Annotated in this window: 51 protein-coding genes and 1 tRNA gene (2 of these 52 running past the window's edge); 32 read left to right on the top strand and 20 right to left on the bottom strand. The window is 65.1% G+C overall.

The window, feature by feature from the left end:
* The 7 genes from FG93_RS06965 to FG93_RS06935 all read left to right on the top strand — a co-directional run.
* On the top strand, positions 1–229 hold the 3' portion of the coding sequence (locus tag FG93_RS06965; protein WP_052513448.1) for an ABC transporter ATP-binding protein. It extends 590 nt beyond the left edge of the window; 229 of the gene's 819 nt are visible here — the last part of the coding sequence; its start codon lies beyond the left edge, outside the window; it ends in the stop codon at positions 227–229.
* A 187-nt stretch (positions 230–416) separates the two neighbouring features.
* On the top strand, positions 417–1331 hold the full coding sequence (locus FG93_RS06960) for a branched-chain amino acid ABC transporter permease (RefSeq protein WP_052513462.1): 915 nt from the start codon (positions 417–419) through the stop codon (positions 1329–1331).
* A gap of 12 nt (positions 1332–1343) precedes the next feature.
* Positions 1344–2423 (top strand): branched-chain amino acid ABC transporter permease, encoded by a 1080-nt coding sequence (locus FG93_RS06955; RefSeq protein ID WP_043233211.1) that lies wholly within the window; start codon positions 1344–1346, stop codon positions 2421–2423.
* Between the two features lie 118 nt (positions 2424–2541).
* Positions 2542–3873 (top strand): ABC transporter substrate-binding protein, encoded by a 1332-nt coding sequence (locus FG93_RS06950; RefSeq protein ID WP_043233209.1) that lies wholly within the window; start codon positions 2542–2544, stop codon positions 3871–3873.
* A gap of 153 nt (positions 3874–4026) precedes the next feature.
* Positions 4027–4872, top strand: a complete 846-nt coding sequence (locus tag FG93_RS06945) for an ABC transporter ATP-binding protein (protein ID WP_043233207.1) — start codon at positions 4027–4029, stop codon at positions 4870–4872.
* A 24-nt stretch (positions 4873–4896) separates the two neighbouring features.
* Positions 4897–5577 (top strand): zinc metallopeptidase, encoded by a 681-nt coding sequence (locus FG93_RS06940; RefSeq protein WP_043233205.1) that lies wholly within the window; start codon positions 4897–4899, stop codon positions 5575–5577.
* Positions 5578–5602: 25 nt separating this feature from the next.
* On the top strand, positions 5603–6835 hold the full coding sequence (locus FG93_RS06935; RefSeq protein ID WP_043233204.1) for a phenylacetate--CoA ligase family protein: 1233 nt from the start codon (positions 5603–5605) through the stop codon (positions 6833–6835).
* A 234-nt stretch (positions 6836–7069) separates the two neighbouring features.
* Here the strand turns inward: FG93_RS06935 and ung are convergent, their stop codons facing one another.
* Together ung and FG93_RS06925 are read right to left on the bottom strand one after the other, a co-directional pair.
* Positions 7070–7771, bottom strand: a complete 702-nt coding sequence (gene ung / locus FG93_RS06930; RefSeq protein ID WP_043233202.1) for a uracil-DNA glycosylase — start codon at positions 7769–7771, stop codon at positions 7070–7072.
* Positions 7768–9288, bottom strand: a complete 1521-nt coding sequence (locus FG93_RS06925) for a bifunctional UDP-sugar hydrolase/5'-nucleotidase (protein WP_043233200.1) — start codon at positions 9286–9288, stop codon at positions 7768–7770. The genes ung and FG93_RS06925 overlap by 4 nt, the downstream gene beginning before the upstream one ends.
* A gap of 168 nt (positions 9289–9456) precedes the next feature.
* Between FG93_RS06925 and hemH the strand changes: the two genes are divergently transcribed.
* Positions 9457–10521, top strand: a complete 1065-nt coding sequence (hemH, locus tag FG93_RS06920; RefSeq protein WP_043233198.1) for a ferrochelatase — start codon at positions 9457–9459, stop codon at positions 10519–10521.
* Positions 10522–10646: 125 nt separating this feature from the next.
* Here hemH and FG93_RS06915 read toward each other — a convergent pair whose 3' ends face one another.
* Positions 10647–11543 (bottom strand): alpha/beta fold hydrolase, encoded by an 897-nt coding sequence (locus FG93_RS06915; RefSeq protein ID WP_043233197.1) that lies wholly within the window; start codon positions 11541–11543, stop codon positions 10647–10649.
* A gap of 84 nt (positions 11544–11627) precedes the next feature.
* Between FG93_RS06915 and FG93_RS06910 the strand changes: the two genes are divergently transcribed.
* The 4 genes from FG93_RS06910 to serA all read left to right on the top strand — a co-directional run bounded on the left by FG93_RS06910 (position 11628) and on the right by serA (position 15004).
* A complete protein-coding gene (locus FG93_RS06910; protein ID WP_043233278.1) occupies positions 11628–12086 on the top strand; it encodes a MarR family winged helix-turn-helix transcriptional regulator in 459 nt (152 codons plus the stop codon).
* A 126-nt stretch (positions 12087–12212) separates the two neighbouring features.
* Complete coding sequence (locus FG93_RS06905) at positions 12213–13193, top strand: SPFH domain-containing protein (protein ID WP_043233196.1); 981 nt, start codon at positions 12213–12215, stop codon at positions 13191–13193.
* A gap of 10 nt (positions 13194–13203) precedes the next feature.
* Complete coding sequence (locus tag FG93_RS06900) at positions 13204–13650, top strand: NfeD family protein (RefSeq protein WP_043233277.1); 447 nt, start codon at positions 13204–13206, stop codon at positions 13648–13650.
* A 97-nt stretch (positions 13651–13747) separates the two neighbouring features.
* A complete protein-coding gene (gene serA, locus FG93_RS06895; protein WP_043233276.1) occupies positions 13748–15004 on the top strand; it encodes a phosphoglycerate dehydrogenase in 1257 nt (418 codons plus the stop codon).
* Positions 15005–15017: 13 nt separating this feature from the next.
* Here the strand turns inward: serA and FG93_RS06890 are convergent, their stop codons facing one another.
* A complete protein-coding gene (locus FG93_RS06890; protein WP_043233195.1) occupies positions 15018–15344 on the bottom strand; it encodes a multidrug efflux SMR transporter in 327 nt (108 codons plus the stop codon).
* Positions 15341–16015, bottom strand: coding sequence for an FMN-dependent NADH-azoreductase (locus tag FG93_RS06885; RefSeq protein ID WP_052513447.1), 675 nt, complete (start codon positions 16013–16015; stop codon positions 15341–15343). Before FG93_RS06885 ends, FG93_RS06890 begins: the two co-directional genes overlap by 4 nt.
* Positions 16016–16113: 98 nt before the next feature.
* On the opposite strand from FG93_RS06885, the gene FG93_RS06875 reads away from it, so the two are divergent.
* Entirely contained in the window at positions 16114–17001 is an 888-nt protein-coding gene (locus FG93_RS06875; protein WP_348270469.1) for a LysR family transcriptional regulator, read from the top strand.
* Positions 17002–17005: 4 nt separating this feature from the next.
* Here the strand turns inward: FG93_RS06875 and FG93_RS06870 are convergent, their stop codons facing one another.
* The gene (locus FG93_RS06870) at positions 17006–17980 is read right to left on the bottom strand and encodes an SIS domain-containing protein (RefSeq protein WP_052513446.1); all 975 of its coding nucleotides are present in this window, start codon (positions 17978–17980) and stop codon (positions 17006–17008) included.
* Between the two features lie 155 nt (positions 17981–18135).
* On the opposite strand from FG93_RS06870, the gene FG93_RS06865 reads away from it, so the two are divergent.
* Positions 18136–19680 (top strand): outer membrane beta-barrel protein, encoded by a 1545-nt coding sequence (locus tag FG93_RS06865; protein WP_081881355.1) that lies wholly within the window; start codon positions 18136–18138, stop codon positions 19678–19680.
* Between the two features lie 99 nt (positions 19681–19779).
* Here the strand turns inward: FG93_RS06865 and FG93_RS06860 are convergent, their stop codons facing one another.
* The gene (locus FG93_RS06860; RefSeq protein WP_043233272.1) at positions 19780–20658 is read right to left on the bottom strand and encodes a UTP--glucose-1-phosphate uridylyltransferase; all 879 of its coding nucleotides are present in this window, start codon (positions 20656–20658) and stop codon (positions 19780–19782) included.
* Positions 20659–20876: 218 nt separating this feature from the next.
* On the opposite strand from FG93_RS06860, the gene galE reads away from it, so the two are divergent.
* The 3 genes from galE to FG93_RS06845 all read left to right on the top strand — a co-directional run bounded on the left by galE (position 20877) and on the right by FG93_RS06845 (position 24488).
* Positions 20877–21866 carry a UDP-glucose 4-epimerase GalE gene (gene galE / locus FG93_RS06855; RefSeq protein ID WP_043233192.1) on the top strand — a complete coding sequence of 330 codons (990 nt, stop codon included), beginning with the start codon at positions 20877–20879 and terminating at the stop codon, positions 21864–21866.
* Positions 21867–21955: 89 nt separating this feature from the next.
* Positions 21956–23197, top strand: coding sequence for a lytic murein transglycosylase (locus tag FG93_RS06850; RefSeq protein WP_043233190.1), 1242 nt, complete (start codon positions 21956–21958; stop codon positions 23195–23197).
* A 58-nt stretch (positions 23198–23255) separates the two neighbouring features.
* The gene (locus FG93_RS06845; protein ID WP_161783785.1) at positions 23256–24488 is read left to right on the top strand and encodes an SGNH family hydrolase; all 1233 of its coding nucleotides are present in this window, start codon (positions 23256–23258) and stop codon (positions 24486–24488) included.
* A 144-nt stretch (positions 24489–24632) separates the two neighbouring features.
* Here FG93_RS06845 and FG93_RS06840 read toward each other — a convergent pair whose 3' ends face one another.
* The gene (locus tag FG93_RS06840) at positions 24633–26054 is read right to left on the bottom strand and encodes a glutamate synthase subunit beta (RefSeq protein WP_043233189.1); all 1422 of its coding nucleotides are present in this window, start codon (positions 26052–26054) and stop codon (positions 24633–24635) included.
* A 23-nt stretch (positions 26055–26077) separates the two neighbouring features.
* Complete coding sequence (gene gltB, locus FG93_RS06835) at positions 26078–30751, bottom strand: glutamate synthase large subunit (protein ID WP_052513460.1); 4674 nt, start codon at positions 30749–30751, stop codon at positions 26078–26080.
* A 662-nt stretch (positions 30752–31413) separates the two neighbouring features.
* On the opposite strand from gltB, the gene FG93_RS06830 reads away from it, so the two are divergent.
* A complete protein-coding gene (locus FG93_RS06830) occupies positions 31414–32478 on the top strand; it encodes a low specificity L-threonine aldolase (protein ID WP_043233187.1) in 1065 nt (354 codons plus the stop codon).
* Between the two features lie 86 nt (positions 32479–32564).
* Complete coding sequence (locus FG93_RS06825; RefSeq protein WP_043233186.1) at positions 32565–33530, top strand: hypothetical protein; 966 nt, start codon at positions 32565–32567, stop codon at positions 33528–33530.
* Positions 33531–33629: 99 nt separating this feature from the next.
* Here the strand turns inward: FG93_RS06825 and FG93_RS06820 are convergent, their stop codons facing one another.
* A complete protein-coding gene (locus FG93_RS06820) occupies positions 33630–34097 on the bottom strand; it encodes an Hsp20 family protein (RefSeq protein WP_043233185.1) in 468 nt (155 codons plus the stop codon).
* 193 nt (positions 34098–34290) lie between these two features.
* Here FG93_RS06820 and FG93_RS06815 point away from each other — a divergent pair, with 193 nt between their 5' ends.
* The gene (locus FG93_RS06815; protein WP_043233184.1) at positions 34291–35346 is read left to right on the top strand and encodes an alpha/beta fold hydrolase; all 1056 of its coding nucleotides are present in this window, start codon (positions 34291–34293) and stop codon (positions 35344–35346) included.
* On the opposite strand, the gene hisN is transcribed toward FG93_RS06815, so the two are convergent.
* Together hisN and FG93_RS06805 are read right to left on the bottom strand one after the other, a co-directional pair.
* Entirely contained in the window at positions 35251–36033 is a 783-nt protein-coding gene (hisN, locus tag FG93_RS06810) for a histidinol-phosphatase (RefSeq protein WP_043233269.1), read from the bottom strand. The two genes, FG93_RS06815 and hisN, sit on opposite strands and share 96 nt — an antisense overlap.
* A gap of 341 nt (positions 36034–36374) precedes the next feature.
* The gene (locus FG93_RS06805) at positions 36375–37295 is read right to left on the bottom strand and encodes an N-formylglutamate amidohydrolase (RefSeq protein ID WP_081881352.1); all 921 of its coding nucleotides are present in this window, start codon (positions 37293–37295) and stop codon (positions 36375–36377) included.
* A gap of 255 nt (positions 37296–37550) precedes the next feature.
* On the opposite strand from FG93_RS06805, the gene cpdR reads away from it, so the two are divergent.
* A complete protein-coding gene (cpdR, locus tag FG93_RS06800) occupies positions 37551–37910 on the top strand; it encodes a cell cycle two-component system response regulator CpdR (protein ID WP_038363805.1) in 360 nt (119 codons plus the stop codon).
* A gap of 131 nt (positions 37911–38041) precedes the next feature.
* Positions 38042–38116: transfer RNA gene (locus tag FG93_RS06795), tRNA-Val, on the top strand.
* Between the two features lie 255 nt (positions 38117–38371).
* Here FG93_RS06795 and FG93_RS06790 read toward each other — a convergent pair.
* Both FG93_RS06790 and tenA read right to left on the bottom strand, forming a co-directional pair.
* On the bottom strand, positions 38372–39505 hold the full coding sequence (locus FG93_RS06790) for a serine hydrolase (RefSeq protein WP_244448521.1): 1134 nt from the start codon (positions 39503–39505) through the stop codon (positions 38372–38374).
* Between the two features lie 174 nt (positions 39506–39679).
* The gene (tenA, locus tag FG93_RS06785; protein WP_043233182.1) at positions 39680–40348 is read right to left on the bottom strand and encodes a thiaminase II; all 669 of its coding nucleotides are present in this window, start codon (positions 40346–40348) and stop codon (positions 39680–39682) included.
* A 557-nt stretch (positions 40349–40905) separates the two neighbouring features.
* Between tenA and FG93_RS06780 the strand changes: the two genes are divergently transcribed.
* Both FG93_RS06780 and sugE read left to right on the top strand, forming a co-directional pair.
* Positions 40906–41655 carry a F0F1 ATP synthase subunit A gene (locus FG93_RS06780; protein WP_043233180.1) on the top strand — a complete coding sequence of 250 codons (750 nt, stop codon included), beginning with the start codon at positions 40906–40908 and terminating at the stop codon, positions 41653–41655.
* 25 nt (positions 41656–41680) lie between these two features.
* Positions 41681–41998, top strand: coding sequence for a quaternary ammonium compound efflux SMR transporter SugE (sugE, locus tag FG93_RS06775; RefSeq protein WP_043233179.1), 318 nt, complete (start codon positions 41681–41683; stop codon positions 41996–41998).
* Positions 41999–42089: 91 nt separating this feature from the next.
* On the opposite strand, the gene FG93_RS06770 is transcribed toward sugE, so the two are convergent.
* The gene (locus FG93_RS06770; RefSeq protein ID WP_043233178.1) at positions 42090–42758 is read right to left on the bottom strand and encodes a hypothetical protein; all 669 of its coding nucleotides are present in this window, start codon (positions 42756–42758) and stop codon (positions 42090–42092) included.
* A 116-nt stretch (positions 42759–42874) separates the two neighbouring features.
* The gene (locus FG93_RS06765) at positions 42875–43420 is read right to left on the bottom strand and encodes a MarR family winged helix-turn-helix transcriptional regulator (protein WP_043233177.1); all 546 of its coding nucleotides are present in this window, start codon (positions 43418–43420) and stop codon (positions 42875–42877) included.
* Positions 43421–43542: 122 nt separating this feature from the next.
* On the opposite strand from FG93_RS06765, the gene FG93_RS06760 reads away from it, so the two are divergent.
* From FG93_RS06760 to FG93_RS06745, 4 genes are all read left to right on the top strand, one after another.
* Positions 43543–44334 carry an MBL fold metallo-hydrolase gene (locus tag FG93_RS06760; protein ID WP_043233266.1) on the top strand — a complete coding sequence of 264 codons (792 nt, stop codon included), beginning with the start codon at positions 43543–43545 and terminating at the stop codon, positions 44332–44334.
* 176 nt (positions 44335–44510) lie between these two features.
* Positions 44511–44636 (top strand): type B 50S ribosomal protein L36, encoded by a 126-nt coding sequence (ykgO, locus tag FG93_RS06755; protein ID WP_038363015.1) that lies wholly within the window; start codon positions 44511–44513, stop codon positions 44634–44636.
* A gap of 145 nt (positions 44637–44781) precedes the next feature.
* Entirely contained in the window at positions 44782–45438 is a 657-nt protein-coding gene (locus FG93_RS06750) for a tetratricopeptide repeat protein (protein WP_052513443.1), read from the top strand.
* A 162-nt stretch (positions 45439–45600) separates the two neighbouring features.
* A complete protein-coding gene (locus tag FG93_RS06745; RefSeq protein WP_043233174.1) occupies positions 45601–46569 on the top strand; it encodes an alpha/beta fold hydrolase in 969 nt (322 codons plus the stop codon).
* Between the two features lie 107 nt (positions 46570–46676).
* Here FG93_RS06745 and pyk read toward each other — a convergent pair whose 3' ends face one another.
* The 3 genes from pyk to FG93_RS06730 are packed head-to-tail and all read right to left on the bottom strand — an operon-like array spanning position 46677 to position 49878.
* Positions 46677–48116 (bottom strand): pyruvate kinase, encoded by a 1440-nt coding sequence (pyk, locus tag FG93_RS06740; RefSeq protein WP_043233173.1) that lies wholly within the window; start codon positions 48114–48116, stop codon positions 46677–46679.
* A gap of 10 nt (positions 48117–48126) precedes the next feature.
* Entirely contained in the window at positions 48127–48576 is a 450-nt protein-coding gene (locus FG93_RS06735) for a DUF1036 domain-containing protein (RefSeq protein ID WP_043233172.1), read from the bottom strand.
* 6 nt (positions 48577–48582) lie between these two features.
* Entirely contained in the window at positions 48583–49878 is a 1296-nt protein-coding gene (locus FG93_RS06730; protein WP_244448520.1) for a glycerate kinase, read from the bottom strand.
* Positions 49879–50012: 134 nt separating this feature from the next.
* Here FG93_RS06730 and FG93_RS06725 point away from each other — a divergent pair, with 134 nt between their 5' ends.
* On the top strand, positions 50013–50291 hold the full coding sequence (locus FG93_RS06725; protein ID WP_043233171.1) for a hypothetical protein: 279 nt from the start codon (positions 50013–50015) through the stop codon (positions 50289–50291).
* A gap of 110 nt (positions 50292–50401) precedes the next feature.
* Positions 50402–50644 (top strand): DUF2312 domain-containing protein, encoded by a 243-nt coding sequence (locus FG93_RS06720; RefSeq protein ID WP_043233170.1) that lies wholly within the window; start codon positions 50402–50404, stop codon positions 50642–50644.
* A 196-nt stretch (positions 50645–50840) separates the two neighbouring features.
* On the opposite strand, the gene FG93_RS31085 is transcribed toward FG93_RS06720, so the two are convergent.
* Positions 50841–53375 (bottom strand): methyl-accepting chemotaxis protein, encoded by a 2535-nt coding sequence (locus FG93_RS31085; protein ID WP_161783784.1) that lies wholly within the window; start codon positions 53373–53375, stop codon positions 50841–50843.
* A gap of 517 nt (positions 53376–53892) precedes the next feature.
* On the opposite strand from FG93_RS31085, the gene FG93_RS06710 reads away from it, so the two are divergent.
* Together FG93_RS06710 and FG93_RS06705 are read left to right on the top strand one after the other, a co-directional pair.
* Positions 53893–54798: an ABC transporter substrate-binding protein gene (locus FG93_RS06710; RefSeq protein WP_052513441.1), complete on the top strand. Its 906-nt coding sequence runs from the start codon at positions 53893–53895 to the stop codon at positions 54796–54798.
* Positions 54795–56816: the 5' portion of an ATP-binding protein gene (locus FG93_RS06705; RefSeq protein ID WP_052513440.1), read on the top strand. 672 nt of this gene lie beyond the right edge of the window; only the first 2022 of its 2694 coding nucleotides appear in the window; it begins with the start codon at positions 54795–54797; the stop codon falls past the right edge of the window. The genes FG93_RS06710 and FG93_RS06705 overlap by 4 nt, the downstream gene beginning before the upstream one ends.

The following is a 56816-nucleotide window of genomic DNA, read 5'->3' as shown; positions in this document are numbered from 1 at the left end:
GGCCGGCATGAACCTCGAGGAGAAGGAGGACATGTGCCGCTTCATCCTCGACGTGAACAACCAGTTCGGCACGACGATCGCGCTGATCGAGCACGACATGGGCGTGGTCATGGACCTGTCTGACCGTGTCGTCGTGCTCGAATACGGCCGCAAGATCGCCGACGGCACGCCGGACGAGGTCAAGCAGAACCAGAAGGTGATCGACGCTTATCTGGGAGTCGCGCACTGATGGTCCGGAATCTGAGGGAAATCCAGCCATGAGCGATGTTGCTGCGCGGCCTGCGCCCAATCTTCTCAGCAATGGCTGGATCAAGGCCGGCTTGATCCTTGCCGGCATCGTCCTTGCCAGCATCGTCGGGGCGCAGCTCGACGGCTCCGGCACGCTGCACAGGGTGCTGATCGATCCGTTCCAGCAAATGGCCTCGGCGCCGGACCTGCTCGTCCAGACGATCTGGGAGGGGCTGGTCTCGGGCGTGCTCTATGCGCTGATCGCGCTCGGCTTCGTGCTGATCTTCAAGGCGTCGGGCGTGTTCAACTTCGCCCAGGGCATCATGGTCGTCTTTGCGGCGCTGACCTTGGTCGGCCTGTACGAGAAAGGCGTGCCGGCCTTCCTGGCCGTCATCCTGACGCTCGGCGTGATGTTCGTGCTCGCCGTCACCATCGAGCGGGTGGTGCTGCGGCCGCTGGTCAACCAGCCCGACATCATCCTGTTCATGGCGACCTTCGGGATCACCTATTTCCTGATCGGCTTCGGCGAATCCGTCTTCGGCGGCAACCCGAAGCAGATGATCACCAGCGAGCTCTATCTGCCGAAGGGCGCGATCGACGCGAAGATCCTCGGCGGCTTCGTCTCCTTCCAGAAGATCGACATCGCGGCCGCGATCATTGCCTCGATCATGATCGCGGCGCTGGCCGTGTTCTTTCAATACACCCGCATCGGCCGGGCATTGCGGGCGGTCGCCGACAGCCACAAGGCGGCGCTCTCGGTCGGCATCTCGCTCAACCAGATCTGGGTCATCGTCTGGTTCACCGCCGGCATCGTCGCGCTGATCACCGGCATCATGTGGGGCGCGCGCTCGGATGTGTCGTTTGCGCTCGAGATCGTGGCGCTGAAGGCGCTGCCGGTGCTGATCCTTGGTGGCTTCACCTCGATCCCCGGCGCCATCGTCGGCGGGCTGATCATCGGCATCGGCGAGAAGATCGGCGAGTTCTACTGGGGCCCGCTGATCGGCGGCGGCATCGAGAGCTGGCTCGCCTATTTCATCGCGCTCGGCTTCCTGCTGTTCCGGCCGCAGGGCCTGTTCGGCGACAAAATCATCGAACGAATCTGAAGGGCTGAAACCGTGTTCTATCGCGAAGCCGGCCAATACAAGTCCACCTACGCCGCCGACATGGCCGTGTTCCCGATCCGGCAGGACCGGATCGGCATCGCGGTCATCCTTGCCATCGCCTTCATCGGCATTCCGCTGATCGGTAACGACTTCTTCATCGCGACGGTGATGATCCCGTTCCTGGTGTTCTCGCTGGCGGCGATCGGGCTCAACATCCTTACCGGCTATACCGGGCTGATCTCGCTCGGCACCGCCGCCTTCATGGGCGTGGGCGCCTATGCCTGCTACAAGCTGACGACCTTCTTCCCGAGCGTGAACATCATCCTCCTGATCCTGGTCTCGGGCCTGTTCTCGGCCGCGATTGGCGTGCTCTTCGGCCTACCCTCGCTCAGGATCAAGGGCTTCTATCTCGCCGTCGCGACGCTCGCCGCGCAGTTCTTCCTGCAATGGGCCTTCGTGCGCGTGCCCTGGCTGTTCAACTACAACGCTTCCGGCGCGATCGAGGTGCCGCAGCGCACCGTGTTCGGCTTGCCCATCACAGGCGCGGCCGCCACGCCGGAGACACGCTATTTCGTCTGCCTCGGGCTCGTCGTGGTACTGACCTGGTTCGCCTCGAACCTGGTCCATGGCAAGCTCGGCCGCTCCTGGATGGCGGTGCGCGACATGGATATCGCGGCCGAGCTGATGGGGATCAAGCTGCTCAACGCCAAGCTCATCGCCTTTGCCGTCTCGTCCTATTTCGCCGGCGTCGCTGGGGCGATGATGATCTTCCTCTGGTATGGCGGCGGCGAAGCCAACGACGTCTTCACCATCCGCCTCTCCTTCAACATCCTGTTCATGGTGATCATAGGCGGGCTGGGCTCGCTGATCGGTTCTTTCATGGGCGCGGCCTTCATCGCCAGCCTGCCGACCATCCTGAAATTCGGTCTGCCGGCGCTCGGCGTGCCGCTTTCGGGCGCCACTGCCGAACACGTCACCTTCATGCTGGTCGGCGCGCTGATCATCATCTTCCTGATCGTCGAACCGCATGGCCTTGCGCGACTCTGGCAGATCACGAAGCAGAAGTTGCGGACGTGGCCCTTCCCCTATTGAGGCGCATGCCTCGACCGGGAGAGCCCAAGAATACGACCCGCCGCCATCGTCAAGCGGAGGGCACAAGACAACGGAGAGGCGGGTCAACCGTCGTCCGATGCAACCACGGAGGAAGCAGATGATGAAGACCAGTTTGATGAAGGGAGCGGCGCTCGGCGCTCTGCTCGCGGCCGGTGCCGCGGTCGCGCCAGCCTCGGCCCAGGACTCGATCTATGTCGCCAACAATGCCTATCGCACCGGGCCGTTCTCGGGCTCCGGCATCCCGATCGGTGACGGCATGCGCGACTATTTCACGATGCTGAACGAGCGCGATGGCGGCATCGGTGGCGTCAAGATCAATTTCGAGGAGTGCGAGACCGGCTACGACACCAAAAAGTCGATCGAGTGCTACGAGCAGGCGAAATCGAAGAACACCGTCGTCTACAGCCCGTGGTCGACCGGTGCGACGCTCGCTGCGATCCCGCGCGCCCATATCGACAAGATCCCGATCCTGTCGATGGCCTATGGCCTCTCGGCCTCGGCTGACGGCAACCAGTTCCCCTGGGTCTTCATCCCGCCGTTGACCTATTGGGACGGCGCTTCGGTCATGGTCCGCCATATGGCCAACGAACTCGGCGGCATGGACAAGCTCAAGGGCAAGAAGCTTGGCCTGATCCATCTCGATGCGCCCTTCGGCAAGGAGCCGATCCCGGTGCTCGAGAACCTCGCCAAGAAGTACGGCTTCGAGCTCAAGCTGTATCCGGTCGCCGCGGCCGACATGCAGAACCAGGGCTCGCTCTGGCTTTCGATCCGCCGCGACCGGCCCGATTTCCTCTACAATCAGGGTTGGGGTGCAATGAACCCGACCGCGGTCAAGGAGGCGATCAAGAACGGCTTCCCGATCAACAAGCTGGTCGGCGTCTGGTGGGCCGGCGGTGACGACGACGCGCGCGCGGGCGGCGCCGAGGCGAAGGGCTACAAATCCTTGAGCTTCCATCAGGCCGGAGCGAATTTCCCGGTGGTCCAGGACATCATCAAACATGTCGTGGAGAAGGGTAAGAGCCTGGCGCCGAAGGAAAAGGTCGGCGAGAACCTCTACAACCGCGGCGTCTACAACTCGATGCTGGTCGCCGAGGCCATCCGCAATGCGCAGCGGCTCACCGGCAAGAAGGTGATCAACGGCGAGGATATGCGCCGCGGCCTGGAGACCTTGAACATCACCGAGGCGCGGTTGAAGGAACTTGGCATGGAGGGCTTTGCCGCGCCGGTGAAGGTGGCCTGCACCGACCATTCCGGCCACCACAAGGCCTATGTCGCCGAATGGGACGGCACGAAATGGACCAAGGCCTCCGACTGGATGGATCCTCTCAAGGAAGAGGTTCGGCCGCTGATCGAGGCCAACGCCAAGGACTATGCCGAGAAGAATGCCGGCTGGCCGAAGCGGTCCGAGCCCTGCGAGAAGTCGTCCTGATGTGACGAGAACCCTTCTCCCCTCGGGGGGAGAAGGTGCCGAACGAAGTGAGGCGGATGAGGGAAATGTTCTTTCTCTCATCCGTCCTTCCCTTATCCGACCCGGCTACGCCGGATCACCTTCTCGCTCATGGGGAGAAGGAAGGAGCACGAGATGTCGACCGTCACCCTCGAAAAGCCTGCTGCCGCGACCGCGACGGACACCATCCTGTCGCTGAATAATATCGAGGTGATCTACGATCACGTCATCCTGGTGCTCAAGGGCGTCTCCCTTCATGTGCCGCGCAAGGGCATCGTCGCGATCCTCGGCGCCAATGGCGCGGGCAAGACCACGACGTTGAAGGCGATCTCGAACCTGCTCAAGGCCGAGCGCGGCGAGGTCACCAAGGGCTCGATCGTCTTCGATGGCGAGCGGGTCGACCGGATGTCGCCGAACGAACTCGTCCGGCGCGGCTGCATCCAGGTCATGGAGGGCCGCCATTGCTTCGGCCATCTCTCGATCGAGGAGAACCTGCTGACCGGCGCCTTCACCCGGCGCGACGGCAACGCTGCGATCAGGCGTGACCTCGAAAAGATCTACGAGCTGTTCCCGCGCCTGAAGCAGCGGCGCAATTCGCAGGCCGGCTATACCTCGGGCGGCGAGCAGCAGATGTGCGCAGTCGGCCGTGCCATGATGTCGAAGCCCAAGATGATCCTGCTCGATGAGCCGTCGATGGGGCTCGCGCCACAGATCGTCGAGGAGATTTTCGAGATTGTCCGTCGCCTCAATGCGGAAGACGGCGTTTCCTTCCTCGTCGCCGAGCAGAACACGAATATGGCGCTGCGCTACGCAACCTATGGCTACATCATGGAGACCGGCCGTGTCGTCATGGACGGCGAGGCGCAGATGCTGCGCGAAAACGAGGACGTGAAGGAGTTCTATCTGGGCGTGGCCGAGGGCGACAAGAAATCGTTCCGCGACGTCAAGAGCTACAAGCGCCGCAAGCGCTGGCTCTCGTGAGCCGGACAAGGCGGACGCGGTCAGATGCTCTATCTCGTGCTCGCAGTGCTGCTGATCGCGCTGATCTTCGGACCGCAGGCCTGGGTGCGCAGTCAGATGCGCAAGCATGCGGCCGCCCGGCCGGATCTGCCGGGAACCGGAGGCGAGCTTGCCCGGCACCTGCTCGACCGCTTTTCGCTTGGGGCCGTCGCGGTCGAGACCACGGCGTCGGGTGATCACTACGACCCCGATGCGCGTGCGGTCAGGCTCTCGCCTGACAATCACGACGGGCGCTCGATCACGGCCGTCGCGGTGGCGGCGCATGAGGTCGGGCATGCCATCCAGCACGCGCAAGGCAGTTCGCTCCTTGCCTGGCGTACCGCGCTGGCGCGCTTCCTCGGCGTCTTCGACAAGGTCGCGATGGCGATCCTGATCACTGCGCCGCTGGTGATGGCTGTCACCCATGTTCCCGCGATCGGGCTGATGCAGGCCGGTATCGCGATCGCAATGCTCGGCGTCGGCCTCGTCGTGCATCTCGTGACGCTGCCGTTGGAGTTCGACGCCAGCTTCGGCAAGGCACTGCCGATCCTGTCAGGGGACGGCTATCTCGACGGGCGCGACCTGCCGGCAGCGCGCGGAGTGCTGAGGGCGGCCGCCTTTACCTATGTGGCCGGCGCCCTCGTCGGCCTGCTCAATTTCCTGCGCATCCTGCGCATCATCCGCTGAGCCAAGCTCCGCAAGGACAAAAGCGATGAGCGATCATCTCGACGATCTCGAAACCCGCACTTCCGACGCGCGCGAAGCCGATCTCTTCGCGCGATTGAGGCCCGTGCTCGAGGCTGCCTTGTCCGCGCCCGCCTATGCCGAGCGGCTGAAAGGACTCGACCCGGCGGCGATCACCGATCGCAACGCGCTGTCACGCCTGCCGGTGCTCCGCAAGGCCGATCTGCCGGCGCTGCACAGGGGCAACCCACCCTTCGGCGGTTTCGTTCCGGCATCACCCGGGTCCTTTGGCCGGTTGTTCACCTCGCCCGGCCCGATCTTCGAGCCCGAGGGCACGGGAGCTGATCCCTGGGGCGCGGCGCGCGGGCTTTTCGCGGCCGGCTTCCGTCGTGGCGATATCGTCATCAATACCTTCAGCTATCACCTGACGCCGGGTGGTTTCATTATGGATTCCGCTGCACGCGCCCTTGGCTGCGCCGTGATACCGGCGGGGCCGGGCAATACCGAGCAGCAGATGGAGGTGATCTCGGCCTATCGGCCGCAGGCCTATGCCGGCACGCCGGATTTCCTGAAGATCCTGATCGAAGCCGCCGAGGCGCGCGGCGTCGATATCTCCTGTATCAAGCGTGCGGTGGTGTCGGGGGCCGCCTTCCCGCCCTCACTGCAGGCTTGGGTCAAGGAGCGCGGCATCGATGCCTATCAGCTCTATGCCACCGCCGATGTCGGCATCATCGCCTATGAGACATCGGCGCGCGAGGGCATGCTGCTGAACGAGAACCTGATCGTCGAGATCGTGCGGCCGGGCACGGGTGATCCTGTCGCCGAGGGTGAGGTTGGTGAGATCGTCGTCACCAATCTCGATCCGCATCACCCGCAGATCAGGCTGGCAGTCGGGGACCTCACGGCTGTGCTGCCGGGGACAAGCGCCTGCGGACGAAGCAACACACGCATCAAGGGCTGGATGGGGCGCGCCGACCAGACCGCCAAGGTCAAGGGCATGTTCGTGCGCCCCGAGCAGGTTGCCGAGATCGCCAAGCGTCACGCGGAGATCGCCAAGCTCCGACTGGTCATCGGCCGCGCCAATGAGCTCGACACGATGACGCTCAAGGCCGAGATCTATGCCGAACCGGCCGGACTGGTCGATGCGATGTCCTCGACCCTGCAGCAGGTGACGAAGCTCAAGGGAGCGGTGGAGATCCTGCCGCTCGGGGCATTGCCCAATGACGGGAAGGTCATCGCCGACGAGCGGCCGGTGGGGTAGCAGCGGCTCCAGATCCACGACCCCGGCGGATTTTCGCATAGAGCATGCTCTAAACTATTAGATTCGATCACGTTTTCTACGTTTGGACGATTCCGTCCAAACGTAGTGTGATCTAACGCGACGGCCCGGCGTTTCCGGTGCCAGCGTACGGGATAGCTGCACTCCGCTCCTCGGCGGCCGCGTCCGCCGGCACGGGCCGGCGCGCTTTGAAACGATCCTACGGCGTCGCGCCATTCACCAGGCGATCGGCGCCTCGCCCTTCGCTACCAACCACGCATTCGCCCGGCTGAACGGCTTCGATCCGAAGAAGCCTCGCCGCGCCGAAAGCGGCGATGGGTGCGCACTGGTGATCACGTGATGCCGGCGCTCATCGATCAGGCCGCGCTTGGCCTGGGCCGGAGCGCCCCAGAGCAGGAAAACGACATGCGGGCGCGAGGTCGAGACAGCGGTGATGATCGCATCCGTCACCGCGCCCCAGCCGAGCGAGAGATGCGAGCCCGCCTTGCTCGCGCCTTCCCGCACCGTCAGGGCCGTGTTGAGCAGGAGCACGCCCTGTGAGGCCCAGGAGGACAGGTCGCCACTGATCGGTGCGACCTGGCCGAGATCCTCGGCTCGCTCCTTGTAGATATTGACCAGCGAACGTGGCAGCGGCGGCGGGCCGACATAGGAGAAGGCAAGGCCATTGGCATGGCCCGGGGTCGGATAGGGGTCCTGGCCGAGAACGAGCGCCCGCACTGTCTCGAACGGCGTTTCCGCCAGGGCCGCGAGCAGCCGTTCGGGTGCGGGCGCCACGATATGCCCCGCCGCGCGCTCGGCATCGGCAGCCGCGGCTGCCCGCGCTGCTGCACCGCCGGGATGGAAGACAGCGAGTTCGCGCCAGTCCTTGCTTGCCCGACTTGCCAGAAAGCGCGTCAGCGCCGCCGCATAACCACTCACTTCAGGACGGCCCGTCCCTCGACCTTGGCGTCGACCGTGCCGAGCCGGCGCAGATAGACCATGACCTCGTTCGCCATCAGCTTGCCGTCGGTCAGGCCGATCAGCGTCCGGCCGCGGCCGAGCGCAGTGTAGCCGTCGCCGCCATCCAGCATGAAGTTGTTGGAGGCGACCGTGTACTTGCCGGTGGGCTCGATCGGCTTGCCATCGACTGTGACCGCTGTGACGCGCGAGCCTTGCGGCTGCTTGAGATCGGCCTCGAAGCTGAGCCCAGAGACCACAGGGAAACGTCCTGCGCCTTGCGGTGCATCCCTCAGCCCATTCTCGATCGCGTCCTTCACGTCCTTGCCGGTGATCTCGACCATCACGGTGGCGTTGCCGAAAGGCAGTTCGCTCAGCACGTCGCGCCGGGTGACCTTGTGGCCAGCGGGGTATTGCTTGTTGGCGCGGATGCCGCCGGCATTGGTGATGGCGAGCTGAGCGCCGGTCGCAGCGCGGATCGCATCGGCGATCAGGTTGCCGATCGCGGTCTCCTGCGTGCGGATTACGCTGGTGCGGGAATCGAGCGGGGCCGCGAGTGTCGCGATTTCGATGTCGAGTTCCTTGGAAAGCTCGCTCTCGTAGCCTTTGACGATCGCTGCGACCTCCGGATCGGGCGTCGCAGCGCGGGAATCGTTGACCCGGAACGTCGGCGTCCACTCGACACGGCGATTGGTGCCCTCGCCGGTCACCTTCGCGGCGATATCGATGGCGGTGACGTAATTGCCCTCCTCGTTCGATTCCACCATCACGACCTTGCCGTCATAGGCGATGGCGAGGTCGTGGTCGTGCCCGGTCAGCAGGATGTCGACGACGCGCGAGCGCACGATCGCCAAGTCCGTGGCGCGGTCGGCATGGACGACTCCGACGAGGATATCGGCGCCCTGCGACTTCAGCGCCCGCGCTTCGCGCCGCAAGGCCTCCATGGTCGAGGAGAATTTCAGGTCGCCCGGATTGGAGAGCTGCGGGGTTGGATCGTAGGTGGTGCCGATGACGCCGACCTTGATGCCGCCGAGCTCGAAGATCTGCGAGTCCTTGTGGCCGGGCAGCGCATTGCCGGCAGCGTCACGCAGGTTTGCGGCAAAGGTCGGGTAGGTCTGGGCCGCGGTGAGCTTGAGGTAGTTATCCCGGCCGAAGTCGAACTCGTGGTTGCCGGGCACGAAGACGTCGATGCCCATCTTGTTCTGCATCGTGACGATATGGGCGCCCTGGTCGAAGCCCGACATCAGGGAGGGGGAATAGCAGTCGCCCGCGTGGCAGAAGAGGACCGGCACGCCGCGGGCCCGTTCGGCCTTGGCGATGCCAGAGGCGCGGGCGAAGCCGCCGCGGCCCTTGTCGTCGCTCATCTTGTAGATGTCGTTGAGCAGCAGCAGCGTGAAGGCAGGGGCCGGAGCTTGCGCCCTGGCAACCGGCGCGGTGGCGGCAAGTGCGGCCGGGGCGGCAAGGACGCCGAGAGCGCGGCGTCGGGTCAGCTTGGTCATGGAGCAAGGCCCTGTTGAGAAGAAATCCAGATTAGCAAACCGCGTGCCGCTGGCCAGCGGAAACGGTTAGCCGATCATGCAGAGGTGCCGATGTCGCACCCCGGGCGTTGATGGCTGGACGAAAGCTCTAACTCGTCTAAATCACGAAGAAACGAAAGTCCGGGATCGATGACAGTCCAGACCCACTCCGCCGCTGGCCCGCTCTCCGCAAAGCTGCCTTCCGATCACCCGCCCTTGCGCGGCCCGCGCATCGGCGTGCTGCTGATGAATCTCGGCACGCCGGAGGGCACGGGCTACTGGCCGATGCGCGCCTATCTCAAGGAATTCCTGTCCGACCGCAGGGTGATCGAGACCTCGCGCTGGGTTTGGTGGCCGCTGCTCAACCTCATCATCCTGACGACGCGGCCGGGCCGGAAGGGCAAGGATTATGCCTCGATCTGGAACAAGGAGCGCAATGAGGGACCGTTGAAGACGATCACGCGCTCGCAGACCGAGCAACTCGCGGAGCGGCTGAGATCCTTCGCCGGCGAGCGCATCGTCTTCGACTGGGCGATGCGCTACGGCTTTCCCGATGTGAAGAGCCGGCTGAAGGCGCTGCAGGATCAGGGCTGCGACCGCATCCTGATGGTGCCGCTCTACCCGCAATATGCGGCGCCGACCTCGGCGACCGCCTGCGACCAGGCTTTCCGGGCGCTGATGCAAATGCGCTGGCAGCCCGCGGTCAGGGTCGCGCCGCCCTATCATGACGATCCCGTCTATGTCGCGGCGCTTGCCGCCTCGATGCGCACCTCGCTCGCCAGGCTCGATTTCGACCCGGAGGTGATCCTCTGCTCGTTCCATGGCATGCCGAAGGAATATCTGCTCAAGGGCGATCCTTATTACTGCCAGTGCGTCACGACCTGGCGGCTGCTGCGCGATGAACTCGGCCTGCCGGAAGAGCGCTTCCGCCTGACCTTCCAGTCGCGCTTCGGGCCCGATGAGTGGCTGCAGCCCTATACCGACGAGACGGTGAAGGCGCTGGCGGAAGCAGGCACGAAATCGCTCGCTATCGTTGCGCCAGGCTTCTCGGCGGATTGCCTGGAGACCCTGGAAGAGCTCGATGTCGAGAACCGCGAGATCTTTCTGCACAATGGCGGCAAGCAGTTCGCCTACTTGCCGTGCCTGAACGATTCGGATGAGGGGATCAGGGTGATCGAGGCCGTGGTGCGCCGGGAGCTGATGGGCTGGGTGTAGCGCTTTCGCACCGTGCCTCCCGTAGCCATTGCGGCCGCGGTGCAGCCGAGACCTGGATTCGATCCTTCCGGATCGGCGCTGCCAAGGCGCCTTGCCCGGAGTGACGGCGATGCAGGCGCAGAAGCCTAACCGGCCACGAACCGGCTAACGCTTTCGACCACTGCCTTCGCTTGCAGGATGCGGCGGTGGCCGAGCCCCTTCATGGGCTCCAGCGTGACGCAAGGGCCAGCCGCCCCAAGAGCTTCGGCATGGTGGAAGCCCAGTTCCCGGTCGTCGCGGCAATGGATCACCAGCGTCGGCTTGGCGATCGCTGCGAGCTGCTCACGGCCCTCGAAGGCTTCGACCGGGTTGCCGGCAACGACATGGATGCGCCGTTCCAGCGCCGCCTGGCCGCGCCGGCCGAGACCGATCGTCGTGCCGAACTGGCGGGTGATCTCTGTAATCGATGAGGGGGCTGCGATCAGCGCCAGCCGGTTCGCCGTGACTGTGGGCTGCCCCGGAACGGTACGTGCGAGCGCCGCCATGGCGATCGCGCCACCGAAGGAATGGGTCACGATGGCGTGGACCGGTGCGAAGGCGCGCGCGACCGCAGCAAGACTGGCGACACCGAGCGGGATGTTGAGCTCGCTGCCGGTCGAGTCGCCATGGGCGGGCAGATCATAGGCGACGACACGAAAGCCGGCCGCGGTCAGTGGTGCGACGAAGGCGGTCATGAAGGCGGCCTCGCTGGTCCAGCCATGCAGGAGGATCACGGTCGGCGGAGCTGATCCCGACGACTGCTGCCCCTTCGGCTCGAAGAGATAGGCGGTGACCGAGCCACAGGGATAGGGAATGGCGTGGCGTGTCGCGCCGGCCAGCCGCTCGGACGTGGCCTTTGTGGCCGCCTTTCGTTTCGCGGTTCCCTGTTGCCGCCGCTGCGGCGTACAAAAGGCCTTGAAGGCTAGATGCCCGGCCGTCTTCGGTGCAACGAAGCTCGAGAGGCGGATGAGCGGGCGAATGATACGGAGTGCTGAACCGGCCATGGCGCGACCTCTAGTTCGTTCAATGCTGAACAAATATGTTCAACCATGAACAAAAAGCAAGAGCCGATTTCCGCGAACCCCGACATGGCCCAGCCCAAGGACAGGCAGGTACTCCCTTGGGAACTGCCGCGCTTCCATAACTGGATCGCGGTCGCGCGCGTGCATGCGCTCTGGAAGAAGGTGTTCAGCGAGGCGCTTGCGCCGCTCGGCATTCAGCTCGCGCATTATGACGTTCTTGCGAATGTCTTCCATGTACCGGGCCTGACCCAGCAGGCGCTGGCGGAAAAGCTGCTCGTCGGCCGTAGCGCAATGAGCATGCTGTTGCCGGAGCTGGAGCGGCGCGAGCTGATCGAGCGTCGTGGCGATGAGGCTGACCGCCGCGTGCGCCGGCTCTGGCTGACGCCCGAGGGCGAGGCGCTGACGCGCAAGGCGATGGCAATCCATGTCCAGCGCATCGAGGCCATGATGCTGGTGCTCAGCGACGAGGAATGCGCGATGGTCGGCGAGTTGATGCGGCGGGTCTCAAAGGCCCTGGAAGGCTGAGCGATGCAGCCCCCGCTTGCACATGATCGTCGCAATCGTCAGGTTGCGTGCATCGGGGCCTCGGGCCCCTTTTTGAGCGCCGGAGCATGAAACTCCAGGGCGTGACCGGCGGACTGGCGGAGCCAAATGAATCAGATCTTCAGTTTCGACATCGTTGTCGTGATTCTGGTGCTGCTCGTCATCCTGACGATCGCGCTCGGCGTCCGTACCGTTCCGCAGGGCTATAATTATACGATCGAGCGCTTTGGCCGCTATTCTCGCACGCTCGGTGCGGGCCTCGGCCTGATCGTGCCCTATATCGACCGGGTCGGTCACAAGGTGAATGTCATGGAGCAGGTGCTCGACATTCCGAGCCAGGAGGCGATCACCAAGGACAATGCCGGCGTCCGGATCGACGCCGCCGCCTTCTATCAGGTGCTCGACGCGGCCAAGGCCTGCTATGAGGTTTCGTCGCTCGATCAGGCGCTGATGGTGCTGACCATGACCAATATCCGCACGGTCGTCGGCTCGATGGATCTCGACCAGTTGCTGTCGCATCGCGACGAAATCAACGAGCGGTTGCTGCGGGTGATGGATGCCGCGGCTTCGCCCTGGGGCGTCAAGGTCACCCGCATCGAGATCCGGGACATCCTGCCGCCCGCGGATATCGCCGGCGCGATGAACCGGCAGATGAAGGCCGAGCGCGAGAAGCGCGCGGCGGTGCTGGAGGCGGAAGGCCTGCGGCAGGCCGAGATCCTCAAGGCGGAAGGCCAGAAGCAATCGCAGATCCTTGCAGCCGAAGGCCGCAAGGAGGCGGCGTTGCGCGATGCCGAAGCGCGCGAACGGCTGGCCCAGGCCGAGGCGGCTGCGACCGCCATGGTCAGCGAGGCGATCAGCCGCGGCGATATCCAGGCCGCGAACTTCCTGATCGCCGAGCGCTATACCGATGCGCTCAAGGCCATTGCCAGCTCGCAGAACAGCAAGGTGGTGATCGTGCCGATCGAAGCGGCGGCGCTGGCCGGCACCGTCGGCGGCATCGCGCAGCTCACCCGTGCGGTTTTCGGCGAGGAAGCGGTCGAGGCGCGCCGCACAGGCTCGGTCCCTGCCTCCGGCCGGACGGGCGCCTGAGGGTATGACGATGCTGGAATGGTTTGGATCGATCGGTGGCTGGGGCTGGGTCGTGATCGGCCTCGTGCTGATTGGTGGCGAGCTGCTGGCGCCCGGAGTCTTCCTGATCTGGCTCGGCCTCGCCGCGCTGCTGACCGGGCTCGTGGTTGGCCTGACCGGCGTGGGCTGGCAAGGCGCGGCGCTGATCTTCGCGGCCCTGTCCGTCGCCAGTGTCCTTGCGGGGCGGGCCCTGACCAGGCGCAAGTCGGATGAACCCGATGCGGCGCAGGGCCTGAACGATCGCGGGCGTCAGCTGATCGGCAAGGTCTTCAAGCTCGACGCCACCATGACCGGCGGAGAGGGCCGCATCCGCGTCGGCGACTCATCCTGGCGAATCACAGGGCCGGAGCTGCTGGCTGGCTCCGAGGTGCGGGTGGTGCGCGTCGATGGTGCGACGCTGGTGGTCGAGAAGGCCTGAACGCTGCGCCGTCAACTCATCTCGCTGATGCGAAATCGGGGTGCCCATATCGATGCGCGGGGTCTATAGGGAACTCCCGCCGCAAGCGAAGCGCACCATGCCAGACCAGACCGAACGCCTGTCGCTGCCCAAGGACCGGATCCGCGTCCTGCTGCTTGAAGGCATCAATGATTCCGCTGCCGATCTGATGGTCCAGGCCGGCTATACCAACATGACCCGCCTGCCCAAGGCGCTTGACCGCGACGACCTGCTCAAGGCCGTCGAGAAGGTGCATGTGCTCGGCATCCGCTCACGGTCGCAGCTCACGGCCGAGGTCTTCGAGCGCGCAAGCCGCCTCTTTGCCGTCGGCTGCTTCTCGGTCGGGACCAACCAGGTCGACCTCGGGGCAGCCCGCGCGCGTGGGGTCCCGGTTTTCAACGCTCCGTTCTCGAATACCCGCAGCGTCGCCGAGCTCACCATTGGCGAGATCGTCATGCTGCTGCGGCGTATCCCCGACCGGTCGCGCTCGGCGCATGACGGCGGCTGGGACAAGTCGGCCAATGGCAGCTTCGAGGTGCGCGGCAAGACGCTCGGGATCATCGGCTACGGCAATATCGGCAGCCAGCTCTCGACGCTGGCCGAGGCAATGGGCATGCGGGTGCTCTATTTCGATCACACCGACCGGCTGCGCCACGGCAATACGGAACCCGTCGACAGCCTGAAGCAGTTGCTCGCCGCCTGCGACGTGGTCTCGCTGCATGTGCCGGAGACGCCCGCAACCCACAGCATGATCGGCAAGGCCGAGATCGCCGCGATGCGCAAGGGCAGCTATCTCATCAACAATTCGCGCGGCACCGTCGTCGATCTGGATGCGCTGGCCGAGGCGCTGCGCAGCGGCCATCTTGCGGGCGCCGCCGTCGACGTGTTCCCGAAGGAGCCGGCCTCGAACAGCGAGCGCTTCGTCTCGCCATTGCAGGGCCTGCCCAATGTCATCCTGACCCCGCATGTCGGAGGCTCGACCGAGGAGGCACAGGAGCGCATCGGCGCCGAGGTGGCGCGCAAGCTGGTCGATTATTCCGATATCGGTTCGACCGTCGGTGCGGTGAACTTCCCGCAGGTGCAACTGGCGCCGCGGCCGATCGGTACGCGCTTCATCCATGTCCAGCGCAACGAGCCGGGCATGCTGCGACGGCTGAACGACATCTTCGCCCGGCGCGAGGTCAATATCTCCGCCCAGAACTACCAGACCGACGGCGAGATCGGCTATGTCGTGATGGAGGCCGACCGCATCGGTGCCGATGCGGACGCCATCCTGGCCGAGATCAGGGCGCTCGACGGTACGATCCGGGCGCGCCTGCTCTACGAAAGGCAGTGAGCGGGGAACCCGTTCACGCCGTCGTTTTCAGGCCGATGATGCCGGCGAGCACCAGCGCGATCCAGAACAGACGGGCGATCGTGGCCGGCTCGCCGAAGACGAGGATGCCGACGAGCACCGAGCCGAGCGCTCCGATGCCTGTCCAGACCGCATAGGCCGTGCCGAGCGGCAGCACGTCCAGCGCCTTGATCAAAAGCACGACGAAGACGACCAGAAGTGCCATTGAGGCGAGTGCCCATGGCAGGTCGCGAAAGCCGGCGGCCTTCTTCATGCTGAGCGCCCAGGCGACATCGACGATGCCGGAGACGACGAGGGCGATCCAGGCCCAGCCTGTCGTCATGAGGCGCTCCTGAGCCGTTCTCCGCCAACACCGACCGTGGCCGCAAAGCTGGCGGCGATCTCTTCAAGACGGGCATGCGCGCGCGCCTGGCCTTGCGCCACCGCATCGTCAGGGCCGATCGTGGGCCCCTGGCCGACCACGATGGCGTCGCTGAGGCCGATGAAGCCGAGGCCAGCCTTGATGTAGGGCGTCGCGAGATCGGGCCGGCCGCGGCTCGGCCCTTCGCTGTAGTCACCGGCGCTTGCGAGGATGGCGAGCGTCGGGCGCGACCTCAGCAGCGGCCTGTATCCCGTCGCGGGATCGAAGGAAAAGCTAAGTCCCGGCTGGGTGATGAGGTCGATCCAGTGCTTGAGCTTGTAGGGGATGCCGAAATTCCACATCGGCGTCGCGATCAGCACGAGATCGGCTTCGGCGAGACGGGCGATCATCCCTTCGATGACCCGCCAGGCCGCCTGTTCGGGGGCGTCGAGATCGCGCCTTGCGAGGCGGGCATATTTCGCCGCGAGCATGGCGCCGTCGAATTCCGGCAGATCCGCCGTCCAGAGATCGAGCGTATCGACCAAGAGTGTGGGCAGCCTTGCCTGGAGGGAGCCAAGGAAGTGCCGTGCGCTGGAAAGCGAGGCCGAATCCCCCTTTCGCGGGGAAGCCTGGATGAAGAGCAGCCGTGTCATGTGACGCAAACCTCGTAGCGCGAGCGCTCCATCCGGGAGCGAATGCGTGAAGCTTGGATTGCAATGATGCGAATCGAAATGCTTGATACGCGAAATCCATTCGCAGGAATGCGACGACGATTCTGAGCCATGACGATCTCGCCCTGATCCTCGCCATCGCGCGCGCCGGCCGGATGAAGCAGGTGGCCGAGATGCTCCAGACCCATCCGGCGACGGCCTATCGCAGGCTCGGGGCGCTGGAACGCCGCCTCGGCAATCCGCTCTTCGAGCGTGGAGCGGACGGGTATGTCCCGACGGCACGCGCCGAGGAGATCATCCAGCGCGCGGGTGACATCGAGCAGCGGCTGGATGAACTGAACCGGACGGTCGCCGGACGGGACAACCGCCTGCGGGGCACGCTGAAGGTCACGACGGCCGATACGCTCGCCTATATCGTCGCGCCGATCGTGCTCGCCTTCGCCGAAGAGCATCCGCACATGTCGGTTGAGCTGCAATTCTCAAACGCGATGGCCGATATGGCGCGCAACGAGGCCGATGTCGCAATCAGGCCGACGCGCGCTCCGCCGGAGGCCCTGGTCGGGCAGCGGGCCGGGCGCTTTGGCTTTGCAGCCTATTCGGCGAATGGCGATGGCGTTGTGCGAGACATGGCCGAGCTTCTGGCGATACGGCGCTGGATCGGCCTGGCGCCCGCCCTGATGCACGCCCCGGCGGCGCGCTGGCTGCGGGATCACGTCCCGACGGATCGGGTCGGCGCAACCGTGGATTCGTTCTTCGCAGCGGCGGTTGCTGCGCGATCAGGAGCCTTTGCACTTTTGCCGAGCTATCTCGGCGACGAGCCAGCCCTCGGGTTGGCTCGCCTGAGCGAGCCGGTTCCCGAACTTGCATCCGAGATCTGGGTTTTGACCCATCCCGATCTGCGCCATTCGGCGCGGGTCCGAGCCTTCACTCGGCACGCCGCGAAGGAATTGCGCGAGCGGCTGACCTGACAGCTCAGGCGACGCCGAGCGTCAGCAGGTCATGCACATGGACGAGGCCGACCGGACGTGCCCCGATATCCGCAACCACCAACGCCGTGATGCGCAGCCGGTTGACCATCTCGAGGGCCTCGACGGCCAGCGCGTCAGGCGCGATGCGGCGCGGGGATGGGCTCATCACGTCGCGGGCGCGCAAGGCGGTCGGGCCGCCGGAGCCGAGCTTGCGGCGCAGATCTCCATCGGTGACGATCCCGGCGAGTCGCCCTTCGAGATCGGTGACGATCGCGCAGCCAAAACCCTTGGCCGAGATCATCGCGATCACATCCGGCAGCGCGGTGTTGAGGCCGACGCGGGGGAGAGCCTCGCCACGATGCATGATGCTCTCGACCGTCTTGAGCTGCGCGCCGAGCTTGCCGCCGGGGTGATAGACAAAGAAGTCCTGGCGCGAAAAGCCACGGGCCTCGAGCAGCGCGATCGCGAGCGCATCCCCAAGCGCGATCTGCATTGTCGTCGAGGTCGTCGGGGCGAGTCCGTTCGGGCAGGCTTCCTCCGCCTTCGGGATCACGAGGGCAATGTCGGCCTCGCGGCCAAGCGCGCTCTCGGCATTCGCGGTCAGGGCAATCAGGCCGACACGGAAACGGCGGGTATAGGCGACGATGGCGGAAAGTTCTGCTGCCTCTCCCGACCAGGAGAGCGCAATGACGACGTCCTCAGGCTGGACCATGCCGAGATCGCCATGGCTCGCTTCGGCCGGATGAACGAAATGTGCGGGTGTTCCGGTCGAGGCCAAGGTCGCCGCGAGCTTGCGCCCGACATGGCCCGATTTGCCCATGCCGGTGACGACGACACGCCCGGAGGCGGCGCGGATCAACTCCACGGCGGCGGCAAAGGGCTCGCCCAGGCCATTGGCGAGCGCGGTATGAAGCGTATCGAGCCCGGTGCGCTCGGTCGCGATGGTGCGGAGCGCCGAGGCGCGGATATCGGCTGTCATGGCTGGGGCGTCTAGCACAGGCAGGGCAGGGAATTCCACCGCCAAGCCTCGCGGCTGGACTACATTGACGGCACGTTAACCCTCTTCGTTCTAACTCCGTTAACCATGCGCGCCATCCGGGCGCGTCTTGGCTTGTTCCGGAGTTCGCTCTCCTCGTGTCCCGTCGCGTCACGACCGTGCTTTTAACAGGCGTTGCGGCAGCAGGCCTTGCGGCGGCATGGCCTGCAATCGATGAGGCATGGGCGCAACAGGCACGGGCTCCGAACCTGCGCAGCACCGTGCCCGCCTATGTCGCCCAGGCCCAGCCAACCCCCGATCCGGCACAGCAGAACGCGACCTCGCCGATTCCCGAGGCAGTGCGTGATCCGGCCGCCCTGATCCAGAACCAGCCTTCGACGATTTCCAATCGTGCGCCGCTGCGCGCCAGCCGCCCGGTCCAGGCGCCAGGCCTGCGCGGCGTCACGCAGCGCCAGTTCCGTGCGCCGCAACCGGCCGTTTCGACATTGCCGCCACCAAGCCCGGCGGCTCCGCCGCCGCTGCGGCGGCGCTCGCTTGTCGAGGAAGACCCCTACGCGCCGCTGGGACTCAGGCTTGGCAATGTCACCCTGACCCCGGCGACGACGAATTCAGTTGGCTATGACAGCAATCCGCAGCGCATCGCCGGCCCCAGTCAGGGCTCAGGCTTTGCCCGTTATGAAGGTGAGCTCGGCATCCGGTCGGACTGGAACGTGCATCAGTTGAGGGGCAGGTTGCGCGGCGCCTATTCCGAGTATTTCCGCGACGGCGAAGCCTCGCGCCCGGATGGCGAGGGGGCGCTTGATCTCCGGCTCGATGCCGCCCGCGATACCCGGATACTGCTCGAAAGTCGCTTCAGGCTCGATACGCAGCGTCCCGGCTCGCCGGATCTCGATGCGCCGGTCGTCGGCCGGCCGCTGACCTATTTCTATGGCGGCTCGGCCGGTGTCACGCATGACATCAACCGTCTGCAACTGACGCTGCGGGGTTCGGTCGACCGCCAGGACTACGAGGACGCGAAGCTGATCAGCGGCGCCACCCTGAGCCAGGCCGACCGCAACCAGACACAGTACGGCTTGCGGCTGCGGGCCGGCTATGAGCTGACGCCGGGCTTCAGGCCTTTCATCCAGGGCGAGATCGACACGCGCCAGTACGACCAGCGGGTGGATTCCAATGGATTTGAGCGCTCTTCGAACGGACACACCGCCAGTGTCGGCTCCACCTTCGAAATCAGCCGGCTGGTCACGGGTGAAGTCTCGGTCGGCTATCAGGACCGGGCCTATGAGGATCCCCGGCTGAAAAACCTGCGCGGCATGGTTGGCGATGCCGCGATCCTGTGGACGCCGACGCCTCTGACGACGGTGACGCTGCGCGGCACTTCTGAACTTGGCGACACGACGATTGCGGGCAGCAGCGGCACCTGGGCGCGCCGGATCAATCTCGAAGTTGCTCATGCCTTGCGCCGCAATCTGACGGTGACCGGCTTCACCACCTTCGGTCGCACCACCTATGAGGGGCAGGGGCTGCGCGAGGACTATACGGCCATCGGCGCCCGGCTCGAATACAAGCTGACGCGGACCTTCGCCGTGCGGGCGAGTTTCACCCATGAGCGCCTGAACTCGACTGCGCCGAGCTCGGACTACACGGCCAATGTCGCGCAGGTCGGCCTGCGGCTGCAGTTCTGAACCAAGCTTGGCATGATGGTCGGCTCTGAGCCGACCATCTCATCGTCTCCCGATTCCCGGGCCGGCCCTGGGCCTGACCCGGGAATGGCCGTGCAACGGCTAGGCCTCAAGCAGCCGGTCGATTTCCGCGCGCAACTGCGGGCCAAGGTCGCCGCGCTGGAGCGCATAGGCGATGTTGGCGGTCAGGAAGCCGAGCTTCGAACCGGTGTCGTAGATGTCCCCATCGAAGCGAACCGCGTAGAAGGGCTCCTGGCGGGACAGCGCGATCATCGAATCGGTGAGCTGGATTTCGCCGCCGGCGCCCTTTTCCTGGTTGGCGAGCAGATTGAAGATCGTCGGCTGCAGGATGTAGCGGCCGGTGATGTGGAGATTCGAGGGGGCTGTGCCCTTTGCCGGCTTCTCGACCATCTTGGTGATCTTCGAGACCTTGGCCTTCACGTCCTCGACGCCGACGATCCCGTATTGGTGGGTCTGGTCGTCCGGCACGGGTGCCACCGCCATGTGGTTGCCTCCATGCTTCTCGAAGGCGTCGATCATCTCGGCGAGGCAGCCCTTGCCGAGGCTGTGGTGGAGCATGTCGGGCAGCAGCAAGGCGAAGGGCTCGTCACCAATGACGTCGCGCGCACACCAGACGGCGTGACCAAGGCCGAGCGGAGCCTGCTGACGGAGGAAGCTCGCGGCGCCCGCCGGCGGCAGGTCGGCCTTGAGCGCCTCCAGCTCCTTCATCTTGCCGCGCTTGGCCAGCGTGTCGTCGAGCTCATAGGCCAGATCGAAATGGTCTTCGATCACGCCTTTGTTGCGGCCGGTGACGAAGACGAAATGCTCGATGCCGGCTGCCCTGGCCTCGTCGACGACATGCTGGACGACCGGACGGTCGACGATGGTCAGCATTTCCTTGGGGACCGCCTTGGTGGCGGGAAGGAAGCGGGTACCAAGGCCCGCGACAGGAAGGACGGCCTTGCGGATGCGTTTCGTCATGAAAAACCCATTTCGCGCACCGAGCTTGGTGCGCCTGCGTCGGAAGGGCAAAGGGTAGGAAGCCGGCGTGCCCCGATCAATGCCAGCTGTTGCCAAGCTGTCGCGCAATTCTGGCGAAAGGCGGGCCAGCCCGTTCGTGATACCAATCGGCGCTTGATGCGTCGTCAATCCTTTTTGCTTATGGCCTATGCCAGAGCGATGACAATCGGAGGCGATACATGACGATTCTGGTCTCGGGCGGCGCCGGCTATATCGGCAGCCATATGGTGCTGGAGCTGCTCGATCGCGGCGAGAAGGTGGTCGTACTCGACGATCTCTCGACTGGTTTCTGGTGGGCCGTGCCACCGGAAGCGACATTCGTCCAAGGCGATATGGGCGATCAGGCTCTGGTCGAGCGCGTCATCACCGAGCATGGCATCACCGAGATCGCGCATTTTGCCGCCAAGATCGTGGTGCCCGATTCGGTATCCGATCCGCTGGGTTACTATCTCAACAATACCGTGAAGACGCGGGCCCTGCTCGAGAGCGCAGTGCGTGGTGGCGTCAAGCACGTGATCTTCTCCTCGACGGCAGCAGTCTATGGCGAGCCGGCTGTCAGCCCCGTGCCCGAGGAGATCGGGCTTGCGCCGATCAATCCCTATGGCCGCTCCAAGCTGATGAGCGAGTGGATGCTGGGCGATGTCGCGCGTGCGCACGGCCTGACCTATGTCGCACTGCGCTATTTCAACGTGGCCGGAGCCGATCCGCGCGGCCGCTCCGGGCAGTCCTCGGCGAACGCCACGCATCTGATCAAGGTCGCGAGCCAGGCAGCGCTCGGCCAGCGCGCCGGGCTCGAGATCTTCGGCACGGACTATCCGACGCCCGACGGCACCTGCGTGCGCGACTACATCCACGTCACCGACCTGGCGCGGGCGCATCTGGCGGCGCTCGATCATTTGCGCAATGATGGCGGCAGCCTGACACTGAACTGCGGCTATGGCCGTGGCTATTCGGTGAAGGAGGTCGTCGAGGTGGTGAAGCAGGTGTCGGGGAAGGATTTCCCGGTCAAGCTCTCGCCACGCCGCGCCGGCGATCCGGCGTCCCTGGTTGCCAAGGCTGACCGCATCCGCGCCGAACTCGGGTGGCAGCCCGAACATGACGATCTGACGCAGATCGTGACGCAAGCCCTGGCCTGGGAAGAGGTGCTGCGGACCCGAAACGCGCGCTGAATGCGTTACGTTAACCCATGGTTAACCTTGTTCGGGCGCTGTTGCTGAACTCGTTTATCTCCAGCCTGTCCTAGCAAGGTTTTTTGCCCATGCGCCGCCTGTCTCTCGTCCTCGCCGTGGCCGCAGCCAGCCTCGCCCCGGCGCTGGCACAGACGACAGGCTCGATCAACGCCTCGGCGCGCTCGCACAGCACGAATGCGGCGACCGCCGGGCAGGGCCAGGCGTCCTTCGACGCATTCCTGCAGCAGCTCTGGCCGCAGGCGCAGGCGCGTGGCATCTCGCGCAAGACCTTCGATCTCGCCCTTCGTGGGGTGACGCCGGACGCCTCGATCGTCGTACTGACGAAGAAGCAATCGGAGTTTTCGGCGCCGATCTGGACCTATCTCAACAACGCTGTCGGTGGCACGCGGATTGCGCGCGGGCGTGACGCTGCCGCCGACAATGCAAGCACGCTTGCCCAGGTCGAGGCGCGCTATGGCGTGCCCAAGGAGATCGTGCTCGGCGTCTGGGGCATGGAAACCAATTACGGTTCGTTCAAGGGCGACAAGGATACGATCCGCTCGCTCGCGACGCTCGCCCATATCGGCTACCGCGGCGACTTCTTCCGCGACGAACTGCTGACGGCGCTCGAACTGATCGAGAAGGGCCATGTCGAACGTGGCGAACTGCGGGGCTCCTGGGCCGGTGCGATGGGCCACACCCAGTTCATGCCGTCGAGCTACATGAAATACGCCGTCGACTTCACCGGAGACGGGCATGCCGATATCTGGGCCTCGACCAGCGACGCGCTGGCCTCGACCGCGAACTACCTCAAGGGTTATGGCTGGGTGCCGGGCTTGCCTTGGGGCATGGAAGTGAAGCTGCCGGATAATTTCGATCACCGCATCAACAAGGCGAGCTTCTCGGCCTTCAACGCGGCCGGGGTCAGGCGTGCCGACGGGCGGGCGCTACCCGCCTCGGGTGAGGCGCGGCTGTTCTTTCCTGCCGGCTATCGCGGCCCGGTCCTGCTGCTGACCGCGAATTTCGACGTCATCAAGAAATACAACTCCTCCGACGCCTACGCCCTTGCGGTCGGCCACCTTGGCGACCGGATCGCGGGGCGCCACGCAATCCTGGCCGACTGGCCGGTCTCCGCGCCGCGGCTGGACATGGCCGCAACCAAGGATCTGCAGCGGCGGCTGAAGGTGCTTGGCTTCTACGACCAGGATGCCGATGGGCGCATCGGCACCGGCACACGCGAGGCGGTGCGCCAGTACCAGCTGAGTGCCGGCCAGATCGCCGATGGCTACCCGACGCCGGCGCTTCTGGCGCGATTGCGGGGCGCGCGCTGACTCCGGGCTCCGACCGGGGTATGATGCCGCCGTCGGCCGGCGTAGCAACGAGAGCGCCATGCGTCTGCGTTCACTTTTGATGGTTCTGGGGGCTGCCCTGCTCCTGCTGCTGACCGGCGGGCCGTCCTCGTTTGCCGAGAACGACACGATGCTGACGCGTGATCCCACGCTGCAGCGTGGTCGCGGGTTCGTTTTCCCCTTCAGCCGCCTTCAGGTGCAGCCCCGGCCCGTGCCTCAGCGCCAGCGTGTGGCGCCGACGCAGGCACGCAGGACGTCTCCGGTGGTGGTGCGCGACGATCCCGTGATCCCCAGGGTCGATGTCAGCCACGATATTGTCGTGCTGGGGGATTCGCTTGCCGATCTCGTGGTCGGCGGGCTCGACGAGGCCTTGAATGATCGTCCCGACGTCGCAGTGATGCGCAAGACAAAGCTCGAGTCCGGTCTTGTGCGCACCGATTTCTACGATTGGCCCAAGGCGGTCACCGATCTGCTGGCCAGCGACCAGAAGATCGCCGTTGCGGTGATGTTGCTCGGCCTCAACGACCGGCAAGCGATCCGAGAAGGCGAGACCATTCATGAGCCGCTGAGCGAGCGCTGGCTGGAACTCTATCGAGATCGGGTCGACGCTATCGCCGGAGCTTTTGCGGCGAAACGCATCCCCTTGCTCTGGGTCAGCCTCCCACCCGTCCAGAATTCACGCCTCACCGCCGATTATGTCATTCTCAACGACGTCTATCGGCAGCGTGTCGAGCGGGCCGGCGGCCAGTACATCGATCTGTGGGGCGGTTATGTCGATGCTGAGAACCGCTACACGGCGATGGGACCGGACGTATCCGGGCAGACGACGCGATTGCGCACCGCTGACGGCATCCACTTCACCAAGGCGGGCGCACGCAAGGCCGCTCACTTCATCGATGTGGTGATCCGCCGCCTGATCGAGGGGCGGCCGGATCAGGGCATGATCGCGCTTCCGGTCGCACCCGAGACCGGGGCTCCGAGCAATCCGGAACTGCAGGCCGGCGGGATCGAACGCCTGATCGACCGCATGGTTCAGGGATTGCCCGAACTCGGCGGGCTTGGTGCAGCGCTGCAGGCAAAGCCGCTGGCCGGGCCGATCATGCCGCTAACCGGGTTGTCTCCCAACGGCGACCGGGCACTGCTCGCGTCGATCCAGGAGGCGCGAGGACGTGGCGACCTCGCTGCCCAGCTCGATCGCGTGTTCGGCGATGGTGTCGCGAGTGAACCGAAGCCGGGACGCATCGACGATTACCGCTGGCCGCGCCGGAACTGACCAGAACCGACACGAATATCCCTCTCCCCTTGGAAAGAGGGTGAACCCGGCGACGCCGAGACGGGCGAGGGGCCGTTCGGCCACCCGCTTCCCTCATGCGCGCCTGATGCGGGCACCGTCCCCCGAGCGGGAGAAGGATTCTGCTCATCGCGGCAGGATGGTCTCGCCCATCAGGTGCTTGTCGATGGAATGGGCCATCTGGCGGCCCTCCCGGATCGCCCAGACGACCAGCGACTGGCCGCGGCGCATGTCGCCGGCGACAAACACCTTCTCGACCGAAGTCTTGTAGGCGAGCGTGTTGGCCTCGACATTGCCGCGCTTGTCGAGCGTGACGCCGAGCGTCTCGATCAGCCCCTCGCTGACCGGCGAGACGAAGCCCATCGCGAGCAGGACGAGATCGGCCCTGAGGTCGAACTCGGTGCCCGGGATCGGCTTCAGCGCATTGTCGACGCGGGCGCAGTTCAGCCGGCGGACCCGGCCGTTCTCGCCGGTGAACTTCAGCGTGGTGATGGCAAAGTCGCGCTCGGCACCCTCCTCGTGGCTGGAGGAGGTGCGCAGCTTGAGCGGCCAGTTCGGCCAGGTCAGCGCCTTGTTTTCCTTCTCCGGCGGCTGCGGCATGATCTCGATCTGCGTCACCGAGAGCGCACCCTGGCGCACCGAAGTGCCGATGCAGTCGGAACCGGTATCGCCGCCGCCGATGACCACGACATGCTTGCCTGTCGCCAGGATCTCCGCACCGTTGCCGTTTGCGGCCTCGCCGCCGACGCGACGGTTCTGCTGCGGCAGGAAATCCATGGCGAACTGGATGCCGGAAAGCTCGCGCCCCTCGATCGGCAGATCACGCGGCTTCTCGGCGCCACCGGTCAGGCCGACGGCGTCATAGCGTGCGAGCAATTCGGCCGGCTCGATATCGACGCCGACATTGGTGTTGTAGTGGAAGACGACGCCTTCGGCCTCCATCTGGCGGACACGTCGCTCGACATGGGACTTCTCCATCTTGAAGTCCGGAATGCCGTAGCGCAGCAGGCCACCGGCGCGGGCCTGACGCTCATAGAGATGCACCTCATGGCCGACACGGGCGAGCTGCTGGGCCGCTGAGAGGCCCGCCGGACCGGAGCCGATGATGGCGATCTTCCTGCCGGTCTTGGCTCGCGGCAGCTCGGGAATAATCCAGCCTTCCTGCCAGCCCTTGTCGACGATCGCACATTCGATCGATTTGATGGTGACGGGCGTGTCCTCGAGATTCAGAGTGCAGGACGCCTCGCAGGGGGCAGGGCAGACCCGGCCGGTGAACTCCGGGAAGTTGTTGGTCGAGTGCAGGTTGTCCAGGGCCTCACGCCACTTGTCGTTGTAGACGAGGTCGTTCCAGTCCGGGATCTGGTTGTTGACCGGACAGCCGTTGTGACAATACGGGATGCCGCAATTCATGCAGCGCGCCGCCTGGTCGCGGGTCGCCTCCGCGCCGAGCGGAATGACGAATTCCTTGTAGTTCCTGATCCGGTCCGAAGCCGGAATGTACTTCCGGTCGCGACGGTCGATCTCGAGGAAGCCGGTTACCTTGCCCATCGTCTCACATCCGCCTGATTGGGTTACTCGGCCGCGACCGACATGCCGGCTTGCGCCCGCTCGATTTCGAGGAGGGCACGCCGGTATTCGACCGGCATGACCTTGACGAATTTGGGCAGGTATTCCGTCCAGTTCTCGAGAATGTCCCTGGCCCGCTGCGAGCCCGTGTAGCGGTGATGATCGGCGACGAGCTGGTGCAGGCGCTCGGCGTCGTAGCCGGACATGTTGGCCATCACGTCGATCCGGCCCTTGAACTCGAGGTCGCCGCCATGGTGGTGGATGCGCTGCATCAGCTCCTCCTCCTCGGTGACCGGCTCGAGATCGACCATGGAGAGGTTGCAGCGCTTGGCGAAGCTCTTGTCCTCATCGAGGACATAGGCGACACCGCCGGACATGCCCGCCGCGAAGTTGCGGCCGGTCTGGCCGAGCACGACGACGACGCCGCCCGTCATGTATTCGCAGCCATGATCGCCGGTGCCCTCGACCACCGCGATCGCGCCGGAGTTGCGCACGGCGAAGCGCTCGCCGGCGACGCCGCGGAAGTAGCATTCGCCGGAGATCGCGCCGTAGAGCACGGTGTTGCCGACGATGATCGAGTTCTCGGCGACGGTTTGCGCATCCGGCGACGGCCGGATGATCAGCTTGCCGCCCGAGAGGCCCTTGCCGACATAGTCATTGGCCTGGCCCGTGAGATCGAGCGTGACGCCATTGGCGACCCAGGCGCCGAAGCTCTGGCCGGCAGTACCGGTGAGCTTCACCGTGATCGTGTCCGCCGGCAGGCCGGCATAGCCATAGCGCTTGGCGACCTCGCCCGAGAGCATCGCGCCGGTCGAGCGGTCGACGTTGCGGATCGGGCTCGTGACCACCACAGCCTCGCCCTTGTCGAGGGCGGATGCCGCCTCGGCGAGCAGCGTCCGGTCGAGCACCGTGTCGATCGGGTGCTTCTGGCGTTCGACATGGCGGATGGCGACTTCGCCCTTCACCTCCGGCTTGTGGAAAATCCGGCTGAAGTCGAGGCCCTTTGCCTTCCAGTGGTCGATCGCCTGCTTCTTGTCGAGCCAGTCCGAGCGGCCGACGAGATCGTCGAACCTGGCGACACCGAGGCTCGCCATGATCTCGCGCACGTCCTCGGCGAGGAAGAAGAAGAAGTTGATGACGTGCTCGGGGGCGCCCTTGAAACGCTTGCGCAGCACCGGATCCTGCGTCGCGACGCCGACCGGGCACGTGTTGAGGTGGCACTTGCGCATCATGATGCAGCCGGCCGCAATCAGCGGAGCGGTTGCAAAGCCGAACTCGTCGGCGCCGAGCAGGGCGCCGATGACGATATCGCGGCCGGTACGCAGGCCGCCATCGACTTGCAGCGCGATACGCCCGCGCAGCTTGTTCAGCACCAGGACCTGATGGGTCTCGGCGAGGCCGATTTCCCAGGGCGATCCGGCATGCTTGATCGAGGTCAGCGGCGAGGCGCCGGTGCCGCCCTCATAGCCCGAGATGGTGATGTGGTCGGCGCGCGCCTTGGCAACGCCGGCCGCAACCGTGCCGACGCCGAGCTCCGAGACGAGCTTGACCGAGACGTCGGCCGCCGGGTTGACGTTCTTCAGATCGAAGATCAGCTGGGCCAGATCTTCGATCGAGTAGATGTCGTGGTGCGGCGGCGGCGAGATCAGGCCGACGCCCGGCGTTGAATGCCGGACCTTGGCGATGCGTGCGTCGACCTTGTGGCCGGGCAACTGGCCGCCCTCGCCGGGCTTGGCGCCCTGCGAGATCTTGATCTGCATCATGTCGGAATTGGCGAGGTATTCGACGGTGACGCCGAAGCGGCCGGAGGCGACCTGCTTGATCGCCGAGCGCATCGAGCGGCCGTCAGGCAGCTTGACGAAGCGCTCCGGCTCCTCGCCGCCTTCGCCGGTGTTCGACTTGCCGCCGATCGTGTTCATGGCGATGGCAAGGGTCGAGTGCGCTTCGTGGCTGATCGAGCCGAAGGACATGGCGCCGGTCGAGAAACGCCGCACGATCGAGGCGGCCGACTCGACCTGATCGAGCGGGATCGGCTTGGTGCCGAGTGCGCCGGCATCCTTGATCTGAAACAGCCCGCGGATCGTCGAGAAGCGCTGGCTCTGGTCGTTCACCAGCTCGGCATAGGCCTTGTACTTGTCCTGCGCATTGCCGCGGACCGCATGCTGGAGCAGCGAGATGTTCTCCGGTGTCCAGGCATGGTCCTCGCCGCGGATACGGAAGGCGTATTCGCCGCCGATGTCGAGCGCATCGCGGTAGACCGGCGAGTCGCCGAAAGCATCGCGATGACGGCGCACGGTTTCTTCCGCGAGCTCGGGCAGGCCGACGCCCTCGATCGAGGACACGGTACCGGCAAAGTACTTGTCGATCGTCTCGGTCTTCAGGCCGATAGCGTCGAAGATCTGCGCGCCGCAATAGGACTGATAGGTCGAGATGCCCATCTTGGACATGACCTTGAGCAGGCCCTTGCCGACAGACTTGATGAAGCGCTTGACGACCTCGTAGCGATCGACCTCCGGCGGGAACTCGCCGGCCTCGTAGAGCGCCTCAAGCGTCTCGAAGGCGAGATAGGGGTTGATCGCCTCGGCTCCGAATCCGGCAAGACAGGCGAAGTGATGGATCTCGCGCGGCTCGCCGGATTCCAGCACGAGACCGACCGAGGTGCGCAGGCCCTTGCGGATCAGGTGGTGATGGACCGCGGCCGTCGCCAGCAGCGCCGGGATCGGGATGCGGTCCGGTCCCACCTGCCGGTCAGAGAGGATGATGATGTTGTAGCCGCCATGCACGGCCGCCTCGGCCCGCTCGCAAAGCCGCGCGATCGCGCCTTCCATGCCGGCTGCGCCTTCGCGCGCGGGATAGGTGATGTCGATCGTCTTGGTGTCGAAGCGGTCCTCGTAGTGACCGATGCAGCGGATCTTCTCGAGATCGTCATTGGTCAGGATCGGCTGGCGCACCTCAAGGCGCTTGCGGCGCGATGTGCCCTCCAGGTCGAGGATGTTCGGCCGTGGCCCGATGAAGGAGAGCAGGCTCATCACAAGCTCTTCGCGGATCGGGTCGATCGGCGGGTTCGTGACCTGTGCGAAGTTCTGCTTGAAATAGGTGTAGAGCAGCTTCGACTTCGAGGAGAGCGCCGAGATCGGCGTGTCGGTGCCCATCGAGCCGACGGCTTCCTGGCCAGTCACGGCCATGGGCGCCATCAGGATCTTGGTGTCCTCCTGAGTGTAGCCGAAGGCCTGCTGACGATCGAGCAGGGCGACATCGGTGCGCGAGGCGCGCGCCTCGACCGGCGGCAGCTCCTCCAGCACGATCTGGGTGCGCTTCAGCCAGTCCTTGTAGGGGTTGGCGAGGCAGAGCGAGGCCTTGATCTCGTCATCGCCGATGATGCGGCCCTGATCGAGATCGATGAGCAGCATCTTGCCGGGCTGGAGACGCCACTTCTGGACGATCTTCTCTTCCGGAATCGGCAACACGCCGTATTCCGAGGCAAGCACGACGAGACCGTCATCGGTGACGAGATAGCGCGCGGGACGCAGGCCGTTGCGGTCAAGCGTCGCGCCGATCTGCTTGCCGTCGGTGAAGGCGATGGCGGCAGGGCCGTCCCAGGGCTCCATCAAGGCGGCGTGATACTCGTAGAAGGCGCGGCGCTCCTCATCCATGAGCGGGTTGCCGGCCCAGGCCTCGGGCACGAGCATCATCATGGCATGGGCGAGCGAGTAGCCGCCCTGGACCAGGAATTCGAGGGCGTTGTCGAAGCAGGCGGTGTCGGACTGGCCCTCATAGGAAATCGGCCAGAGCTTCGAGATATCCGCGCCGAACAGCTCGGAATCGACCGAAGCCTGACGGGCAGCCATCCAGTTGACGTTGCCGCGCAGCGTGTTGATCTCGCCGTTATGCGCCACCATCCGGTAGGGGTGGGCAAGGCGCCAGGACGGGAAGGTGTTGGTGGCGAAGCGCTGGTGGACGAGCGCAATCGCGCTCTCGAAGCGCGGGTCGGTCAGGTCCTTGAAATAGGAGCCGAGCTGCGTGACGAGCACCATGCCCTTGTAGACGATGGTGCGGGCCGACATCGAGACCGGATAGTAGGTCGCGGTGGCGCGGTCCTGGCGCTTGTAGACCTTGTTGGAGACCGACTTGCGCAGGACATAGACCTTGCGCTCGAAATCGTCCTCGTCGGTGATCTCGGCCGGGCGGCCGACGAAAAGCTGGCGATGGGTCGGCTCGGTTTCCTTCACCGCCTCGCCGAGGTCGCTGTTGTCGACCGGTACGTCGCGCCAGCCGAGGAAGACCAGTCCCTCCTCCTCGACCGTCTGTACGACGATCTCCTCGCAGACGGCGCGGTCGCCGGCATCCTGCGGCATGAAGAACTGGCCGATGGCGTATTGGCCGGGCTCGGGCAGGGCGATGCCGAGCTTCGCGCATTCTTCCTGGAAGAAGCGATGCGGAATCTGGGTGAGAATGCCGCAGCCATCGCCGAGCTTGGGGTCGGCGCCGACGGCGCCGCGATGGTCGATGTTGTGCAGGATCTGCAGGCCCTGCTCGACGATCGCATGGGTCTTGCGGTTCTTCATGTCGGCGATGAAGCCGACGCCACAGGAATCCTTCTCGAAGGACGGGTCGTAGAGGCCTTGGCGTTCGGGCATGGCCGGATCGCGCACCGTCAGGACTGGCTCGGTGGTCGTCATGGTCGCCACAGCTTTGCTGCTGAAGACACCCGACTTGCTGGTTCCGCTCATCGTCAAACCCCGCTTGCCACATCCCTCGCGCTTCCGCCGAGAGACCCGCATCAGTCCACATCGCCGTCCGCACCGGCCCCTGCTGGCCTTCGAGGCAGCAAGGATGGAGCCAGTCCGGCCAGGTTCGTCTGTCGGAGGAGGGGCTTGCGCTTTTTTAATCCCGCGCCCGCGTCCTCCGCAGGCGCCTCGGGCTTCCCAGAGCCCTGTCGCGCCTGTTTACGCCGCCGTTTTACGGGCGGCGCGTTTACGGTTGGCTGTGGCGGTCATGGCCGTGCCCCTCGTCATTGCTCCGCTCCGTTGCGATCGTCCGACATCAGGCCCGCGGCCTCATGTCAGCGCGGTGAAAAATGGGACAGTAACACTGTCCTATTGGGACGAATTTGCCAGAATTCTAATGTCGGCACAAGCGTGAATTTTGAGCTGATTGGAAATATTGTTGCGATATGCCTTTCAAAGGCGACATTTCCGAGATGAAAGGCGCAGTTGGGTCGCACGCTTCTTGTCCGAAAGACTTAAGCCGGCCGCCGCCGGCCCAGGCTCAGACGCAGCGCGCAAGGCGTCATTCCGGCCTTGCGCTTGGCAGCGCGAGCGTGCCTCGCTAACCCTCGCTCATGAACTTCATCAGCGACAATACGGCGGGCGCGAGCGCCCCGGTGATGGCTGCGCTCGCGGCCGCCAATGACGGCGCGGCTGCGGCCTATGGCACAGACGTCTGGACCCAGCGCGTCGAACGGCTTTTTGCCCAGCTGTTCGAGCACGAGGTCTCGGTTTTTCTGGTGACCAGCGGCACGGCTGCGAACGCCCTGTCGCTGGCCTGCCTGACGCGCCCCTGGGGGGCGGTGTTGACCCATCAGGAAAGCCATGTCGCCGATGACGAGTGCGGCGCGCCGGAATTCTTCGGCGACGGCGCCAAGCTCGTCGGCCTGCCCGGTGCCGGCAACAAGATCACGCCAGAGGCGGTGACCAAGGTCTTGGCGCGCATGCGCGAGGGCGCGCTGCATCAGGTCCAGCCGCAGGCGCTCTCGATCACGCAGGCAACGGAATGCGGGCTGATCTATCGCCCCGAAGAGGTGCGGGCCCTGAAGCAGGCGGCCGAACCACGCGCCCTTAAGCTGCACATGGATGGCGCTCGTTTCGCCAATGCGCTGGTCACCTTGGGCTGCTCGCCAGCCGAGATCACCTGGAAGGCAGGCGTCGACGTTCTCTCCTTCGGCGGCACCAAGAATGGCGCCTGGGCGGCCGAAGCCGTGGTCTTCTTCGATCAGGCTTTGGCTGCTGAAATGAAATGGCGGCGCAAGCGCGCTGGCCATACCCTCTCCAAGGGGCGGCTGATCGGCGCACAGTTCGAGGGCCTCCTGGCCGACGGCCATTGGCTGGCGCTGGCGCGCCACGCCAACGCGATGGCGTCCCGGCTGTCGGAGGCCGTCACGAGAAGTGGCTCCGTGCGGTTGGCCTGGCCCTGCGAGGCCAATACGGCCTTTCTCGTCCTCGATGCAGCAACGCAGGAGTGTTTGAAGGCGGCCGGGGTCGGCTATCACGCCTGGTCCGACACCGCGCTTCCCGATGATGCAGCGCTTGCATCGGGCGAGGTCATCGGCCGTTTCGTCATGTCCTTTGCGACGCGGGCCGAGGATGTCGAACAGCTGATCTCGCTGCTGAACGCGTCGTCTCGCTGAAATATCCCCCGATTGACGCCGCATGGGTGCCGTAATCCCTAAGGAAGACTGAAGCCCCCGTTCGATCCGTTAACAAGGATGGAGATATGGCTTCTGTTTCGACCGCGCGTTCGCGCGCCGCGCTGATCGGCCTGGCTGTTGCCGGCGCGCTGGCGGGCTCGGCCGGCGAAGCCGCCGCGCAGTATTATTACGACTACGGTTACGAGTACGTGCCGCGCGGCGGCTATGGTTACGGCTATGGTTATCGCTACGCGCCGCCACCGCCCGCGCCGCTGTCTTCGCGGAGCATCGCCGAGATCGCCATCCGCGAGCACAGGCTCGTCCAGGTTGATCGCACCACGCGCACCGAGTCCGATTATGTGATCGATGGGCGCATGGCGAATGGCCGGCGTGTACGGTTGATCTTCGATCGTTTCAGCGGTGATCTGGTCCGGCGGGTGAACCTGCAGGCTCCCGAGCGGACAAGGGGACCCGCCCCGGATGTTGTGCGCATCGACCCGCGTGAGCATGCCCCGGCCCAACCGCGGTTGCTGCCGCTCCCGCCCGAGCGTCCCGATTCGCTCAAGGCTCCGGCGGAGGCGAACGCGCCAGCGCAGGCCGTTCCGCCGTCCCCTGCCGCACCCGTGCCGGCTCCCGAACCGGAGAAGGGACTTGCACCTCCTGCCGAGGCCAGTGCGCCCGCAACCGTCATTCCGCCGCCGCCGGGTGCGCCAACACCGCCAATCGAACCGGCAAAGCCTGTCGAGCAGGCTCCTGCCCAGGCTCCTGCCCAGGCTAGCGCCCCTGCAACCGAGGCCCCATCCGCGCCGGCAGCACCTGTCGCACCGACGCCGGGCCCGATCGCGCCCTCCGGCGAAGAGAAGCCGAAGCTGGTGAACCCCAACGATGTTCGTGGAACGGACGTGCCGGAGCACAAGCCGCCGCTTGCGAAGGTCGAATCGTCGGAGATCAAGGTCGCGCCGGTCGAGTTGCCGCCGGTCCAGACCGAGGATCCCGCGCCCTCCGTACCGCGTCCGGCAACGCCCTCCGTTCCGGTCGCGCCTCTCAACTGAGAGACGATCGCCAGTCTCAGGCATGAAAAGGGCGCCCCCGGAAACCGGGGGCGCCCTCTGTCTGCCCAGCCCTAAGCGGCAAGTGTTACGCGGCAAGTGTTACGCGGCCTTGGAAACCTTGGCCTCGAGAACCTTGGCGGGTTTGCCGCCGATGGCGATCTGGCGCGGCTTCTTGGCCTCGGGGATCTCGCGGACGAGATCGATATGGAGCAGGCCGTTCTCAAGGCTCGCGCCGGTCACCTGGACATAGTCGGCGAGCTGGAAGCGGCGCTCGAAGGCGCGGGCCGCGATGCCCTGATGCAGGACTTCGCGCTTCTCGGCGGTCTCCGAGACCTGCTTCTCACCGCGTACGGTCAGGGTGTTCTCCTTGCTCTCGATGGCAAGGTCGCTCTCGGAGAAGCCGGCAACCGCGATGGAGATGCGGTAGGCGTTCTCGGCGGTGCGCTCGATATTGTAGGGCGGATAGGTCGGCGCGGTTTCAGCGCTGGTCGCCTGGTCGAGCAGGTTGAACAGACGGTCGAAGCCAACGGTCGAGCGATAGAGCGGGGAAAGATCAAAGTGACGCATGATGTCCTCCAGAAGAAGCGACGTTCGGTCGAGCCTGCCTCGTCTTGAGCACAGGCCCCGTTCAGGTTCACGCAGCCGGTTTCGGCCTGCGTGACCAGGAATTGGGGTGCGTTTTCAGCTTTTCAAGAGCTGCCTCCAGCGGGCATAACCAACGGCATCCGCCCGGGACTGTCGCCGCGATTCGGAGCGCCTGATGGCCGAGGCCGAGCTCATTTCCCTCCGCGAGTACCCGGTGCCCGGGCATGGCAAGGTCTGGCTTGCCCTGGCCCGCGACGGGGCCAGGCTTCGCTTCGCGAGCTGGCATCCGACAGTGAGACGGGTGCGCGGCACTGTCGTGGTCGTCCAGGGGCGCGCGGAGTTCATCGAACGCTACAGCGAGACGATCGCCGACCTCCGTCGCCGCGGTTTCCATGTTCTCGCCTTCGACTGGCGCGGCCAGGGCGGCTCGCAACGTTTCGTCTCGCGGGAACGCAAGGGCCATGTCGGCCGGTTGCGGCATTACGAGACCGACCTTGCACTCGCCATGGCGGAAATGCAGGCCCGACTGCCGCCACCTCATTACGTGCTGGCGCATTCGATGGGGGCGGCGCTGTGCCTCGACGCTGCCCGACGCAACGCGCTGCCGGTCTCGCGACTGGTTGCACTCGCGCCGATGCTTGGACTGTCCATGGTCGAGCGGCCACGGGCGGCGAGCTACCTCGCGAGCTTCCTGTACTGGCTCGGCCTCGGCAGCGCATTCGTGCCCGGCGGTGGCGACACGGCGATCGCGACCAAGCCATTTCAGGGCAATCGGCTGACGAACGACCCAGTCCGGTATGCCCGGAACGCCGCTCTTTCAGCAGCGGCGCGCCATCTCAGCATTGGCGATCCGACTGTCGGCTGGGTCAGGACCGCGTTCCAGCTGATGAACCGACTGGCGTCTCCCTCGGCGCCGCTGGAGGTCAGGGTGCCGACGCTGGTGATCGCGGCCGGGCGGGACCCGGTGGTCTCGACGCCGGCGATCGAGCGGTTCGCGGCGCGTCTCAAGACAGGTTCGGCATTGATATTGCCGACAGCGCGGCACGAGATTCTGATGGAAACGGATGCCATCCGTGCGCAGTTCTGGGCGGCCTTCGACGCTTTCGTTCCCGGTGAAGTGGTCGCCGGGGCGGCCTCAGCCGGCGAGCAGGGCGAGGGCGGCCTGATGCAGGGTCCTGTTGGCGGCGGCGATGATGCGCCCGCCCCTGGCGGCACTGCCACCGTCCCATGAGGTGACGATTCCGCCGGCCCCTTCGACGATCGGGATCAGCGCGACGATGTCATAGGGTTTCAGCCCGCTCTCGATGACGAGATCGACATGGCCCGAGGCCAGCATGCAATAGGCATAGCAGTCGCAGCCATAACGGGCGAGGCGCACCGCGCTCTCGACGCGCTGATAGGCTTGCTGTTCGGCGCCCTGAAACAGTTTCGGGCTGGTGGTCATCACCGTCGCGGTAGCAAGCTCGGCGAGTTGGCGCGTGTGCAGCACGCGTGGCCCGCCGGGGCCCTCATAGCGTGCCTGGCGACCATCGCCGGAATAACGTTCGCCCGTGAAGGGCTGGTGCATCATGCCGTAAACCGGCACGCCCTCGCGGGTGAGGCCGATCAGCGTGCCCCAGACCGGGATGCCGGAAATGAAGGCGCGGGTGCCATCGATCGGATCGAGCACCCAGACATACTCTGCCTCGCCGTTTTCCGTGCCGAACTCCTCCCCGAGCACGCCATGCTCGGGGAAATTGCGCTTGATCAGATGGCGCATCACATTCTCGCCGGCGCGGTCGGCTTCGGTGACAGGGTCGAACACGCCGCCGCAGGACTTGTCTTCGGTCGCGTGCTTGGCGCGGAAGAAGGGCAGGATCGCCTGGCCGGATTGGGTCGCGAGTTCCGCGACGAAGGCGCCGAAATCAACCGCACTCATCTTTGTTCTCCGGAGCGGCACATTGCTGCGCAGCAAAAACATAGGATCCAGCCTGTTCAACTCGGTTCTTCTTGAGGCGCGCGTCGTCGGAAAACAAGGAAATTGGCGGCGAATAAGCGCATTTGGATTGCGTCCCGTGCATGGCTCATAAGATTTTCGACAAAGGCTCTTGCTTTTTTGCGCTGCACAGTCTTATTGTGCACTGCGAAGGGGCGATCACCTCAATCCTTCGTTTGCCCTCCTTGGGCGTTTCCTCCCTAGACTTGGGCCGCCACGAAAGTGCGCGGCCCTTTTTTCTGTGTCGCGCTGATGCCGTCGCTGCAAGCGTCTGAGAAAACAGGCTATTCCGCAGCTTCGCGCCAATCGTCGAGCCAACCGCTCCACTGCGCGAAGCTCTCCGCCATGGCGGTGCCGATCGCCTGCTCAAGCTCTGCAAAGCCGGTGTGCGGCTCCAGCGTCGTCTCGTTCATGTAGAGGGCGCGGTTGATCTCGATCTGCAGGGCATGCACGCCTGAGGCCGGCGCGCCGTAATGCTCGGTGATGAATCCGCCGGCATAGGGGCGGTTGCGCGTGACGCTGAGCCCCCGTCGGCGAAAGGCCTCCTCGGCGATGTCGATGATGTAGCTGGCGGCGCTGGTGCCGAAGCGGTCGCCGAGAATCACGTCCGACTTGGCAAACCCGTCGCGGTCGAGCCCGGTCGACGGCATCGAATGGGCGTCGACCAGGATACAGGTGCCGAAGGCGCCTTGCGTACGCTGGACCAGGCTGCGCAGCCCGGCATGGTAGGGTCGATAGAGCCCGTCGATCCTGGCGAGGGCCTCCTCCACCGGAATCTTGCCGAAATAGATCTCGTGCGCGTCGCCGACGATGCGCGGAATTGTGCCGAGCCCACCAGCGACCCGCATCGAGCGGGTATTGGCAAAGGCGGGCAGGCGGCCGTCGAACATGCGCGGATCGAGCTCATAGGGCTCGCGGTTCACATCGAGAAAGGCACGCGGAAACTCGGCGACAAGCAACGGAGCACCAAGAGCGACCGTCTGGGCGAAGAGCCGATCGACATAGGCATCCTCGGAGCGACGCAGCGAGCGCAACGGCAATCGTGCTCGCTCCACGAAACCGGGAGGGTAGCGACGCCCGGCATGCGGCACGTCGACCACCACCGGCACGACCTGGAGCGGCGGCTGATAGAGGCTGAAGGGACGCTCGATCTCGACGACGATGTCGGCGGCTTCAGCAGAGAAATTACCGGACGAGATGGTCATGCGCGATGACTGAAGCACACATTGCCGGACGGATGAAGCGATCTCGAATTCCGCGGTGAATCGAACATCGCGTTCACGCGTTGTTTACCATGTTGGCGCGTTATACTGCGATAGTGTTCCAAGCGCTCCGGGCAGGCGATAACCCTTCGGCGCGTTGGCTCGGAATGCCGAATCGGGCGAGACGAAACAGACAAGGGGTTGTCCGGGGTGGGCGGCCTCTATCGATAGGCCGAACGGGACGGACGAAGCAGGCCCATGACCAAGATACTTCTCGCTGAAGACGACAACGACATGCGCCGCTTTCTGGTCAAGGCCCTGCAGAATGCGGGCTATGACGTGGCGTCGTTCGACAACGGGCTTTCGGCCTATAACCGCCTGCGCGAAGAGCCTTTCGAGCTGCTCCTCACCGACATCGTCATGCCGGAGATGGACGGCATCGAACTGGCGCGGCGCGCCACCGAGCTCGACCCCGACATCAAGGTGATGTTCATCACAGGTTTTGCTGCAGTTGCGCTCAACCCCGATTCCCAGACGCCAAAGGACGCAAAAGTGCTGTCCAAGCCCTTCCATCTGCGCGAGCTGGTGAACGAGGTCGAGAAGTTGCTCGCAGCCTGAGCGCTTTTTGCGATCAAGCGTCTTGCAAGGCGCGAAACGAGCGGCTATAGCCCGCTCAACCTCGCAACAGGGACACGCCGCAAGGCCAAACCTGTTCCGACTGCCAGGACAGATTATCGTCAGGGCATGACGGGCGCGTAGCTCAGCGGGAGAGCACTACGTTGACATCGTAGGGGTCACAGGTTCGATCCCTGTCGCGCCCACCATTTCACAAAACCCGGATATCGCTTTCAAGAGCGGTATCCGGGTTTTTGCGTTTGGTGCCTCGATGGCCACTGCGGCCAGGACGTCCGAACGCTGCCTGGGGGCACTGCGCCGCAGGAGCGATCCGCCCGTCTCGGGAGGCTGACGGCGCGAATCACTGTTGCCCGAGCCTTGACCGGTGTCTGCCGGGTTCAGGCGGGGCTCTGGCCCCGCCTCTCAAAGGGGGCCGGTCAGGGCGACCAGCCTGGCAAGCCCGTCTAGCGGGTCGCGGAGAGCATGCGGTCGACGAAGCCGTCGAGGGCGGATTTGTCGATCCAGCGCAGCACCGCGACGAGATCCTGGGCGGGATCGAGCCAGATCGCGTTGACGCCGGCGCCGAGCGCAAAGACGGCCGTGGCGGGAACATTCGGCCTGGCTGCCGCCCCCCGGTTGAGCCACCAGAGATAGCCGTAATTCTCGAGCGTGGGCGAAGGCGCCAGCATGTCGTTGATCCAGGCCGGCGACAGCAGCTCACGGCCAGCCCAGGCGCCACTGCGCCCGACGAGCAGGCCCAGTCGGGCGTGGTCGCGTGCGCTGATGAAGAGCCCGCCGCCCCAATGCCCGCCGCCGGGCACGGACTGCACGCGCCGGCCGTCGATCTCGACCCAGGAATTACTGTAACCCTGCCACTCCCAGCCCTGCGAGGCTCCGATCGGGCCCATGATGCGCTCGCGCAGGATCTCCGGCAGCGGCTTGCGGAAGCGTTGCAGCAGGCAAAAGGCGAGCAGGTTGACCCGTACATCATTGTATTCGTAGTGGCTGCCAGGGGGCTGGAGCGCGCGCAGCTCGCCCTTGCGGCTGTTGTCGGCGCCGGGCCCGATCTGCCGGTTATGGTCGACCTGGTCCGACTTGCCGAAGATTTCCCCCTGCCACTCGCTCGATTGCTGCAAGAGCTGGCGCCAGGTTATGGCGGCATTCTGCTCGCTCTCGAACCACGGGCCGTCGACGGTTTTCGCCACCGGTTCGTCGACATCGCGAATCAGGCCGTCGGCGACGGCAAGCCCCGCCAGCACGGCGATGTAGCTCTTTGCGATGGAGAAGGTCATGTCGGCGCGGGCCGTGTCGCCCCACTCGGCGACCAGACGGCCGCCCCGGAGGATCAGACCGGCAGGACCGCCGCGTTCCCGGACCGGGCCGACGATCTCGCTCCAGGGCCCCGACTCGTTCCACTCGACAAGGCCGACATAGCGCCCGTCTGGATAGTAGAAGCTGCGTGGCCAGGTGCTCTCCTGCGCCTTGGCGAAGTCGATGGCGGCCTGCAGCTTCGTGGCGTCGAAGCCGGCTTCGACCGGCGGAATGGTTTCCCAATCGCCATTGGCCGGCGGTACATAGGCATCATTGGTCTGAGACACGTGGCTGATCCTCGGAGGCGTTTCGCGGGGCGATCATTTGCGAATCGCTACCATACCCGACAGGCGTCAGCCGTCATGTCGAGCGCGACGCAGGCCCGCGCCACGTCCTGGACGTGCAGAGCTTCACGCCGGTCCAGTCACAACCGCTTGGCACGGATCAGTGGACCCTCCCGGCTAGGGCGGGCTGTCGTTCAGCGCCATCTGCCAGAAATCCGCCTCGAGCCGGGAAGCCTTGGCAAAGAGAGCCGTGAGCTCGGCAAAGCGTCGTTCCGTCATCGCCCGGGCGGCGAGATCGTCGAGATGGCGCCGGGCTCCCATCGCGATCTCCTGATAGGCCTCTCCGGCATATTCTCCGATCCAGTCGCGATAGGGATGGTCCCCAAGCGCTTCTGCGCCCGCGGGGGCAAGGCTTCGTCCGATCTCGGCATAGCCGATCACGCAAGGGGCGAGCGCGACATGCAGGTCGAGCAGGTCGCCCGAGACGCCGCAGTCCAGCACGAAGCGGGTATAGGCAATCGTTGCGGCATGCTCCGGCGCCGCTTCGATCTCCGCGGGGGGCAGCCCCCAACGGCCGCAGAGCCGGATGTGCAGGTCCATCTCGACGTCGAGGATGGCTGCGAGGCCCGCTTTGGCCGCCCGCATGTCGGAAAGAGAGCGGCCTTTGTAGATTGCGAGCGCATAGGCGCGGGCGAATTGGATCAGGAAGAGATAGTCCTGCACCAGATAGGTGCGGAAGGCTGCCTGCGGCAGCGTGCCGGCCGCCATTTGCCGGACGAAGGCGTGGTCGACATAGCTCGTCCAGTCGGCCTTCGCTGCTGACTTCAGTCGATCGAAGATGTCCATCTCGGGCGTTGTCTCCACAGATCCTGCCAGCCGAAGGCGCGAAACGCGGCGTCAGGCCTCCGGAACAGATAGGCTTCCGCAGGGCAGGGCGCAAATTCCGGCTCTACCCACGAAATCTAACAATTTCAGAGTGATTCCTGCGATGCGCTCGGCCCGGATGGTGTTCGCGGCGGCTTTCAGCCCTCCAGCTGCGCAAAGGCGCAGTTCGTCCGGTTGACGGGAATTTCACTTCGCTCTAGAGACCGGCCCGCACTGGACGACCTGTGCCATCTGTAACGCTGGGGACGGCCCCATTGTCTCGGGAGAGATAATGGATCCGACATGCCCCAGGCATGGCCGCAGGCTGCTGATTGATCAGCGAGTCCGGCCTTCGTCTCAGAAGCTACCTTCTTCCCGGAAACTGACGAGCCGCTCCGCCCGCTTGCACCGCAACGCGTGCCGTTCGGATTCGTGCCGAGTCCCGCCCCCAGTCGAAGCGCTGGCCTGCCTGGCCTGGCGCCTGTCGACGCATCGCGGGGCCATTTCCGTTTCAACCCACATGACGCACGAGGTTCGCCGTGGCCGGCCCCATTGAGCAATTCGAGATCAAGACGCTGTTCAGCCTTGGGGAGATCGCCGGGCAGGAGGTCAGCTTCACCAATTCATCCGCCTTCATGATCGCGATCGTCGCCATCGCCAGCGGCTTTCTGCTGTTCTCGACCCGGTCCCGCACGCTCGTTCCCGGCCGTGCCCAGGCGCTTGGTGAAATTCTCTACGACTTCGTGCGGAACACGCTCAGAGGCATCGCAGGCGAGCACGGCATGCGTTTCTTCCCGCTGGTCTTCTCGCTCTTCATCTTCATCCTGTTGGCCAATCTGATCGGGATGTTGCCGTTCGCCTTCACCGTGACGAGCCATATCTCTGTGACCTTCGCGCTGGCGATGCTCGTCTTCTGGACGGTGACGATCTATGGCCTCGTGAAGCATGGCTTCGGCTTCCTGCGGCTGTTCCTGCCGTCGGGCGTTCCGATCGTCCTTGCACCGATCCTCGTCCTGATCGAGGTCGTCTCCTACGTCTCTCGACCGATCAGCCATTCGATCCGCCTGTTCGCGGTCATGCTCGCCGGCCATATCGCGCTCAAGGTCTTTGCCGGCTTCGTTGTCAGCATGACCGGTCTCGGTGCGTTCGGCATCCTTGGAGCGGTCCTGCCGCTGATCATGACGGTCGCCCTCACCGGGTTGGAGGTGCTGATGGCGATCCTGCAGGCGTACATCTTCACCATGCTCTCCTGCATGTATCTCAACGACGCCCTTCATCCGGGCCATTGAGGCCGCACGAGACGGAGTATCAGCTATGGCCTGGATCTATCTGCTTCTCGCAGGCGTCTTCGAAGTCGTGTGGGCGTCGACCATGAAACAGTCCGAGGGCTTCACGAAGCTCGGTCCGAGCGTGATCACGCTCGTGACGATGATCATCAGCTTCGGTCTGCTGGCGGTGGCGATGAAGTCGCTGCCGCTCGGCACGGCCTATGCGATCTGGACGGGAATCGGCGCGGTCGGAGCCTTCCTCATCGGCATCTTCGTCATGGGAGAGGCTGTCACCGTCTTCCGGATCGCCAGCGTCAGTCTCATCGTCGCGGGGCTCATCGGGCTCAAGCTGTCGACGGCCTGATGGCACTCACCTGCGATCATCGCAGACGAACGGCCACCCGGTTGGGTGGCCGTTTTGCTTCAGGCGCATGTGTCGGTGCGGATCGTTCGGCTCAGTTCGTCGCGAAGCAGTAGAACAGGCCGGCTCCACCCGTGCCGCGCAGGGCTTCCTGGCTGCAGCCACCCCGCGAAGGATGCGAGGTGTTCCAGGACTTCGCCGGCGGGGATTCGTCCAGGCCGGTGCGGTCGTGATGGCCGAGCATGACGGCGCCCTCTGCGGCGCTCTTGGTATAGTTGCCGCAGGTCCGGTCCTCACCGGGACCGAAGGCGGTGCCGTCGGCCTGCGAGCCTGTGATGATGTCGTGCTGGTTGGGCGTGTCGCCGCGACCATTGACCGGCTCGCCCTTCTCGTTGAGCGCGGTCTGCTTGGTCAAGCCGGCTGCGCCGCCATGCAGGTCAGCGACGCTGGTGGCAATCACAGCGCCCTTGGCATTCCGCCAGGGCCCTGCGCCGATTCGGTCACGTGCGTTGACGGCCGTGGCTCCACCAATGGCTTGGGTCGAGAGATAAGCCCGCCAGGTCTTGCTGCCTGCGCCCGCCGCCTGGGCAAGACGCTGGCAGATCGCGTCGGCACCTGCGAGGCCGCCGAGGTCGGCACCCTTTCCGGAGCCGGCGCTGGTGATGAAGAAGGTCATTTCGGACGTCTGGGCCTGGACTGGGCCGGTGGCGAATGCCAACAGTCCAGCCGCAGCGACAAGCTTGAAACACGTGACGCGCTTCATGTGGTCCTCCCTTCGTTCTGGATCGATCTGTTCTTCGGGTCCCCTGTTTCTCGGTCCGCCGAGTTTGAGAGTGGCAAGATATTCGGGTGACAACAAGGCTTTCCGGGCGGCGGAAACTATCCATCCCCCTGCGTCGCCTCGAGATTGTCCTCGATGGCTCGGTTGAGTTTACGCAGCAGCGCGGCAAGGGTTTCGCGTTCTTCCGGTGAGAGATGGGTCAGGAAGGTCGCTTCGTTCGCCATGTCGATGCGGAAAGCCGCTTCGACCTTCGCGCGCCCGCTTTCGGTTAGCTCGACGGCAAGGCTCCTTCCGTCGGTGTCGGACGGCAGGCGCCTGACGAGGCCGGCCCTTTCGAGCCGAGCGAGGCGGTGGCTGAGGCTGCCTGAGGCGATCATCAGGCTGGTGTAGAGTTCGGTCGGCGTCAGGCGGAACGGCGCGCCCGCGCGGCGGAGCGAGGAGACGATATCGAATTCGCCGCGATCCAGCCCAAATCTGGCGAAGGTCGCTTCAATGCTGGGGCGCACGAGGTTGGAGAGCCGGTAGGCCCGGCCGAGCACCGCCATGGCGCCGGTATCGAGATCAGGCAATTCGCGCTGCCACTGCGCACGCAGCCGGTCGACATGGTCCTGTGTCTCGTCAGCCTCGGCCAAAGCACTCTCCATCAGGCAGAGTATCTTGACATGAAGATAGATTGATGAGCTAGTATCTTCATATGAAGATAGTTTGACGGCATCGCGTGCGGGATCATTCGATGCCGGCCTTCGCTCAAGTCGGAGACACGCTCATGCCGCGCTTCATCTGCCGCCAATGCGGAGCCCGCTTTCCGGACACGGTCGCTCCGCCCGACGATTGCCCGATCTGTCTCGATGAGCGGCAATATGTGCGCTGGGGCGGCCAGGAGTGGCTGACGCCTGGCGAACTCGCTGCCGGTCATTCGATCGTCTGCACTGATGATCATGGCGTGCTCGGTCTGCGTATCGCGCCGGCCTTTGCGATCAACCAGAGAGCGCTGCTGGTTGAGGCGGAGGAGGGCAATCTGCTGTGGGATTGCATCGGGCTCGTCACGCCCGAGGCGGTCGAGGCGATCCGCGCGCGCGGGCCGGTGATCGGCATCGCGATCTCGCATCCCCACTACTACACGGCGATGGCCGAATGGGCGGCGGCGCTCGACGTACCGGTCTATCTCCATGCCGATGACGGGCAATGGGTTACCGAGCCGGATCCCGCCATCCGCTTCTGGGACGGCGAGACGCTGAAGCTCAGTCCGACGCTGACACTGTTGCGCTGCGGCGGTCATTTCGCCGGGGCGACCGTGCTGCACCATGCCAAGGGGGAGGGCGCGCTCTATTGTGGCGACGTACTGCAGGTCGCGCCGGATCGTCGCTATGTCAGCGTGCTCTATTCCTATCCCAACATGATTCCGGTCAATGCCGCGACGATCCGGCGGATCGCCGCGATTCTCGAGCCCTATCCTTTCACACGCATCTATGGCGCCTTCGAAGGAAGGGTCATCGCCGGTGATGCCAAAACGGCACTGGCACGTTCCTTCCGGCGCTATCTGGCTGCGATCGCCTAGGGTGTTCAATGGTTTTCGCACGCGGGACCCTTGCGATCGCCGGAAAAATCCGTATACAGCCGGCATCGCATCAGCCGCGCCGTTCGAGTGGTCGATGAGGATCGCCCGCCGATCCGCGTCGCAGCTGTGAATTTTTGACCGATTCGCCCGGAAGGCGGATCGACGGAGTAGAGACGATGAAGATCCGCAATTCGCTCAAGTCGCTGCGCGCCCGTCATCGCGACAACCAGCTGGTTCGCCGCAAGGGCCGCGTCTACATCATCAACAAGGTCCAGAAGCGCTTCAAGGCGCGCCAGGGCTGAGCTGGCGCGCGGCTTTCTCAGCCGCGCCGTCGATGTTGACTCCAGATTTGAAGGTGGGCGCGCTCGGCGCGCCCACCTTTTTTGGCATGTGCCTCTCGCCACGTCGTGATTTGACGCGACCGCACGAGCCCCTAAACTTGTCGGCATGAGCATTCCAGGTCTGCCTTCTGCTGCGCTTGCGCTTGCCTTGGCCACGGCGCTGCCGTTCGGGGTGGGCGCTGCTTTGGGACAGGACAGCGCACCAGCACAGCCGGGCACCGTGCCGCATTCGGACACGACCGATAATCCGGTGACGCCGGCTCCCGGAGCCTCGCGCAGCCCGACAGCGACGCTGGATCGGCTATTCGAGCGGCTTGCTGCGGCCAAGAGCCCGGAGGAGGCCAAGGGCATCGCCAATCTGATCCAGCGGCGCTGGGCGCGATCGGGCTCGGATACGGCCGATCTTCTGATGGCGCGGGCGCAGGAAGCGATGCGGGCCAAGGAGCTCGATCTTTCGATCGAACTGCTCGATCGCATCATCAGTCTCGAGCCGGACTGGGCCGAGGGGTGGAACCAGCGCGCCAATGCGCTCTTCCTGGCGGGGGATTCGATCCGCTCGATGATCGACATCGGCGAGGCGCTGAAGCGCGAGCCACGTCATTTCGGCGCGATGATGGGGCTCGGCAGCATCCTGCGGCAGCAGGGGGACGACAAGCGTGCGCTGATCGCCTATCGGCGGGCACAGGAGATCTATCCGCAATTCGAGGCCATCAAGGACGCAGTCGAGGCGCTGAAGACCGAAGTCGACGGCCGCGACGCGTAGGTCCTTGCGGTTCCCCAGATCACGCTTCGTTTGGACGAAATCGTCCAAACGAAGCGTGATCGACTCTCATAGTCTAGAGCATGCTTTATGCGAAAAACCGTTGCCACTTTTTCGCAGCATGCTCCAGTGAAACCGAAGCGGATGCGGCGAAGTAAGCAGACCATGCTCGCGCGCACCTTGCTCATTCTCCCCGCCCTTCTTGTTGCTGGCCTGCTCGCCAGGACGGAGTGGCTTGGCGTCGAAGCAGAGCGACAGCATCCACCCAAGGGCAGCTTCCTGACGCTTCCAGGAGGGAAGCTGCATTATGTCGAGCGCAAGTCGGTGGGCGAGATGCGCGGCACCGTCGTCCTCGTCCACGGTGCCTCGTCCGACCATGCCGACCTGCTCGCGACGCTTGGACCCGAGCTTGGCCATTACCGGGTGATTGCGCTCGACCGGCCGGGCCATGGCTGGAGCGATCGGATCGACGAGAATGCCATGGCCGACCCCGGCCAGCAGGCAAAAGTCATCATGAAGGCGCTCGACCAGATCCTGTCGGAACCCTTCGTACTGGTCGCGCATTCGCTGGCTGGAGCACTTGCGACCCGGATTGCGCTGGACCATCCGGAGCGATTGCGCGGCCTTGTCCTGCTCGGGGGCGTGACCCATCCCTGGCCGGGTGGCATTGCCTGGTATTATCACGCGGCCTCGTGGCCCGTGGTCGGCCCGGTCTTCACCCGGCTGATCGGCGTGCCGGCGTCCGATGCCTTCCTGCGCGCCAGTGTCGAGAGTGTCTTTGCGCCGCGACCAGTCACGCCCGGCTATGTCGCGGCGGGCGAAATCCGGCTGCTGCTGCGGCCCTCGACCTTCGAGGCAAATGCGCAGGACGTCGCGGCGACCCACGCCTTCGTCAGCGCACAGGCACCGCGCTATCGCGATCTCAGGATTCCGGTGGTAGCGATCACCGGAGATAGCGATGCGATCGTGTCTCCGGTGATCCATTCCGCCGCGATCGCGCGTGAGGCGCCGCAGGGGCGCTTCGTATTGCTGCCGGGCGTCGGCCATATGCCGCACCACGCTGCGCCCGAGATCATTGTCGAGGCGATCGACCAGTTGGCCGGACCGCGTTCGAGCCTCGCCTTTGCTCACTAGATCATCGGACCGGAAATCGTATCCGATCCGATGATCTAACCCTTTGTGTTTGCATCGACTTTGCCCCGAAAATCGCAATCCACTTTTCGGGCCGATGCTTTAAGGCGTCAGGCCTTCGCGCCGTGTTCCTTCGCGATGAAGGCGATGCGCACCATGTTGGTCGCGCCCGGCGTGCCGAAGGGGACGCCGGCAACCACGATGATCCGGTCTCCAACCGCGGCATAGCCTTCGCGGACCGCGAATTTGCAGGCGCGGAACGCCATATCGTCGATGTCGCTTGCGTCCTTGGTCACGACCGCGTGCACACCCCAGACCAACGTGAGGCGCCGCGCCGTCCCGCGATTGGGCGTCAGTGCGATGACCGTCGAGTTCGGCCGCTCGCGGGCGATGCGGAAGGCGGTCGAGCCCGAGGAGGTCCAGGCCGTGATGGCCTTCAGGTGCAGCGCTTCGGCGATCTCGTGGGCTGCCTTGGCGATGGCGTCGGCGCCGGTGGCCTCAGGCTCGGCGCGTTGCGATTCGAGGATCGAGCGGTAGATCGATTCATTCTCCACCTCCTCGGCGATGCGGTTCATCATCGCCACCGCCTCGATCGGGTACTGCCCGGCGGCGCTCTCGGCCGAGAGCATCACGGCGTCGGCGCCCTCAAAGACGGCGGTCGCGACGTCGGAGACCTCGGCGCGGGTCGGCACCGGAGCAGTGATCATGCTTTCCAGCATCTGGGTCGCCACGACGACGGGCTTGCCCATGCGCCGTGCCATGCGGGTGATGCGCTTTTGGGTGCCCGGCACCTTCTCCAGCGGCATCTCGACGCCGAGATCGCCACGCGCGACCATGATCGCGTCGGACGCCTCGATGATTTCCTCCAGCCGGAGCACGGCTTGCGGCTTTTCGATCTTGGCGAGCGCAAGCGCGCGCCCGCGCACGATCTTGCGAAGGTCGGCCATGTCCTCGGGGCGCTGGACGAAGGAGAGCGCGATCCAGTCGACGCCAGCCTCGGCTGCGGCTTCGGCGTCGGAGCGATCCTTGTCAGTCATCGCCGAGACCGGGATCGTGGTGTCGGGCAGGCTGACGCCCTTGCGCGATGAAAGCCTGCCAGCGACCGTGACGCGGGTCACAGCCTGCTTGGGGCTCGCCTTCTCGACGACGAGACGGATCTTGCCGTCGTCGAGGATGAGGCTGTGGCCGGGCTCCAGCGCGCTCAGAATCTCGGGATGGGGCAGGTAGACGCGCTTGACGTCGCCGGGGGCGGGATCGGAATCGAGGACGAAGCGCGCGTTCTTTTCCAGCATCACGCCACCGTCGCCACCGAACTGGCCGACGCGCAGTTTCGGCCCCTGCAGATCGGCGAGGATGCCGACGGGGCGATGGAATTTCTCCTCCAGGCGGCGAAGCATGGCGATGCGCTCGGGCAGCGTCTCGCGCTGGGTGTGGCTCATATTGATCCGGAAGACGTCGACGCCGGCTTCGAACAGCTTGGCGCACATCTCCTCGCTGGCGGAAGCCGGACCCAGGGTGGCGATGATCTTGATCCGGCGTTCGCGCCTCATTCTTAGGTCCTCACTGTCGCGGCGGCGTTGCGCCGGGGGTGGAATCGGTCAGCTGGATCGTCCAGCTTTTCTGCTCGCCGGTATCGACCTCGAAGAAGCCGGACCGGTCATATCCGCGGGCAAGGCAGTCCTCGATGCCGCGGATCGTAAATTCCTTGTTGCGCGTGCACATGATGGATTTGCCCGTCCATTCGCCACCTTTGTCGTAGTCGATGGCGTGCACGTAGTAGAACCGCGCCGCAAGTGTGCCGCGCAGCAGGGTCTCGCAGCCGCGCGGCGCGATGTTCCACCAACCTTCGGTGACCCAGCCCTGCCCATCACGATAGCCGATGGCGACACCGACGCGACTGCCCGTGGTATTGCACATCCTCAGGTCGGCGAGCGCGGGAGCCGCGCTTCCGAGAAGGCCGGCCAGCAACAGGCCGAGGCGCAAGAGAGATCGGTCGAATCGGCTCGTCATGATTGTCTAGGGGTCGATCAGGATGACGCGGCAATCATTCACATTGGTCAAGGTCGGTCCCGTCCGCAGCAGGTCGCCAATGGCCTCGAAGAAGCCGGTCGAATCGTTGTCGGCCAGCGATTGGGCAGGAACGAGGCCGCGCGCCGTCGCTCGGGCCAATGTCGTGGGATCGATCATCGCACCGGCGGGGTCGGTCGCCTCGCCGCCGCCGCCATCGGTGCCATCGGTGTCGCCGGACAGCGCGACGATGCCGGGCTCGCCGCCAAGCGCAATGGCAAGGGCCAATGCATATTCCTGGTTCGGGCCGCCGCGGCCCTTGCCGAGCAGGGTCACGGTGAGTTCGCCACCTGAGATGATCGCGGCACGCCGCCCCTGGGCCTTGAGGCGTAACGCAAGCGAGGCATGGTCGGCCGCAACCCCGCGGGCCTCGCCTTCGAGATCGGCGCCGAGATCGATGGGCTCATAGCCCGCGTCCCGTGCGCTCGCGATCGCCGCTGCGATTGCATCCTGCGGCCGGGCGATGATCCGGAACACGCTATTGGCGAAGGCGGGGTCGCCAGGCTTCGGTGTCTCGCTGGCGTCGTCGGCGAGCAGTGCGCGCGCCGCCGGCGGCAGGTCGAGCCCGTAGCGGGCGACGATGGCGCGCGCATCGGCCATGCTGCTCGGATCGGCTACGGTCGGACCCGAGGCGATCACAGTCGGCTCGTCGCCGGGGACGTCCGAGATTGCCAGCGTCACGAGTCTGGCCGGAGCGGCAGCCAGCGCGAGGCGGCCGCCCTTGATGCGCGAGAGCCGCTTGCGGACGATGTTCATCTCGCCGATCGGTGCGCCGGAACGCAGCAGCGCCTTGTTGACCGCCTGCTTCTCCGCCAGCGTCAGATCACCGGCCGGTGCCACCCAGTTGGCCGAGCCACCGCCGGAGAGGAGCACCAGCACCAGATCATGCCCGGTTGCCGAGCGGGCGAGTTCGAGGGCGCGTTCGGCGCTGCGAATGCTGCCTTCATCCGGCACCGGGTGGCCGGCCGCGACCATCGGAATATGGCGCGTCGCGGTCTCGTAGCCGTGACGGGCGACGGCGTGGCCGGTAAGGCGCTCGGGCGATAGGCCGGAGTCGAGATAATGCGCCTCTGCGAGGGCGGTCATGCTGCCGGCGGCCTTGCCGGCGGCGAGCAGGATCAGGCGGCCGTCCTTCAATGGTTCGGGCAGGTGAGCGGGAAGGCAGCCGGACGGGCGGGCGCGGTCGACGGCGGCATCGAAGATCGTCCTCGCAATACGCAGGGGCTCAGCCGAATCGTTCCTCACGTGCTGCAAGTCCACCCCACCTTCCACCCACCGTCACGTCGATTTGGTCGACTTTCGTTGAATGCCCTTCTATGTCGCTGGCCGGCGGACGTCATCAGGCATTTGCCGATCTAATAATACTTTTTGGAGCGCCGATGCGGTCCGATTTCCCGATGGCGGATTCAGGTGGCGCGTCCCTCGGCGTGCTATGGGATCGGGCAGGGGAACTGGCGCGGTCGCTGATCGCCGCCTTCCAGGCTGAGAGTGACCTTGTCGTCGGCGACAATGAGCCCTATCGCGGCGGCCTGCCTGACGCCCTGGAGGTTCGGCAGGACCTGATCGCGACGCCGGAGGCCGCACGGGAATGGGGGATTCGCCTCGCCCGGATCGTGCCGCCCTGCGTTGCGGCGCTGAACGCCGCCGCGATCACCTGATGCGACAGCAGGACTGTTGAGCACTTCGTGCCAAGGGACGGTTCGCGCTTGACGCCGGCACCCGATCCGGGCGAACCCCTGCGGCCAAATCTATAGAGAAGGGTTTTGGAATGGACGATCCGGTTCAGGGCGATCAGCTCAAGAGCATCGTGCAGCGCATCGAGCGCCTCGAGGAAGAGAAGAAGACGATCGCCGACGACATCAAGGAGGTCTATGCCGAGGCCAAGGGCAATGGCTATGACGTCAAGGTGCTACGCAAGGTCGTCGCGCTGCGCAAGCGCGACCTGAATGAGCGCCAGGAAGAGGAAGCGATCCTCGAGCTCTACCTGCAGGCTGTCGGCGAGAGCGCCTGATCTCTCACTGTGCAAGTATCCCAACTTGCGCAGTGGCCTCATCAGTTAAATCAATATTGTTTCACACTTGGTTCACTCCGGCTCTCGGGCCGGGGTGAATCAGCTCTGATCGAGCGTATCTCACCTGTAAGCGAGTCCGCACTCCACGAGGTGCGGCTCGCTGATGTTCTCCGCGCGGCTCCGGCTTCGCGCGCGCTCAGAACTCTTCCCAACCGGCATCGCCGGCTCGGCTGCTGGCGGCCTTGCGGACGGGGACCGGCCTGGCGGGATCGGAAGGGGAAGCTTTAGACTGAGCGAAGGCGGCCTGGGCGAGCCTGCGCAGGCGCGCTGGTTCCGAGTCGGAATTCGCGGCCGTTGCGACCTTGTCGCTCGTTCGCTTTTGCGGCAGGGCGAAGAGCTTGGTTGCGGGCGTCTGGGGCTGCAGATGGGCCGGAGCCACCGTCTCATGCCCGGTCTTGAACGCCGCGACGAGATCGTTGAGCTGGGCGATGCGCCCGGTCAGCGAAGCAGCCGAGGCCGCACTCTCTTCAGCGAGCGCCGCATTCTGCTGGGTCATCTCATCGAGATGCGCCACCGCCTGGCTCATTTCGTCGATGCCGTTGGCCTGCTCTCCCGCCGCCGAGGAGATGTCGGCGATCGTAGCCGCTACTTTCTGCGACGCTTCCAAGATCCGGGTCAGCGCATCGCCAGCCTGGCGCACCAGCTTGACGCCATCACCGACCTCCGTGTTCGAGGAGGATATCAGGACCGAGATGTCCTTGGCCGCCTCGCCAGAGCGCTGGGCGAGCGTGCGGACCTCGCTGGCGACGACGGCAAAGCCCTTGCCGGCATCGCCGGCGCGGGCGGCTTCCACCGCTGCGTTCAAGGCGAGGAGGTTGGTCTGAAAGGCGATGTCGTCGATGACCCTGATGATGTCGGAGATCTTTTGCGAGGCACTCTCGATGCGTGCCATGGCGTCGACTGCTCGGGTCGCGATCGCTCCGCCCGATTGTGCTGTCTCCGTCGCCTCGTTGGCGATCGACGCTGCCTGGCGCGAAGCCTGAGCAGAAGCCTTCACCGAGGCCGCCAACTCTTCGGTCGTCGCGGCAGTTTCCTCCAGCGAACTCGCCTGCTCCTCGGTCCGTTTGGAGAGGTCATCGGCCCCAAGGTTGATCTCGCGTGCGGCCAGCTCGACCTCGGCTGAGGTTGTCTGGATCGTGCGCACGGTCGTCGAGAGGCGGTCGACTGTCTCGTTGATCGCGCCCTTGAGTTCCGCGAACTTGCCGCGGTAATCGGTGTCGACGCGCACAGTCAGGTCGCCACCGGCCACGGCAGACAATGCCCGGGCGAATTCGCTGGTCGCGCTATCGACCACCGCATTGATCTCGTTGATCCCGGCCACGAGCTTCTGCATCTGCGGGTCGGCATCATGGATCTCCAGCCGGGCTGAGAAGTCGCCCGCAGCAGCAGCCGACACCACGTCGCCGACATCCGAAACCACAGCCTCCATCGATTGCGCGCGCTCGAGGCGCAGTGTCGCTGCTGCGCGTTCCTGCTCCTCGAGAGCACGGACCTTGACGAGATTTTCGCGGTAGGCCTCAAGCGCATTGCTCAGCGCGCCGACCTCGTCGGGGCAGGGTGCAGCGGGAATAGCCCTATCAACCTCACCACCCTGCATGCGGACAAGCGCGGCATTCATGCCCGTCAACGGGTTCGCAATGCGCTTCTGGATGCCGCGCCAGCTCGCCGCGCAGAGGCCCAACAGCGCGACCAGCAGCCCACTAATCAGGGCGAGCCGGGTCAGGGCATGATTGGTCTGTGCCGTCGTGGTCGCCTGCATGTCGTCGAGCGATTGGGTTACCGTGTCAACAATGGCGCTGAACGGACCATTGCACATGGCTGTCCAGTCCTGAGCGCCGATCACGGCGCCTCCGCCCTGGCCGAGCTTACCGAGGAGCTGGTCCATCGTCTGATTTGCGGTGGCAACTTTGCTGGTCGCGACCTCAACCTTGCGAGCGAGATCGGGCGAAACACCGACACGCGCCGCGAGCTGCCTCAATTGGGCCTGCGCGGCATTGCTTGCGCCGCGCAATTCGCCAAGCTGTTTCCACTGTACTGAAGTCAGCGCCTGACCGGAGCCGAGCGGTGCACGCAGCAAGGAGCATTGCGTGCCATAGCTCGAGCGCAGCCGCCAGGCGGTGGCCTTGAAACCCTGGAGTTCGGCGAGTGCCGGATCGGCCAGGCGAACGGCAAGCGACGCCGCATCGGAGGCGTTCGTCAGTGCGGCCTCGATGGTTCCGACTGCATTGTACCAAGGCATCGTCGCGGCCAGGCTACGCTGGGCCCGGGGTTTTGCCGCCTCCCCATGGAGATCGGGGATCCGACCCTGCATGGCCTTTTCAGCCTGCAGGATGGCCTCGGCGAGAGCGGCATGCTCGGGGAGGTCAGCGGCTGCGAGCTTTGCTACGGCCGTTGCGATCTGGCTTCGCGATGTCTCCACGATCGCGCGGATCGTCGTGTCAGCGTCGTCGTTTGCCTGCAGGCTCGTCTGAGCCTTGCCACGATCGGAGCGGATCGCATTGCCGGTGAGCAATAGCGCCCGGTCAGCCTCGACCAGTCCGGAAAGCCGGTGGTTCGTGCGCATGTCGCGGACCGCATCGTAGGCAAGGTAGCCGAGGGTGCCGAGGCCTGGCAGGCAGACTGCTGCCATCGTCGCCAGCAGGTACCGCCGAATGGAGCTCGGAAACATCATGATGCGCATCCAGAACGAAGTTTAGTCCGCGGCAATTGCGACCAAGACCGGGGATCTCCGCATCATTCGGCGAGTTCCGTTAAGATTACCTCTATCGCGGAGCTGGATGTCTACATGTCGCGTTCGACTGATCCTGGACATCGTCGGCGCCATTTCTTTCGACCCGGCGAGCGATGCCGAAGATCCGGCGGCGTCAGGGGCTTGGCTCTTGGGCAAGCGGCGATGCGCGCAATGACGTATCGAACCCCCTTTCGCGCTTCCCCGCGAAGGGGCTTGGCCTTGCGGTTCTGGCGTCAAGACTCTGGCGCCAAGACTCTGACGTCAAGGCTTGGGGTCTCATCGTCGAAAGCGGTGGAACTTGCTCTCGACGCCTCGGTGCGTGCGTGCCAAGCTGTCCTTGCCTTCCTCCTTGACCCGCCTTGCCCGCATGCGTCGTCGCTCCTTTCTGGCCGTCTTGGCGTCGTGCGGAGTCGCTACGTCTACGCAGCCCCTGCAACCGGCCGAACGCTTCAGGCATGTGGCGGGGCTGGTCGGCCTCCCGCTCGACACCCCGATCGTTCAAACGAGGTTGCAGGAGGTCCGGCAACGCCTTGCCGAACGGGGCTGGATCGAGGGACAGAACCTGCGCCTGGGCTTGCGGTTTTCGGGTTCAAGCGAGGCCGAACTCAGGCGGGCAGCGGCAGAGCTCGTCCGGGACAATCCCGATATCATCATTGTCAGCTCCAGTGCCGAAACCGCTGCCGTACTCGCCTTGACCCGGACGACGCCGGTGCTGTTCAGCACCGCGTCGGATCCGGTCGGGAGCGGCTTCGTGCGTTCTCTGGAGCGGCCCGAGGGCAACGCCACGGGGTTCAGCAACAACGACCCGGTCATGTCGGATAAATGGCTGGAACTGCTGACCGAGATTGCGCCCCAGACACAAAGGATCGGCGTCGTCTTCAATCCGCGCACAACGCCGGCAGCAGGCGAGACCTATCTTGCGCGCCTGAGGGCGGCGGCCGTGAATGCAAGGTTGTCTCTCGACCCGGTGGCGGTGATGGATGAGGCGCGCATCGAGAGCGCGATCGCGGGATTCGCGGGACATGGCAGCGGCGGCGGCCTGGTGTTCCTGCCCGACAGCTTCACATTCCGTTACGCTGCGCTATGTGCCGCGGCCAGCGCCCGGCATCGGCTGCCCGCCATCTATCCGTTCGACACCTTCACGCGTCAGGGCGGGCTGATGTCGTATACAGGGGGGCGGGATGAGGCGAGCGAACTCATCGCATCCTATAGCGACCTCATCTTGCGCGGCGCGAATGTCGCCGAGTTGCCGGTGCAGTTCTCGCGCAGCTTCGAATTGGTCATCAACGAAATGGCTGCCGCATCCCTTGGCCTGGGTGTGCCGCTCTCGCTACGGATTCGCGCGACACGGATCGTTTCGTGAAGCAGGGCGGGGCCTCTCGGCCGCGAGGCGGTCTCACCCGCAAATATGCGGTTTTCGTCGGAGTCACGATCTGCCTCGCGCTTGGGCTCAATACGGCAATCGCAACGTTCTTCGCCTTCTCGGATCAGAGAGCGCTGGTGGTCCGCGTGCAGCAGGAGCAGGCCCAGGCCGCAGCGCAGCGGATCGGCGCCTTCGTGGCGGAGATCATGCAGCACCTCGACTGGATCTCCCAAAGCGGCGCAAGCAACAACCTACCTGGGGAACGTCGACTCGACGGCCTGCGGTTGCTGCGGCAGGTTCCAGCCATCCTCGAGTTGCGCCAGATCGATCCAGCGGGACGCGAGCAGCTCTCGCTTTCCCGCGTCAGTCGGGACCAAACCGATGGCGACATCAACTGGTCGACTGATCCGGGTTTCCAGGCCGCCCTGGCGCAAGGCAGCTTTCACAGCGACGTCCAATTCCGGCGTGGCTCCGAACCTTATATGCTGCTGCTCAAGCGAGCCGCAGCTGTTCCGCACTGGGTTGCACAGGCGACCGTCAACCTCGTCTTCATTCGTGATCTGGTGTCCCGGCTCAAGGTCGGGGCGACCGGTCGCGCTTATATCGTTACGGGCTCCGGGCGGTTGATCGCCCATCCTGATCTGCGCTTCGTACTCCGGAATACCAGTCTTGCCGGCCTGGTGAGTGCGCATGAGGCGGCCGGTGAAACCGGTGCCGGACTGTCGACGACGGATATCGAAGGCCGGAAAGTGCTCTCCGTGATGTCTGCGGTCCCGGATCTCGACTGGAACGTGGTGATCGACCTGCCAGAGAGCGAGGCCTTTGCATCGATCAAGGCGTCTTTCCTGCGCTCGCTGGTGCTCCTGGTCCTCGCATTGTCCGCCGCTGTGCTGGCGGGCATCGTCTTGAGCCGGAAACTCGTCGCCCCGATCAAGACTCTTGGCGACGGTGCTGCACGGATTGGCCGAGGCGAATTGCATGAGCGGATCAGCATCAGCACCGGCGATGAGTTGCAGGAGCTCGGCGAGCAGTTCAACCTGATGGCTCAGCGCCTCGAGGAAAGTCGCGCCGTTCTGGAAGACAAGGTCATTGAGCGCACAGCGGCCCTGGAGGCCGCACTCGAGCTTGCCTCGGCCGGGCAAAGGGTGGCGGAAGAGGCAACGCGGGCAAAGTCCCGGTTTCTGGCTGTTGTCGGCCACGATATCCGCACACCCCTCTCGGGGGTGCTCGGCGTTCTGGAGCTTCTCGACCGCGGTCGCCTGAGCCAGCGCGATCGCCGCCTCGTCGCCATGGCGGCGACCTCGGGCGACGCCCTGCTCGATCTGGCCAATGCGACGCTTGACCTGTCCCGGCTGGAGGCCGGAACCGAAAGCCTGGATCTGCGCAATTTCGAGCTGGGCGCGCTCCTGAACGCCGCTGCCGCGCTGATGAGCCCCCTCGCCGAGCAGAAGGGACTTGTTCTGAAGCTGCGTCAGTCCGCACCCGGCCGCCTGGACCTGCACGCTGACCCTGGCAAGATCCACCGGATCCTGATCAATCTCTTGCGCAATGCGATCAGTTTCACCGAGCATGGGGAGATCGAGTTCGGCGCCGATCTCCAGGCTGGATCGTCTGCGGAGAGCTCCGAACTGACGCTCGCGGTCCGTGACACGGGCATAGGCATCGACCCGGCGATGCAGCGTCACATCTTCCGCGATTTCGTGCAGGTCGATCCGGAGACGGGCCGGCGTAATGGCGGAGTCGGGCTCGGCTTGGCGATTTGCAGCAAGCTGACGGAACTGATGGGCGGTACGATCTCCGTCGTCAGCTGTCGCGGGCAAGGCAGCACCTTTATTGTCCGGTTGCCCATTGTCGCGGCCAAGGCCGCGGCGCCGTCCGGGCATATGGCGACGGGGCAGCTGCAACGCGTGCTTGTGGTCGACGATGATCCGGTGACGCGAGAGGTCGCCCGGGTCATGGTCGGCAAGGCCGGCCACAAGGTGCAGGCGGTGGCCTCCGGCGAAGCAGCCCTGGCAACG

Source organism: Allobosea sp. LC85 (genome assembly GCF_000735605.1).
GTDB lineage: Bacteria > Pseudomonadota > Alphaproteobacteria > Rhizobiales > Beijerinckiaceae > Allobosea.
This window is presented reverse-complemented; position numbering and strand designations above follow the sequence as displayed.

Bases quoted from the DNA above. Each gene is read 5' to 3' on its own strand.
- FG93_RS06885 (WP_052513447.1), bottom strand. From the start codon at position 16,015: ATGACACGGCTGCTCTTCATCCAGGCTTCCCCGCGAAAGGGGGATTCG.
- FG93_RS06925 (WP_043233200.1), bottom strand. From the start codon at position 9,288: ATGACCAAGCTGACCCGACGCCGCGCTCTCGGCGTCCTTGCCGCCCCG.
- FG93_RS06910 (WP_043233278.1), top strand. From the start codon at position 11,628: ATGGCCCAGCCCAAGGACAGGCAGGTACTCCCTTGGGAACTGCCGCGC.
- cpdR (WP_038363805.1), top strand. From the start codon at position 37,551: ATGACCAAGATACTTCTCGCTGAAGACGACAACGACATGCGCCGCTTT.
- pyk (WP_043233173.1), bottom strand. From the start codon at position 48,116: ATGAGGCGCGAACGCCGGATCAAGATCATCGCCACCCTGGGTCCGGCT.
- sugE (WP_043233179.1), top strand. From the start codon at position 41,681: ATGGCCTGGATCTATCTGCTTCTCGCAGGCGTCTTCGAAGTCGTGTGG.
- FG93_RS06765 (WP_043233177.1), bottom strand. From the start codon at position 43,420: ATGGAGAGTGCTTTGGCCGAGGCTGACGAGACACAGGACCATGTCGAC.
- FG93_RS06900 (WP_043233277.1), top strand. From the start codon at position 13,204: ATGCTGGAATGGTTTGGATCGATCGGTGGCTGGGGCTGGGTCGTGATC.
- FG93_RS06750 (WP_052513443.1), top strand. From the start codon at position 44,782: ATGAGCATTCCAGGTCTGCCTTCTGCTGCGCTTGCGCTTGCCTTGGCC.
- FG93_RS06770 (WP_043233178.1), bottom strand. From the start codon at position 42,758: ATGAAGCGCGTCACGTGTTTCAAGCTTGTCGCTGCGGCTGGACTGTTG.
- FG93_RS06905 (WP_043233196.1), top strand. From the start codon at position 12,213: ATGAATCAGATCTTCAGTTTCGACATCGTTGTCGTGATTCTGGTGCTG.
- gltB (WP_052513460.1), bottom strand. From the start codon at position 30,751: ATGACGACCACCGAGCCAGTCCTGACGGTGCGCGATCCGGCCATGCCC.
- FG93_RS06845 (WP_161783785.1), top strand. From the start codon at position 23,256: ATGCGTCTGCGTTCACTTTTGATGGTTCTGGGGGCTGCCCTGCTCCTG.
- FG93_RS06825 (WP_043233186.1), top strand. From the start codon at position 32,565: ATGGCTTCTGTTTCGACCGCGCGTTCGCGCGCCGCGCTGATCGGCCTG.
- FG93_RS06950 (WP_043233209.1), top strand. From the start codon at position 2,542: ATGATGAAGACCAGTTTGATGAAGGGAGCGGCGCTCGGCGCTCTGCTC.
- FG93_RS06940 (WP_043233205.1), top strand. From the start codon at position 4,897: ATGCTCTATCTCGTGCTCGCAGTGCTGCTGATCGCGCTGATCTTCGGA.
- FG93_RS06760 (WP_043233266.1), top strand. From the start codon at position 43,543: ATGCCGCGCTTCATCTGCCGCCAATGCGGAGCCCGCTTTCCGGACACG.
- FG93_RS06850 (WP_043233190.1), top strand. From the start codon at position 21,956: ATGCGCCGCCTGTCTCTCGTCCTCGCCGTGGCCGCAGCCAGCCTCGCC.
- FG93_RS06935 (WP_043233204.1), top strand. From the start codon at position 5,603: ATGAGCGATCATCTCGACGATCTCGAAACCCGCACTTCCGACGCGCGC.
- FG93_RS31085 (WP_161783784.1), bottom strand. From the start codon at position 53,375: ATGATGTTTCCGAGCTCCATTCGGCGGTACCTGCTGGCGACGATGGCA.
- FG93_RS06720 (WP_043233170.1), top strand. From the start codon at position 50,402: ATGGACGATCCGGTTCAGGGCGATCAGCTCAAGAGCATCGTGCAGCGC.
- FG93_RS06890 (WP_043233195.1), bottom strand. From the start codon at position 15,344: ATGACGACAGGCTGGGCCTGGATCGCCCTCGTCGTCTCCGGCATCGTC.
- hisN (WP_043233269.1), bottom strand. From the start codon at position 36,033: ATGAGTGCGGTTGATTTCGGCGCCTTCGTCGCGGAACTCGCGACCCAA.
- FG93_RS06860 (WP_043233272.1), bottom strand. From the start codon at position 20,658: ATGACGAAACGCATCCGCAAGGCCGTCCTTCCTGTCGCGGGCCTTGGT.
- FG93_RS06745 (WP_043233174.1), top strand. From the start codon at position 45,601: ATGCTCGCGCGCACCTTGCTCATTCTCCCCGCCCTTCTTGTTGCTGGC.
- FG93_RS06815 (WP_043233184.1), top strand. From the start codon at position 34,291: ATGGCCGAGGCCGAGCTCATTTCCCTCCGCGAGTACCCGGTGCCCGGG.
- FG93_RS06870 (WP_052513446.1), bottom strand. From the start codon at position 17,980: ATGACAGCCGATATCCGCGCCTCGGCGCTCCGCACCATCGCGACCGAG.
- FG93_RS06805 (WP_081881352.1), bottom strand. From the start codon at position 37,295: ATGACCATCTCGTCCGGTAATTTCTCTGCTGAAGCCGCCGACATCGTC.
- galE (WP_043233192.1), top strand. From the start codon at position 20,877: ATGACGATTCTGGTCTCGGGCGGCGCCGGCTATATCGGCAGCCATATG.
- FG93_RS06725 (WP_043233171.1), top strand. From the start codon at position 50,013: ATGCGGTCCGATTTCCCGATGGCGGATTCAGGTGGCGCGTCCCTCGGC.
- FG93_RS06735 (WP_043233172.1), bottom strand. From the start codon at position 48,576: ATGACGAGCCGATTCGACCGATCTCTCTTGCGCCTCGGCCTGTTGCTG.
- FG93_RS06945 (WP_043233207.1), top strand. From the start codon at position 4,027: ATGTCGACCGTCACCCTCGAAAAGCCTGCTGCCGCGACCGCGACGGAC.
- FG93_RS06820 (WP_043233185.1), bottom strand. From the start codon at position 34,097: ATGCGTCACTTTGATCTTTCCCCGCTCTATCGCTCGACCGTTGGCTTC.
- FG93_RS06830 (WP_043233187.1), top strand. From the start codon at position 31,414: ATGAACTTCATCAGCGACAATACGGCGGGCGCGAGCGCCCCGGTGATG.
- hemH (WP_043233198.1), top strand. From the start codon at position 9,457: ATGACAGTCCAGACCCACTCCGCCGCTGGCCCGCTCTCCGCAAAGCTG.
- FG93_RS06960 (WP_052513462.1), top strand. From the start codon at position 417: ATGGCCTCGGCGCCGGACCTGCTCGTCCAGACGATCTGGGAGGGGCTG.
- ykgO (WP_038363015.1), top strand. From the start codon at position 44,511: ATGAAGATCCGCAATTCGCTCAAGTCGCTGCGCGCCCGTCATCGCGAC.
- tenA (WP_043233182.1), bottom strand. From the start codon at position 40,348: ATGGACATCTTCGATCGACTGAAGTCAGCAGCGAAGGCCGACTGGACG.
- FG93_RS06915 (WP_043233197.1), bottom strand. From the start codon at position 11,543: ATGGCCGGTTCAGCACTCCGTATCATTCGCCCGCTCATCCGCCTCTCG.
- FG93_RS06840 (WP_043233189.1), bottom strand. From the start codon at position 26,054: ATGGGCAAGGTAACCGGCTTCCTCGAGATCGACCGTCGCGACCGGAAG.
- serA (WP_043233276.1), top strand. From the start codon at position 13,748: ATGCCAGACCAGACCGAACGCCTGTCGCTGCCCAAGGACCGGATCCGC.